The sequence below is a fragment of the Streptomyces sp. NPDC101225 genome (assembly GCF_044767585.1).
In the GTDB taxonomy this organism is placed as follows: Bacteria; Actinomycetota; Actinomycetes; order Streptomycetales; family Streptomycetaceae; genus Streptomyces.
In genome coordinates this window covers 10,476-60,370 of sequence record NZ_JBIWOE010000047.1, presented here as the reverse complement: position 1 = coordinate 60,370, position 49,895 = coordinate 10,476, and the positions used below count along the sequence as shown (strand labels likewise).

Sequence of the window (49,895 nt, the reverse complement as noted above, 5' to 3'; positions counted from 1 at the left end):
CGGATCAACGTGCTGTTCGCGATGCTCCGCGACGGCACCTTCTACGAACCCCGAACCCCACGCCTCGCTTGACGAAAGACATAGAGGCACCCCCCGAATCGGGAAGACTGGAACTCGACCGGAACGGCGCCGAGTTGCCGTACCTGTCGCGACCGCACGGCGGCTGGAGGAGACGTTGCGGGAACGGCTGCTGCACCAGGGAAGGCGGGACGAGGTGGCGGCGGCGTTGTTCGTCCATCCCCAGACCGTCCGGTACCGGATGTCGCAGCTGCGGGGGCTGTTTCCGGATCTCGCATCGCCGCACCGGGCCCTTGAACTGACGCTGGCGGTCGGTCTTCGGGTCAGCTGACGCGTTCTTCGACCGTCCAGGACCGCGTCCGCGAGCGGTCCAGGAATCGTGCCTCGTCCTCGGTGCCGCCACGCTGTTACTACCTATAGGTGCCCTGCACGCAGACGCCGGAGACGCTGAAGCACCTCACCGAGGATCACCTGAGCGCTCGGTACGGGGGCGCATCGGGACATGGCCCAAGATGATCGAGCCCTGCCGGGTGATGAACCTCGTCGTGGGTGGCATCGCCGACAACTACACGGGCCGCCTGACGGCCCTCCGCGCCGACAGATCACCGGAGCCCCGTCCTGCGTCCTGCTGCCGTGGTTGTGTGTTGTTCGATTCGGAGGGCGGTGGCTTCGACTCCGCGCGTTCGCAGAAGTTGACCGCACCATCAAGCGGCGAGCGGCGGGCGTGAAGCTGATCGACTACGCCCGGCCGTGCAGTACCAGCCCGTCCGCTGGCGCCGCCAGACGACCGCAGGCCCTGCCGGGGCGCGCTCGTATCCGGCCTTCGCCCGCATCCTGTGCGTCCTCACCGCTGCCTCCCGAAGCAAGCTGGAGAACCGGATGAGTGATGGCCTTCAGTGTCCGAGACGGTCGCGCCAGTACAGGAACGCGCGCTCCGTTTCGGGCAGCAGTTCCCACGGGTGCAGTGTCATGTGGCGGCCGATGCGCCGGAACACGGCCGCGGCCTCGGCCGGGCGGTGGATGCGGACGAGGCCGAAGGCGAGAATGTTGAGGTCGGCGACGGCCTCCGCGTGCGGTGCGGTGGCAGCGGAGAACCAGTCGGACAGGGCCGATGCCACCTCGTCGGCAGCCCGCGGTTCGTGCCAGTGGCTCTCGGCCCCGAGGGGCATCAACTGCTGCCGGTGCGCGACGAGTTCGACTCGGGCCGCGACGGGGAGCAGGGCGAGCGGCGATCCGTGGGGTGCTCGGTCCGCGGCCTGCCGGGCGAAGTCCAGCATACCGAGGACCGTGCCGTGACCGCGCGGGGACAGATAGCGCAGCAGCTGGTGGTAGGCCGTGCGCAGCCGGGGGGCGCGGGTGACGGCCTCGCTCCACACCGGGACCGCGTCGCCCGGCGGGACCGCGAAGGAGTGCATCAGCTGCAGCAGTGCCAGCCACGGAGTGGGGTCCTGCGGGCAGCACTCGGCCGCCCGCAGGCACGCCCGCTCGGCCTCCCGGGCGGCGCCCGGTCCTTCGCCCGCGGCCCGGACCGCACCCGCCCAGGCCCGCAGTGCCAGGGCGTTCCCGTCGCCGGGCCGGTCGGCGGACCACCGGTCGCCGACCGAGGGCGGCAGGTTACGGGCCAGCACGGCGACCCGGTGCACCCGGCGGTCCCAGTCCCGTCCCGTGGCATTCAGCAGGTCGGCCACCGGCCCCCAGGGCGGACGCGTGCGGCCCGCGCCCAGACCGTGGAGCTGCCGGCCTGGACGGAGTTCGTCCAGGATCGAGTGCAGGGCGTGGTCGTCGAGTTCGGGGCGGATCAGCAGGGCTGAGCGGCGTCTGAGCATCTGGGTCCCGGTCTCGTGTGACGGGCGGGCGCACGGTCGGCGCGCCCGCCGCGGGGGGGCCTGCCGGCGGCAGGCCCCCGGTCAGCAGCAGCGGCCTTGCGGATGGGCCTCCCGGTGCAGCGTGCGCAGCACCTGGTATTCGCGGCGGGTCGGAAGCGGCGCGAGCGGGTGGTGGCGCCGGTGGCGCTCGCAGTAGCGGTCGTACTCGGCCTCCCCGGTCAGCTCGCGCAGGTACCAGCCGACCGCGCGTATCCACCGTCTGGCGTTCACGACCGGACCTCCACCAGCGGCTCACTGATCCGCTCGGGCACGTCGATGCGGGACTCGACGTACGGCGCCTCGGTGGTCATCGATGTGTCGGGCGACGGTACGGCCCGTACGCACACCACCGCGGCATTCGCGATCACGACGGCGACCAACAGCAGGAACAGCGAGATCAGCACGCCGTCGACGGTGGAGTTGGTGACCACGGTGTGCATGTCGTCGAGGGTCTTGGCGGGCGGGAGCACCTGCCCCGCGTCGAGGGCGTCGGCGTACTTGGCGCGCTGGGCGAAGAAGCCGACCTTGGGGTCGCCGGAGAAGATCTTCTGCCAGCCCGCGGTGAAGGTGACGACGGTGACGAAGGCGAGCGGGACGCCGGTGACCCAGGCCCAGCGCAGCCGGCCGGACTTGATCAGGACAGTCGTGCAGACCGCGAGGGCCACGGCGGCCAGGAGCTGGTTGGCGATACCGAAGAGCGGGAAGAGCTGGTTGATTCCGCCGAGCGGGTCGGTGGCGCCGGAGTAGAGGAAGTAGCCCCAGGCCGCGACGACCAGGCCGCTGCACAGCCAGATCCCCGGCTTCCAGTGGACCCGGCCGATCGGCTTCCACACGTTGCCGAGCATGTCCTGGAGCATGAAGCGTCCGACCCGGGTGCCCGCGTCGACCGTGGTCAGGATGAACAGCGCCTCGAACATGATCGCGAAGTGGTACCAGAAGGCCTTCATCGCGGTGCCGCCGAAGACGCCGGAAAAGATCTCCGACATGCTGACCGCGAGGGTCGGGGCATCGCCGGAGCGGGCGATCAGGGTCTGCTCCTCCACCGCGCTCGGCGCGTGGGTGAGCTGGTCGGGGGTGACGGTGAAGCCGAGGCCGGCCACGGCGTGGGACGCGGACTCGGCCGTCGTGCCGAGCAGTCCGGCGGGTGCGTTCATCGCGTAGAACAGGCCCGGCTCCAGGGCCGCGGCGGCGATCAGCGCCATCACCGCGACGAACGACTCCATCAGCATGGCGCCGTAGCCGATCATCCGGACCTGGGACTCCTTCTGGATCAGCTTCGGCGTCGTGCCGGAGGAGACCAGGGCATGGAAGCCGGACAGGGCGCCGCAGGCGATGGTGATGAACAGGAACGGGAAGAGTGCGCCGGCGAAGACCGGGCCCGTGCCCGAGGTGGCGAACTTTCTGACGGCGTCCGCGTGCAGGACGGGAGCGGCCACGACGACGCCGATCGCGAGCAGCGCGATGGTGCCGACCTTCATGAAGGTGGAGAGGTAGTCGCGCGGGGCCAGGAGCATCCACACCGGGAGCACGGAGGCGACGAAGCCGTAGCCGACGAGGCAGAAGACGAGGCTGGTCGGGCTGAGGGTGAAGGCGGACGCGAGCGAGGAGTCCTGGACCCAGCTGCCAACGATGATCGCCAGCAGGAGCAGCACCACGCCGACAATGCTGGTCTCGACGACCCGGCCCGGCCGGATCCGGTGCATCCACAGGCCCATGAACAGGGCGATGGGGATGGTCATCGCGACGGAGAAGGTACCCCACGGGGAATGCGCGAGGGCGTTGACGACGACCAGGGCCAGCACACCGAGCAGAATGATCATGATCGCGAACACCGCGATCAGGGCCGCGGCGCCGCCCGCCCGGCCGATCTCCTCCCGTGCCATCTGCCCGAGCGACCTGCCGTCCCGCCGCATGGACAGGAACAGGACCACCATGTCCTGCACCGCTCCCGCGAAGATCACCCCGGCGACGATCCAGAGGGTGCCCGGCAGGTATCCCATCTGGGCCGCGAGGACCGGCCCCACCAGCGGTCCGGCTCCGGCGATGGCAGCGAAGTGGTGGCCCAGCAGCACCCGGCGGTCCGTGGGGTGGAAGTCGACGCCGTCCTCCAGGCGTTCGGCAGGAGTCGCCCGGCGGTCATCCGGCCTGAGCACCCGGCGTGCGATCAAGCGGGAGTAGAAACGGTAGGCGATGGCGTACGAGCCCAGGGCGGCGACGACCAGCCAGACCGCGGAGATCCTCTCGCCGCGCGCGAGGGCGAGGACGCCCCAGGCGACGGCGCCGAGCAGGGCGACGGTGGTCCAGAGCAGGATCGACCGTAGGGACATACGTGACTTATCGGGCGCCTGAGGATCGGCTTCGGGCAGGGCTGTTGCGGGCATGGCGGCTCCTCACCGGAAACGGTGTGACAACAAACAGGTCAGGAAGAGGAAGAGAGAGTCAGCGGCGATGTCGCTCCGTCAGCGCGTACGCGGCGAGCAGGCACAGGCCGCACCCCGGCACCCAGGCGAGCTGGTACCAGAAGAAGAACGGCGTGCCCGCCAGCCGCGGCTCGGCTCCGGCGTACCAGGGGACCCACAGCAGGCCTGCGGCGGGCGCGAGGAGCAGTACGGCGATCGCGACGCACCGCAGCCGGTGATGACCGATCCGTGCCATGACCTGCGCTCCTCTCCCGCTCGCTGTCGGTCTGTGCAAGAGTTGCCCACCCCCCGGAACCGGTTGACAGCGCATTTCAGGGAAATTTCCCGCCGGTTCCCTGTCATCCGTTCACGGGGCACGCGCAACTCTTGCGCGAGGGTTCAGGCACACCAAGGACGGTGCCCCATGGCCGACGGCGCCACGACCGCGACGTTCCTCGCCGTGATCGGCGGGGCGTCGCTGCTCGCCGTGACCGCGCGACGCCTGCACGCCAGCGACCGGCTGCCGTCCCTGGAAGGCTGGGCGCTGGCCGACCGCAGCCTGGGCCCGGTGTGGACCTGGTTCCTGCTCGGCGGCACGATCTTCACCGCGTACACCTTCACCGCCGTACCTGGACTGGCGTACGGCAACGGTGCACCCGCCTTCTTCGCGGTGCCGTACACGGTGATCGTCTGCCCGATCGCCTTCGTGCTGCTGAGCCGGCTGTGGGAGGTGGCCCGCCGGCACGGCTACGTCACCGCCGCCGACTTCGTGCGCGGACGATACGGATCGCCCTCGCTGGCCCTGGTGGTGGCGCTGACCGGAATCCTGGCGACGATGCCCTACCTGGCGCTCCAACTGCTCGGCATACGGGCGGTACTGACAGCCGGGGGCGTCTATCCGCGGAGTGCGGCCGGGGACCTGGTGATGGTGGCGCTGTTCGCGGGGCTCGCGGTGGCCACCTACCGGCACGGGCTGCGGGCACCGACGGTCATCTCCGCGCTCAAGGCGGTCGCCGTCTTCGTCTCGCTCACCGCGGTCACCTGGCTGGTCCTGGAGCGGATCGGCGGGCCGGGCAGAGTGTTCGACGGAGCCGCCCAGAAGCTCGGTACGCCGGCGCTGCTCCTCTCCCCCGCCCAGCAGCCCGCCTACGCCACCCTCGCCCTCGGCTCCGCGCTCGCCCTGCTGATGTACCCGCACGTGCTCACGGCCGGGTTCGCCGCCGACGGACCGCGCACCCTGCGCAAGGTCTCCGTGGCGCTGCCCGCCTGGACCGGGCTCCTCGCGCTGTTCGGGTTCCTCGGCATCGCGGCCCTCGCGACGGGCGTGCGCGCGCCGAAGGGCGGCGCCGAGGCCGCCGTTCCGATGCTGGTCGACCGGCTGATGCCCGGCCCGCTGGCCGGGCTGGTCTTCGGCGCGATCACCGTGGGGGCGCTGGTCCCCGCGGCGGTCATGTCGATCGCCGCCGCCACCAGCTTCGTACGCAACGTGTATGTCGAGTACGTGCATCCGACCGCCACGCCCAAGCGGCAGGTGCGCATCGCCAAGGCGGTCTCGCTGACCGCGAAGCTGGGGGCAGCGGCGTTCGTGTTCGGGCTGCGCGACCAGGACGCGATCAACCTCCAGTTGCTCGGCGGGGTCTGGATCCTGCAGATCTTCCCGGCCGTGGCCGTCGGCCTGTTCACCGGGCGGCTGCATCCTCGGGCGCTGCTCTCCGGATGGGGCGTGGGCATGGCCTCGGGCACCTACCTGGTCGTACGCGAGGGTTTCTCGTCCATCGTGCCGCTCGGCTCCGGCCCGCTGGAGACCTACGCCGGCCTGGCCGCACTGCTGCTCAACCTGATCGTGGCGGCGGCCGGCACCGCCGTTGCCGAACGTCTCGGCGCCCCGCGCGGCGCCGACCTCACCGACCTGCCGTCCCGCCTGAGCGTCAGGCGGAGCCCGGAGACGGGAGCGATCCGACCGTGAGACGCAGACAACCGACTCCCGCGCCGGAGCCGCAGGTCGGGCTGGCGGGCGAGACGCTCGCGCCCGCGCTGCCCGACCCGGCCGAACTGGAACGCGAGGCCACACTCGCCCGGCTCTTCGAGCTGCACTACTCCTCGATGCTGCGCCTGGCCGTGCTGCTGGGCGCGGACGATCCGGAGAACGTCGTGGCCGAGACGTACTACCAGATCTACCGCAAGTGGCGGCGCCTGAGGGACGTCGAAGCAGCGGAGGCGTATCTGCGCTCCACGGTCTGCAATCTGACCCGGATGCGGATACGTCACCTCCAGGTCGCCCGCAAGCACGTGGAGAACCCGCCCGTCCTGCCGGACGAGTCCGTCGCCTCCGCCGAGAGCACGGCGCTGCTCCGCGACGACCAGCGGGTCCTCATCGACGCACTGCAGCAACTCCCGTCCCGGCAGCGCGAGACGCTCGTGCTGCGGCACTGGCTCGGGCTGAAGGAGAACGAGATCGCCGCCGCGATGGGGATCTCCTCCGGGTCGGTGAAGACCCACACCGCACGCGGCATCGCGGCACTGACCCATGCGATGGAGGCCCGGCGATGACGCAGCGAGACGCGACTCCGTCGCGTGACACCGATCCGGACCGCACCGAACGGGAACTGAGCGAGGCCCTCGCCGCGCTCGCCGACGGAGTGCGGGCCGCCCCCGACGCCTACCGCACGGCACGCGGCGAATGGCTGCGGCGCGAACACCGGCGCCGGCTGGTGCTCGCCGCCCTGATCGCCGTCGTCTTCACGCTGGCCACGCTGATCGGCCTGTGGGTACTCAACCAGACACCGTCGCACCAGGGCGTAATCTTCTCGACGACCACGGTCAGTCACACGTCACTTCCCCGGCCCCACCCCTGATCGCAGGCAGTGCGCACAGCAGGGCAGTGGAAAATCCGACGGAAACGCCACGAGCGGCCCACTGGTTCGGCCTGCTCACCGACAAGCTCACTCGCCGAGGCGTCCACACCCCGGCGAAAGCGCTGAAGGACGACATCAGAGCCTGGATCGACTCATGGAACGAGAACCCCAGACCCTTCACCTGGACCAAGACCGCCGACAAGATCCTCAAATCCCTCGCCGACTACCTCACCAAGGTCACTCCTCCAACCAGCGATAACCCGCAACAGATTTAAGCCCGTGATTTCAGGCGCAGCACACTAGATCCTCCAGGACCGCAGTTGGCCGGCGACCTCCGGAACACGCAAGCGGGCGTCCCGGATCTTCCGCACGAGATCGGACAGGGCGCCGTAAGGCGGGTCAATGCCTTCGCCGGATTGGTCCATGTACTGGGCCGCCACGAAGGCGGCGTACAGACTGTTGCGGTGTGGAAGCGGCTCGAGTCGCACGATGGTGTGCATGAGTGCGGCCGCGCGCCAGGCGGCGTCCGGATCGGCGGTTTCGAGGGTGGGCAGCTTCGTCTTGTGCCGGGCCACGGCCGCGACCAGGGCGGAGTAGTCGGCAACCGACATGTCGTCGGTACCGAGGGCGGCCTCCTGGACGTCGAGGAGCCAGGAAACGTCGATGTGCAGGTGCATCAGGCGACCGCAGCTCCGCCGGGGCGTTCGGAGGGCGGTACCTCGTCAGGGAAGGCGCCGTCGAACTCCTCGCGCAACCGTTCGGCCCACGCGCTCGCACCCGCAACGAACTGCCGGCGCTGCATCTCGCGGACGCCGAGGTCGTGCAGGTACTGCTTGAGGCTCTTGCCCTCGGCGGCTGCGGCCGCGCGGACACCTTCGAGTTCCTCATCGGTGAAGGACACGTTCAGGGATGGCATACCACGACGGTACCAAGTAGGTGCCTGATACGCGAGGCGCTTCTCACACGCAGCAACGCACATGCCGGACGTGATCGTCGAGCTGGTCCGCATGCGCTGGTGGACCCAGACGCGGGCGATCCTCGACGGCGACGTCGACATCGGTTTCGTGCGGCTGCCCCTCGGCTCGGAGCGGCTGAGCGTGCTGCCGCTGTACCGGGACAGCTCAGCGTGGTCCTGCCGGCCGGTCATCCGCTGGCGGTCGAGGACGCGACGGACCTCGCGGCGGTCCTGGACGAACCGCCGCTGCAGCACGCCGACGCCGAGCCGAACTGCTCGACCGCCTGGAACGGCGACCGCCCAAGTCGTTGCCAACGGCATCGTCAAACGTCCTGACCCGCAACAGCTAGTGCTTCTATTTTCGAATCACTATGCTGCTTCGAGAAGCGAAGCGCAAAGAGGAGCGGGGAACATGGGAGGCGGAACGCCGCGGCCCGGCGTACCGGTGCGGGGGTCCGCATCGGGACGCCCGGTCATGGCCGCACTCGATCTGCTGGGACGGCGTTGGACGCTGCGCATCCTGTGGGAGCTGAGTCAAGCGCCGGGCGGTTTCCGTGAGTTGCAGCGCCGGTGCGAGCGCATGTCCTCCAGTGTGCTCAGCACCCGGCTCGGCGAGCTGACCGATGCCCGTCTGCTTACTCTGCGCGAGGACGGATATCACCTCACTCAGCTCGGCGGGGACCTTGTCGACGCCCTCCAACCGCTGGATGCGTGGAGCCAGCGGTGGGTGGAGGAAACGGACGCCGGTCCGCCACAAGGATCCCGGCACTGCGATGAGTAGATACGGTCTGCCCGTCACGATCGTCCGCGCGTGTCTGCGCGACAGCCACGGCGGTAGTCCCACCGCGGTGCTGATCGAGGCGCCGTTGAGCGACGATGAGCGCCGTCGTGTGCCGGTTCTGATGGGAACGTCGCATGCCGTCTTCGTGTCGGTGCACGACAGCCGACGGGGCGGTCCGGTCATTTCCCTCCGCTTCTTCACCGCCGAGGGAGAACTGCCTGCGTGCGGTCATGGGACGGTCGCCGCTCTGGCCTTCATGGCCGAGCGCGCCGAAGGCCGGGAGTATCGAGCCACCATCCATGCGGCAGGGCGTGTCTTCCCTGGTTGGTCCGTACGGGAGAAGACGCATGTCAATGCCGCCTTCGACCCCGGTCCTGTAGACCTCCGCGGGCCCACAGCGATCGAGTGCGACCTTGTCGTGTCCGCACTCGGTGTCACCTCGGGCACACTCGCTCCCGGTGCCCGCGTCGCCTCAGTGGGGCGGTCGCGGCTGCTGGTTCCCCTTACTACGCGGTCCGCTCTTACCACCCTCAGTCCGGACTTCGAACGGCTCCGTGCCGCCTGCGACCGTCTCGGTTTCCTGGGCTGCTACGCCTACTCGGTGCCGACGCCCACCGGCCGCGTCGCGGCCCGGATGTTCGCCCCGTCGATCGGCGTCGCGGAAGACATCGCCAACGCCAACAGCACCGCCTGCCTCGCTGCGCACCTGGCCGGCCAGGGCATCAGCGACATCGCAGTCGACATGGGTGACTCGCTCGGCAGTCCCTCCACGATCACCGCCACCACGCAACTCGACGCGTCGGGGCTGCGGGTCCTCTTGGGCGGCGCCGCGGATGTCACACGCAGCATCCGCATGCCATAGCCGGCCCGATGCTCATCAGCGGCCGGCACCCGAGCGCGTGTCCGGTCGTACATCATCGGGGACCACTTCCGTTCCGCCTCAAGGCGCCCTTGGCCTTCTCGACGGCCTGCTTCAGGCTTCCGGAAACGCGGTCGGCCCTGCCCCGGCGTTGCAGCCGCCGGTTGCGGGTGACCCGGCGTGCGGTCGGGGCCCTGAAAGGCGCGGCGCCCAGCAACGGATGGTCGGTGATCGCGGACATCGTGCGAACCCGTCTCCGGACCCCTGTGCGTGCGCAGTTGCCCGGTGCCGTTGCTCACCAGGAACGACACCGGTATCGGGACCGGTGCGCGAAAGGCTCCCGACGACCCCACGCTACTCCCCGAACAGGCCGAACGGACAGCTCCCGGCCGTCGCCTCACTCGCGCCGACGGTCCGCCCCGGGGAGCAGCCGACCTCCAGCCATGACCACGCCGCTTCCGCCGCCCGCGTCGTGTCCACGACGAGTTCACGTGCGGCGAACAGCGCCCGCCGGCCAACCCGTAAAACACTTGTCGCTCAGGCTGCTGGCCCTCCCGGCGGTACTCGGGCCATGCCAGCAGCACCAGGACGGGGGCCGCCGGCAGGCAGCGGTGCGCCGAGGTCGTACCCGCGTCCACACCGGACAACTCGATGCAGACTGCGACCCGGACAGTGAGAGCTCATCGGCTGCCTGGCCCCAGCAGGCGCCGTTCCGGAGGCTGGCTGCCTGCGGGTGATCGGGAGCCGTTTCTGTACGTGCCACGGAGCGGACTCCTCACCACGGGTGCGCAGACAGGCCCGGGTACCGGTGCACCGGCCACCCATACGAGAGAGGCTTCCGACCACCGGCGCCGGACACAAAGACCGTCGTAGCAGTCCGCAGGAAGCCGCCGGTGACGTCAGCTGGCGGGCCACCCTCGGCCACCTCCCGATGCTTGGCCCGGCGGCCCATCGGCACGCCGGTCTCGGCAAGTTCGGCCAGGTCGCCAGGTCGCCAGGTCGCCAGGTCGCCAGGTCGCCAGGTCGCCAGGTCGACCCTGTCGGGCGAGGCCACGTCGGTGTCGACCTTGCCGGACGCCACCACGCTGACGCGGACGTCCCCTTATCTGCGGAGCGATGGACTCTTGTGTGCAGGGCGACGGACAAGGCGTCAGTCCACACGCTCCGGCCGGATGCCCGCCAGGATGCCGCATGTCGGGGGCCCGGGATCGGGCGCCCCGTCCTGCGACAGGACGTCCCCCTCTTCGTGTCGTGGGCGCAGCCGAATCGCCCGGGCAGCCGCCGTACGGGGCGCGTCACCCTTCTCGGTGTGAAGGGCGGATGTCAGCGCGCGGCAGTGAAGGTGTACTGACCGGCCGGAAGGTAGTACGTCGCCGCACCGGCCGGGACCGCCTCGGCGGGTGCAGCGATCGACTGCGGTTGCGATGTGGGTACGGTGACGGCCGCATGGGCGCCGGTGGGCACGGTGACGTGCAATGTCAGTTGCCCCGCGGAGACCGACCACGCGCTCCGCGCCATACCGAAGAGGGTTTCGTACGTGCTGGCGGCCGAGGTCAGGCCGCCGCCGGGTCGCGGTGCGATGCGCAAGGAGGCGTAGCCGGGGCTGCCTGGGCCGAGCCCGCCGACGTGGCGGTAGAGGAAGTCGCCGACCGAGCCGAGACCGTAGTGGTTGAAGGAGTTCATCCCCGGGTCGTTGAAGGAGCCGTCGGTGCGGATACCGTCCCAGCGCTCCCAGATCGTGGTGGCGCCTTGGTCGATCATGTAGCCCCAGCCGGGGAATCCGCGCTGCAACAGGATCTGGTATGCGGTCTGCACATGACCGTGGGCGGCCAGCACGGGCAGGAGGTTCTCCACGCCGAGGAATCCGACACTGAGGTGCCCGTTTGTCGCGGCGACCTTGGCCGCCAGTTTGTCCGCGGCCGGCTGGACCAGGGAGGCGGGCAGCAACTCGAAGGCCAGAGCCAGCACATAGCCGGTCTGGGTGTTGCCGCTGACTGTGCCGTCGGCCGCGACGAAACGACCGGTGAAGGCCTCGGCCACCTGGTCGGCGAGTTGCCCGTACGACGTGGCCTGTGCCGCGCGGCCGGTGGCGGCCGCCATGCGGGAGACCAAGCGTGCCGACCATGCGAAGAAGGCCGTGCAGATGAGGTTCTGGGCCGTGTTGTCGTTGACGTTGAGCCAGTCGCCGAAGGTCTGCTGATCGCGGATCAGGTCGGTGCCCGCGGTGCTGCGGAGATAGTCGACCCATTTCGCGATCGCGGGGAAGTGCTGGTCGACCAGGTGGAGATCGCCGTAACGCTGCCACAGGGTGTACGGGATGATCGTGCCCGCGTCTCCCCAGCCGGCGGTGCCGGAACCGCTGATCACTGCGGGCGCGACGTCGGTGAAGGCGCCGTTGGGCTGCTGGGCGTCCATGAGGTCGTCGACGAACTTGGCGAGGAAGGCGTGGGTGTCGAGGTTGAAGGTGGAGGTGGCGCAGAAGGCGGCGATGTCTCCGGTCCAGCCCAGGCGCTCGTCCCGCTGGGGGCAGTCGGTCGGTATCGAGAGCATGTTGCTGCGTTCGCCCCACACGATGTTGTGCTGCAGTTGGTTGATCAGTGGATCCGACGTGCTGAAGGTGCCTGGCTGCGCGGCATCGGTCCACACCGCACGACCGGTGAGGGTGTCCTTGTCGGGGGTGAAGTCGGTGGGCAGGCCGGTGACTTCGACGTAGCGGTATCCGTGGACGGTGAACCGGGGCTCGTAGGTCTCGGTTCGGCCGGTGCCGGCGAGGGTGAATCGGTCGGTGGCCTGAGCGGAGCGCAGGTTGGTCGTGTAGAGCGTGCCATCGGGGTTGAGGACCTCGCCGTGGCGGAGGGTGACGGTGGTGCCGGCGGCACCGGTCAGGGCGATGCGGTTCCAGCCGGTGAAGTTCTGCCCCATGTCGAAGATCCACACTCCGGTCTGCGGCTGGGTGATCGCCGCAGGCCGGAACTCGCGCTGGACGGTGACACCGTTGTCGACCTGGGCGACGAGGTGCGGAGTTGCCTCGCCGGAGACGGCCGCGGTGGCCCATCCGCTGTCGTCGAAGCCGGCGCCGTCCCAGCCGCTGATGTCCAGGCGCGCGTCGAAGGTCTCGCCGTGATACAGGTCGTCCGCCCTGATCGCACCCGTGTTGACCTTCCAGGTGCCGTCCGTCGTGACCAGTTGGGTGCTGCCGTCGGTGAACGTGATGAGCAGCTGCGCGGAGTACCACGGCTGCGAGCCGTACTTCTGGCTCCCTGCGAAGCCGAGGCTGCCGGAGTACCAGCCGTTTCCCAGCCAGGCGGCAAGGGCGTTGCCGCCGGGCCGTATCTGCGCGGTGACGTCGAAGACCTTGTACTGCAGGCGCTTGCCGTAGTCGGTCCAGCCGGGGGCCAGGACGTCGCTGCCGACCTTTCTGCCGTTGAGCCGGGTCTCGTGGAGGCCCAGCGCGGTGGTCAGCAGCCGCGCGGAGGCCACCTTTCGACGGACGGTGAAGGTTTTGCGCAAGAGCGGAGCGGGCTTGACGACGTGCACGTTGGCCCCCCACGGTCCGCTGCCGTAGGGCGCGACCACGCGTGCCGCGGGCCAGTCGCTGTCGTCGAAGCCAGGCGTGTTCCAGCCGGTCGGCGCGTCCTTGTACGACTTCCACGACGTGTCGGTCACGACGGTCGGGCCGTCGGCTACGGTCAGCTTGGCGATCATTGCGGCCGGGGAATCAGTCGTGTTCTGCGTGGCAATCGCGATGGTGTTGCTGCCACTGGCGAGATGGGCGGTGATGTCGACGAGGGCGGCGCTCTTCCACGAGTCGGCCACCCGCGGTGACGTGCTCACCTGGGTGCCGTTGACCCACACGTCCGCGGTGTCGTCCCCCGTGACCACCAGGGTCGCGCCGGCGGAGGGCCCCGTCAGCGTGAAGGTGCGGCGGAAGTAGCGGGTCTCGACAGGGAGTCCCGCCGCGGGGTCGCCCTCCGGGTACCAGATCCAGGCGGCCCCTGTCAGGTCCGGAGTCGCGGGTTGGCCGATGAACGCGGCACGCCACTCCTCGGCCGGTGCCGGCAGACCGGTCTCGAACCACTGCGGCGCACTCCATGCGCCCGCCCGGCCCTGGGTGTCCCAGACACGGACGCGCCAGTGGTAACGCGTCAGGCCGGCGAGGCCGGGACCGCCGTAGGCGATGGCGAGCTGCTGCCCGGAGGTGACACGGCCGCTGTCCCAGACGTCTCCGGTTCCCGCGCGCGTGGAGGAGACCTGGATCCGGTAGGCGGCCTGGCGCTCCTGTCGCGCCGTCGAGTCGAGCTTCCAGGCGAACCGCGGCCGTGTGGCGTCGACACCCATGGGTCTGGTGCGGTGCTCGACCGTGCATTCGGCCACCCTCAAGGGCGACGCGCCCGCGAGTTCCGGAACGCCGACCCTGCGATACCAGGGAGCGATCCCGTAGACGCCCCGATCGAGGGCGGCGGACCAGCCGTCCTCGGCGAAGGATGCCTGCTCCCAGCCTTCCGGCACATCCTTTCCCGCCGACCAACTACCGTCGGTGGACAAGTCGGTCGTGCCGCCGGTGGTACGGACGCGCAGATGACCGATGACCCCGGCGTGGCCGCCCGTGCTCCTGCTCGCCAACGCAATGACGTTGGTGCCCGGCACCACGGCCGGCCTGAGATCGACATAGAGCGCGCTGCGCCAGGAGTCGGCGACTCTGGGGGATCCGGCCAGAGGCTGTCCGTTGAGCCACACATCCACCGTGTCGTCACCTGTGACGACGAACTGCGCGTCCGTCACCTCGCCTTGGGAGACGTCGAACTCCTTGCGGAAGTAGCGGTACCCGGCGGGTGCGCCGGTTCGCCGATCCCCGTCCGGGTGCCAGATCCAGCGAGCCTGGGACAGATCGACGGGCTTGGCACGCGCCGTTTCTACGGCCGCCGCTGCCTGGCCACCGAACGCGCCGACAGTTCCCGCCACTGCGGCACCGGCGACCAGCGCCGAGCCCACGCCCAGCAGGCGGCGCCGACTGAGTGGCGGCTGATCATGCAGGGGGGACGAGTTGTGATCGGGGGGTGTTGTCTGACTTGCCAATGGAGTACTCCCTCACACGGGGCGGGCGGAGCGGGACGACTTGGCTGCGCGACGAACACGAACGCCGTAGTGAAACGATTCAAACCTTCAATGCGGGTGCACCGTATGAGAGTTGTGCAACTACCGTCAATAGGTGCGTCGTCAGTTCAGGAGCGTGAATTCGGTGCCGCCGTGCACCTCCGGTCACAGCGCCCCGGGTTTCGCCGACCGTGTGGGACTTCCGACGGGGCGGTCCGGGCTGAGGCTCTCCCTCCCGGCCGGAGATGACGAGGCGACGCCGATCCATGACCCACACGCTTGACGCCTCCACCCTGTGAACGGGGTGAATTCCTGGCTCGCGTTGCCTGCGGCCCCGGCGAGCGCGCAGGTCTTACACGATCAGCACCAGCCGGGTTGCAGACCAGCCCGGACCAGCATCATGCGGGCTGAGTTCCTGTCCCGGGACAGGACGACTCCGCAGCGGTGCAGGCATAGGTTCGTTCGGAAAGAGGAAGTGCGTGCTTGGTTCTCGCGTCGCACTGTGCACAGTCCATCGTGGTGTGCGCGGGTTCACCAGGTGGACGTTGCGCCCGTGCTTGCGGGCCATCTCCAGCAGGGCCCGCTTCGTGGCACCGATCGCCGCATCGGTGACCTTGCGGGTCATCGTGGACTTCGCCAGGAACTTCGGCCGGAAGTCCTCCACGGCCAAGACGTCATGATCTCGCACCACACGCTTGGCCCACTTGCGGGCGGTGTCCTGCCGCTGCCGGGCCCCCTTGCCGTGCAGCTTCGCGGCCCGCCGCTTCGCCTCTCGATAGCCCCTCGATGCAGGCCGCCCCTTCGCAGGGCAGCGCCGCGCCGTCATCCGCTGATAGCGGGCCAGCTTCTGCGCGGCGGCGCGGCCATGTTGTGGGTGGGGAAGGTCGTGGGTGTCGGATGTGGTGGTGGCGATCTCCCTGACGCCCCAGTCGATCCCGATCATCCGGCCCGTTTTGGGCAGGTGCCGGCTCTCTGCAGCGACGACGAAGGAAGCCCACCCATTGCACCAGCACCGATCCTCCAGCCGAACTCCGTTGTGGACGGCGGCAGATAAGCACATCCACAACAACGCAGACCGGCCCTCACGGAGTCGTGCAGGACATGATGGATGCCCTTCGGGCGACTCCAGATAACGATCGAGAGCGTGAACGCCCGCATCCGCAAGGCGGTCCGGGCCCGCGGGCACTTCCCGAACGAGGCCGCCGCGTTGAAGTGCGTCTACATGGCGCTGATGAGCCTGGACCCGACCGGCAAGGGCCGCCGCCGCTGGACGATGCGCTGGAAGGCGCCCCTTAACGCCTTCCAGATCGCCTTCGAAGGACGCCTCACCCCCACCACCAGCCACTGAACCTCAACAACCAAGATCAGCCGTTGACTGGACACACCCCCGTCGACCATGCTGCCGCACCGGGAAACTCCAAGATCCCCGACAGAGTCAAGTTTAGCTTGATATTTAACATTGCTCCCGTTTTGCGTGGAGATGTTCTGTTCGAGTTTCGAGGCGCTTCACGGTCTTCCCGGGCTCGTAGCGAGTAGCCGGTCTGCGGTTTCGTGAGCCAAGAGGTCGCCCTGGTCCGGGTCTTGAGGGTTTCGGCACGGCTGCGGGGCGGGCGGTGGTGGCGCGGATGTGTCTGAACCCCCGGCGGACCCGGGCGGGGGTGAGCCGGTGTGCCGGGCGTGGTCTTTCCCAGGGACGGCGGAGGTCCTCGGCGAGGGGCGGGCGAGACGGAGCTGGGTGTGAACGGTGATGATCAGCCACGTCCATAGGTCGGCGACGGCCGGGTCGCGGACCTTCGGCGTGGTCCAGCCCAGGGTCTGTTTCCAGAACCTGAAGGTGTGTTCAAGATCGAACCTGCGCAAGAACGCCTGCCAGCGCACGTCGATGTCCGTGCCGGTCATGCCGGTGCGCGAGGACCACAGCCAGACCGGCTTCGGATCGTGGTCGCCCGGTAGGTGGTCGACCTTCAGGCGGATCAACGTGCCGTGGATCAACGGGAGTTCACCCTCGTGGTCGAGCCAGGGGCCGCGGGCCTGCAGCCGGGGGTGCATCCGGTCCCAGGCCAGGGTCTCGGCCCTGCCGTAGCGGGTGGTGTCGCTTGTTGTGGTGGTGTCGGGTGTGTGCCAGGAGTCCGGCTTGGCGAAGGTAAGGACGCCGCCGTGTTTGCGCGGCTGCCCGCCGCGCGGCCCGGAGCGGCGGGGGCCGGCGTCGCGGAGCATGACCCGGTCCGAGCGCAGCCGGCCGACGAGTTCGACGGGCAGGTCGGACAGGAGGTGGGCGAGGCGGCAGACGTCGTAGCCGGCGTCCGTCACGATCAGGACGTCCGGCATCCAGGGCTGCCAGTGCCCGGCCCGTTGGAGGCGCACGAGGACTTCCCGGAGCTGGGCGGCGGTCACGGCGATGGCGTCGTCGGCCGGGCCCAGCCGGATCGCGTCCAGCACCGCCGTCCAGGAGGTCCGTCCTGTCTCCAGGGCGGCGACGATCGAGTACGGCCAGCCCGGGATCATCTGGTCCGCGCTGCGGCCACGTCCGTAGACGTGGCAGAACAGCAGGTCCGGGCTGGTGGGGGCGTCCGGGCGCAGCCAGTTGCTCACGTCGACCGCGAGGACGATCCGTCCGTCGGCGGCCCTCGGCAGCGGGGTGGAGGCCAGCAGCCGGCGCAGCCGTCGGCTCCAGCCAGCCGTTGTTCAACGCGCCGTACATCGCGCCGTGCCCGCGCGGATGCTCGGCGAGCAGCGTGAGTTCGGGCAGCGAGACCACCGGACCGTCCGCACATGGCACGGCGTCCGTCAGGTCGAAGAGCGCGTCCGCGCGGGAGTGGAGGCAGTCGTAGAACTCAACCCGAAAGCGGGACAAGATACCCAACGCGTCACCTGCGGGCGCGTCGACGGGGACACTCATGGGCAGCGGCCGTTCTCTCGTGCTTCGTTACTCGACATCTCGAAGCGTGGAGAACGGCCGTCTCCACTGTCCCCGGAAGAACCGCAGATCAGCAGGTCGGGTGACCTGCGAGGTTAAACACCAAGCTCACATTCGGTGGTGACAGAGCGTCATCGCTGGTGTGCCTGGTCCGAGCTCCGAGGAGAGCAGTCGCGGACACGTCGTCGAGCGGACTGTGCACGGTGGCAACGGTCGTTTCACCCATGTGGTCTGGGGGTGTTACTGCCAGCCACGGCAGCTACTTACGGCTACCACCGAAAGTGAGACAGAGCCGTTAGATTTACACTCCCGGCCTTGGCACTAGCCTGGTCAGGCTTCCGGGCGGGAGGTGTGGCGCGGGATCCAGTAGCGCTTGAAGACGTCGAGTTGGAGGGAGCACTCGACAGAGGTGATCTCCTCTCCGCCATCGAAGTCAGCGGTCAGGAAGTCGGCGAGCTGCCGTTCGTCGCGAAAGACGCCGACGTAGGTGAGCATCGCCGTCTTTCCGGTCAGAGCGAGGAACCGGGTGGCATCGTGCTTGGTCAGTGATGCGGTGAGCCGGTTCACCGCGTTTGGTCGACAGGCGATGTCCAGCACGGCCTCGATCTGGTAGCCGAGTAGTCGGGGGTCCACCTCCACCCTGGGCCGGAGCAGGCCGGAGTCGAGCATCGGGCCGACCATGCGGCGGGCTCGGGATTCGGTGATGCCGAGCGCGCGGGCGATGTACGAGTAGGCCAGCCTGGCATCGTTGCGCAGGAGGTCCACGGCGGCGCGTTCCAGGTCGCTGAGGTGATCAACGAATTCCGCGGCGGTGGCGTCAGGAGTGATCGCGTGTGCGCTGAGAGCGGCGAGCTGGGCGGGCTCAAGGCGCGGCAGACGCCAGGCCGCCGTGCTGGTGAGGCGTCGTAGCACCCATGCGGTACGCAGGAGGCGGATGCCCTCGATCTCGGGCAGGCTGGTGGTCACGGCGGTGGCGGTGGCGGCCCGAGTGCTGCCGTGCAGCATGCAGAAGACGTCACCGGAGCCAGCGGTCGTCGCGACGAAAGGGGTGTCGGAGCGGTTGGCGAGTCGTCTCGCTACCTTGGCGGCCTGCCCGGGCTCCGTCTGGATCCACACGTTGACCGGCATCCCCTCGGCCAGCAGCGACCAGTCCACCTCGCAGATCACGGACAGGACGCCAGCGTCGACCAGTCGCGTGTAACGGCGGGTGACCGTCCGTGCCGAGCTGTCGAGGGCGCGGGCAAGAACGTCGAGGGGAGCGCGGGGGGCGTGCTGCAGCGCCGCGATCAGATCAAGGTCCATCGGATCGAGCTCGATGTCCACCATTCGGGCACCACCCTTGTCCGCTCGCACTACACGTGGCTCCTCGGCCGCTGCAACTCGGCCCGCTTGGCCGTGCCGCGCAGGAATCCGGCATTCAGAGCTGCGAGGCGACGGGATCCAGCGATTCTATCTGAAGACTCTCGGAATGGACGAGCTTCACCAGTAGCTGCTGACTGGATCAGGCGATTCGGCGCTCTTGTTTGCATGAATTAGGCAAGTCGTGCATCCTGATGGCGGGAAGGTGACGCCTTGGGCGCGGCTGTGCATGGTTGCCGCGTGTCCGGCGTGAACGGCGCACGGAAAGGTCCGGTATGCATTCGATCACTTTGGGTGACGTCAGCGTGGCGAGAGTCATCGAGTACGAGGGGACTACCCGCCCTCCTGAGGCGATGTTCGCCGATGTCACGCCCCAGGCATGGGAGCAGCACCGGCCCTGGCTCGCTCCGGACTACTGGGACGTGGACGCCGGGCTTCTGCGGTCCTGCGTCCAGACATGGGTGCTGCGCAGCGGCGGGGCGACGATATTGATCGACACTGGCGCCGGCGACGCCAAGGAGCGGCCCGTCGCGCCGGCCTTCCACCAACTGAACACTGGCTATCTGTCACGGCTGAAGGCCGCGGGTGTGGAGCCCGAGGACGTCGATGTGGTCGTCAACACGCACCTTCACGCGGACCACGTCGGTTGGAACACCCGCCTGGTGGACGGCCGATGGCGACCCACCTTCCCGAACGCCCAGTACCTGTTTCCGCGTGCGGACTACGAGTTCTGGAATCCTGCGAACTCCTACCAGCCCCGCATGGCGGCGGTGAACCAGAACGTCTTCGAGGACAGCGTGGCCCCGGTCGTAGAGGCCGGGCAGGCCGTGCTGTGGGACGAGTCGCATGTGATCGACGCGCACCTGCGCCTGATCGCAGCTCCCGGGCACACCCCCGGCTCGTCCGTGGTGGAGTTGGCGTCCGGCACCGACCGGGCGGTGTTCGTCGGCGATCTGCTGCACAACCCGGTACAGGTGGCCGAACCCGACTGCAACAGTTGCTTCTGCGAGGATGAGGAGGCCGCACGTGCCTCCCGCCGCGGGCTGCTCGGCCGGGCCGCCGACGAGGGCCGACTGGTCTTCCCAGCACATCTGCGCGGTCCACGGCCCGCGATGGTGGTGCGGCGGTCGGGCAGCAAGTTCTCCGTCCACTCGTGGGCGTCACTGAAGGCGGCGGAATGAGCGACGAGAGTTCCCCGGAGACGCGCATCGCGACCGGGCGGATCCGGGGCGTGGCGCGCCCGGGCCATCAGTTCTTCACCGGCATTCCCTACGCCGCCGCCCCAACCGGTCCCGGCCGCTTCGCGTCCCCCGCCCCCGTGGCACCGTGGGACGGGGTACGGGATGCCACCAGACCCGGACCGACATCACCCGCACCACAGCGTGGTGGGTTCGGGGGCATGGACCTGAGGCCGGTCTTGGGTGACGGCTGGGCGCGGGGCGAGGACTATCTGACGGTCACCGTCACCACTCCGGACGTCGCGGCACGCGGACTTCCGGTCCTCGTCTTCGTCCACGGCGGCGGCTTCGTCTCCGGTACCGGGCAGGCGGAACTCCACGACGGTGCCGCCTTCGCACGCGACGGGGTCGTACTCGTCACCCTCAACTACCGTCTGGGAGTGGCCGGGTGGCTGGACATACCCGGCGCTCCGGCCAACCGGGGACTGCTCGATGTGATCGCTGCCCTGACCTGGGTGGCCGAGAACATCCATGCCTTCGGCGGCGATCCGGACCGTGTGACGGTCGCGGGCCAGTCGGCGGGGGCGATGATCGTGGCTGCCCTGCTCGCCGCCCCGCAGGCAGACGGCCTTTTCCACCGCGCGATCAGCCAGAGCGGCAGCGGCCTGTGTGCCTTCGCCCCGGAGCAGGCATCCTGGGTCACCCGCTCGGTATGTGGCGCGCTCGGTGTTCCCGCGACGGCGGAAGCCCTCTCCGCGACCGACGACGACCGTCTGGTGGCCGTCCTCGCCGAGGTCCCGCCCGTCGACCACGCGGCACACGGCCACCGCGACACGTCATTGGGCAACGGCCTGTTCAAACCGGTGATCGACGGTGTACTGCTCGACCAGCAGCCTGCGCTCGTACTCGAGCGCGTGACGAAGGCCGGTGCAACCTCCCGAGGACCGGTGGCGAAGGATCTGCTCATCGGTACGAACTCGGAAGAGGCCAACCTCTACTTCGTGCCCAATGGTTCGGGCCGTGAACTGACCAAGGCCGATCTCTTGGCCGCGGCCGCCCGACGCCACGCGGAACCGGAAGCCCTGGTGGCCCGCTACCACGCACGCTTCCCCGATGCGTCCGCCGCAACGTTGGCGGCGCGACTGATCACCGACGTGTATGCGGAAAGCAGCCGGGCGCTGGCCGATGCCCATGCCGGCCGTCCCGGTTCGCGCACCTACGCATACGAGTTCGGCTGGCGCTCCACCGCCTTCGACGACGCCCTCGGAGCCTGCCACTGCGTTGAGCTCCCGTTCGTCTTCGACCGTACCGAGATCGCCGCGCTGCACGGCGAGCACGCACTGCTCGGCCCAGACCGACCCGCGCACTCCATCGCCTCGCGCATGCACGCGTCGTGGGTGTCCTTTGTGGAGCACGGCGACCCCGGCTGGGAGCCGTACAACAGCAGGAGCCGGGCGACCATGCACATCGACGAGGAATGGCAGCTTGCCCACGAGGCGGACCACACCGCTGCCCGCTGACGACCCACATCGCACACACTGTGGAGCCTTCCATGACCCATCAGAACCCCGCAGGCACCGCCCTCCGCACCGATGACGCCCCACTCACGCCGCGGTACTTCTCCCAGGGCGTGCGCAAGGGTCCCGTCCTCCAGATCTCCGGTCAAGGAGCACTGGACCACGCCACCGGTGAGGTACTCCACCGGGACAGCGTCACAGAACAGACGACCCGCGCCCTGGAGAACGTCAACGCCATACTCGCCGCAGGCGGGGCGTCCGTCGCGGACGTGGTGATGCTCCGCGTCTACCTGACCAGTCGCGAAGACTACGGTGCCATGAACGAGGCGTACGAGCGTTTTGTGGACCAGCATCTCGGAGAGGGGCCCAAGCCGTGCCGGACCACTGTGTTCGTCGACCTTCCCCTGGACGGCATGCTGGTCGAAATCGATGCTCAAGCAGTGGTCGACTGAACGCACGCCGACAAGGCGTCACGAGCGGCAGACGAAGGGTGGCGTTGGTGCGGTTCAGAACCGTGCTTCTTCCGAGGGAGCTCCAGCGTCCCCGTCTTCGCCAGTGCCCTTTGCGCCTTGTCCGGTCTGTATGCGCCACAACCTGGTGTACGCCGGTCGTCACGCGACCGTACTGGGACGGCACACCGTTGCCTGGCCGCTCCCCTGGTGGGCTCCATCGGCCGGGCCGCTCTGGTCGGCCTTCACCCGCCACGAACGTGTTCTTCGGGTCCGACAGGTACAGCGCGACAGCGTCCGCCTTGAACTCCGCCGAATACACCTTCATCACCATGCGTGACATCTCTTCCTCTGGACCCTCAAGGTCCAGTGTCCAAGGTGTCCACGCTCAGGGGGAAAGGCCCCACTGTCAATCCCCTGGTTCAGAGCTTGGTCATGGTCCTCGATCGTTTCCTTCTGATGAGGCTGTTCGGGTATGCCGGCCTGCGGGATGCTGAGGTATGGAGCGGCAGTTAGTCGATGAACTCGACGTGGATCTGGCCGAGTTCACCGTCGATATCTTCAAGTACCTCGCCTATGCGGGGCAGCGGGGCCATGGCCGGCAGTACCTGCGCGCCTCCTTCTCGATGGCAGGCGCAAGTCGGTCGAGCCCATGGCCGAGCGCCTGGGGGTGCCCCGACAGAATCTGGGGCATTTCATCGGCCAGTCTCCGTGGGATTACTGCGAGGTCATGCGCCGGGTCGCGGCCCGTGCCTGCGCAGTGCTACGGCCGTCTGCCTGGCTGATCGATGACCATCCCCTTGTCCGCTACGGGCATCACACGGCCGGCGCGAACTTCCAGCACTGCGGCGAACGCGGCCAGCACCTGTGCCAGGTCGGCGTGTCGGTGCACGCGGTCTCAAAGCGTGGCTCTTCGCCACTGCACTGGCGGCTGTTCCTGCCGCAGAACTGGGCCGAGGACCGCGACCGCTGCGCCAGGGCAGGGGTACCCGAGGCGGTCGGGCACCATACCAAGCAGACGCTCGCCCTGGACCTGGTCGACGAACTCGCCACCTGGGGACTGACCCCGCCGCTGGTCATCGCCGACAGCGACTACGGCAACAACGTCGCCTTCCGCACGGGCCTGACGTCTCGCGGGATCTCCTGGCTGGTGGCGGTCACCGGGGACACGATCGTGCTGCCCTCCACTGGCGCACCGGTGACCGCATGGTCTCGCAGACGCCCCAGCATCCATGTCAACGACGTCGCCGCCGAACACCGCTACCAGGCCCGGCGTTTCGTCTATCGACCCAAGACCTCAGAACACCCCTCCCGATCCGGCTGGTTCGTCGCGGTCCCCGTGCACATCGCGGGCATCATCGAGCGCGCTCACATCGCCGAGCACACCAGCGACCGACTGTTGCCCGAACGCACCCTGCTCATCCAGTGGAAACGCAAGTGCGGAGGGGACGTCTTCCGCTCCTGGATCACCGACCTGCCCCCGGACACACCGCTGTCAGTCCTGGTCCGACACGCGACAAGCCGCTGGGCCATCGAGACCAACTACCGGGAGATGGAGCAGGCCCTCGGCCTGGGCGACTACGAAGGCCGTACCTATGTGGGCTTTCACCATCACGTCACCCTCGTCAGTGCCGCCCACCTCTTCTGCCTGGAACAGCGTCTGCACCCACGAGACAGGGGCACGGCCTGAACCTGTACCAGGTCGTGTCCCTGCTCCAGACGGCGCTGATCGCCACCCTCTGGCGATGCCCAGCCTGTCACCGGGCTCCACCCAAACTGACCCTGCCCGATCGAGGACCATGACCAAGCTCTGTGGTTTCGTAGAGACCTCTCCTATGCGGCCTGGCAACTCTGGAGGCTCTGCTTGCGTGCTTCGATGATGATCCGTTCGAACTCTTCCGGCGGCATCCCGCCGGCCGCGCTGTGCCTCCGTCTCGGGTTGTAGAACCCGGTGATCCAGGTGGCGATCTTCAGCCGGGCCTCGGTGCGGGTGGCGAACCGGTGCCGGTGGATGTACTCGACCATGAGCAGTGAGTTGAACGATTCCGCGGCGGCGTTGTCCAAGGCCGATCCCACCCGCCCCATAGACTGCACTACGCCCAGCTGGTCACACAGGGTGTTGTAAGCCTCTGACGTGTACTCACTTCCCCTGTCGCTGTGGAAGATCGTCCCGTCCCTCCGCCCGCCCCGTGTCGCGGTCGCCATCTTCAACGACGCACCGACCAGGGCCGCGTCATGATGCTCGTCCATGGCGTAGCCAAGGCAGCGGCGCGAGAACGCGTCGATGACCGTGGCCAGATAGATCTTGCCCTCGCCGGTCTCGATCTCGGTCATGTCGCCGTACCAGAGTAGGTCCGGCGCGATGGCGTCGAACCGGCGATGCACCAGGTCAGGGGCGGCTTTCCGCTTGCCCTGCCGAGTCAGCGACCTTGTCCGGCGCGGGGGCCTGCGGCCCTGCAGGCCGAACTCGGCCATGATCTCCGCGACGGTGTTCACCGACACCTGCCAGCCCTCCGCCCACAGATCCTGCGTGATCCTCGGCGAGCCGTAGGTGTCGCCGGACTCCTGGAAGAAGTGCAGGATCCTCTCCTCCAGCCGTGCCCGTCTGACCTCGCGTTTCGTCGGCTCGTCCGGACGCCGGCGCCACTTGTAGAACCATGCCTCGCTTACCCCGACCACCCGGCAGGACACCCGGTGCGGGACGCCGTGCCCGACCCTCTGGTTACCGATGAAGGCGACGACCGCCTCCGGAGCGTTCTCGGTCACTTCACCCAGAGGGCCATACATCGCTTGAAGACATCACGCTCCATCTCCAGCTCCCGGATCCGCTTGTTCTTCTCGCCCACTTCACGCCGCAACCGCTCCAACTCGGACCGCTCAGCCTCACGCATCCGCCCACCACCGGCACTGGCGGCAGCCGGTTGTGCGGGCCGGTCCGAGGACGTCGTCCCATTGCGGCGCCACCGCGACACCCAGCTGTGGAGCGTTCCCGGGTTGATGCCGAGCTCCTCGGCGACCTCCCCGACCGGCTTCCCGGTCTCGACCACGATGCGCACAGCGCCCTCACGGAACTCAGCATCGTACGGCCGCTTCTTCTTGGACCCTATGAACCCCAACTTCCCCTGCAATCACGGGCTCCACGCTACGAGGGGATGGTCACCCCCACCGTGCGTGCGCAGCGTATGCCGATGGCCCGCTGCGGTGTCTTCATAAGGGCGCCGCAGCGGGCAGACCCGCACGGATCAGGCACGGTCAGCCTTGGGGCTCAGTCCTTGTGAAGGTCTGCTACGAGATCCTTCTTCGAGACCTTGCCGACCGGAGAGAGGGGAAAGTTGTCGTAGATCTTCAAAGACTCGGGAAGCTTGTGCCGAGCCAGTTCGAATCCAGTCAGGTGTGAGACCAGATCCGGGAGGGTGAGTGTCGTGCCGGGCCTGAGCACCACGCAGGCGCACATGCGCTCGCCCAGCACGGCGTCGTCAACCGGGACGCACGCAACGTTCAGTACCGAAGGGTGGGTGAGGATGAGATTCTCCACCTCTTCGGCGGAAATCTTTTCGCCGCCGCGGTTGATGAGATCCTTCTTCCGCCCGGCGACCACGTAGTTGCCCGACGGGTGCTTCCACATGAGGTCGCCCGACATGTAGAAGCCCTCGAGCGAGAACGCCTTCTGGTTGTGCTCGGGCGCGTTGTAGTAGCCCCGCAGGGTGTACGGACCGCGAGTCCACAGTTCGCCCACCGTGCCGTCTGGGACGTCGTTGCCGTTGTCGTCGACGATCCTTATCTCGTCGTCGCTGCACACGGGTCGGCCGACCGTTTCGAGTCGGACCTCCGCAGGGTCGTCGAGCCTGACGAACATGAGCAGTCCCTCGGCCATGCCGAAGTTCTCCTGCACCATGGCCTGGCCGAACACCTTCCCGGCGCGGACTCGTGTCTCGGGCTGGAGGCGTTGCCCGCCGCTCTGGATGACCCGCACCGTCGACAGGTCGTATTGGTCTGCCTGGCCGTCGTTGATCATCTTGATGAGGAGGGCCGGCACCACATGCATGTGGGTGACCTTGTCTCGTTCGATGCGCCCGAAGATGTCCTGCGGGCGGATGGAAGTGCCAAGGGCCACGGTCGCACCGCTAAAGAGGAAGCCCTGGAGACCAGGGCAGGCCAGCGGCAGGTTGTGTGCGAGGGGCAGCACATCGAGCAGTACGTCACCCTGCCGGATGTCGACAACGGACGCAGCCAGTTCCGAGTTGAAGGCGTAGTCATTGTGGCTGCGCGGAATCAGCTTAGGGATGCCGGTCGTTCCGCCTGACAGCTGGAACACGGCCGCGTCCTCCGGGTCGATCTGCGACCTGAGCGCCGCCAGGTCCTCCACCGTCCGCAGGGGTTCGGTGCGAAGCAGTTCCTCAAGCCGCATCCACCCAGTACGGGCGCCTGCCTGCGGGGTGTCCGGTGCCGTCGTCGCCGTCGGCTCGCCGAACGTGATGTGCAGACGCAGGGAGGGCTCCTGGGCGGCGATCCGCGAGAAGATGTCCCGGAAGTCGGCGTCCTTGGCGATAACCGGGGACGCCAGCGCCACCGCGCCCGACAGCCGGACGAACTGTTCCACCTCCCTGTACCGGTGGGACGGCAGGGCCATGATGGGAATGGCTCCGATGTGTTGGAGCGCCAGATACAAGCAGACGAACGCGATGGTGTTCGGCAGCTGCACCACCACGCGATCGCGGGGACGTATGCCTTGGTCGGCGAGCACACGGGCCAGCCGTTCGGACCGCCGGGCCAGCTCGGCATAGGTGACGCTCTCGTGGTCGTCCACAAGAGCGGTCCGCTCCGAGTAGGCGTGGAACGACTCTTCGTACCGCTCTATGAGGGGACGGTCACGCCAGTAGCCCTTTTGCCGGTAGAGGGAGGCGAGATCCGGCGGGAACGGAGTCATATGCTTGAGTTTCATCACGCAGACCTTTCCGGTTCGGTTTCGGCCGAAGCCGGGGTGGCAGCGTCGGCGGACTCCGGCTCTTTGGCGACGATGAGATCGTGAATGAGCCGCCGGTATTCCTGGAAGCGGGGCAGGGCCTTGACCTCCAGTTCGGAGCGGGGGTGCGGGATGTCTATGACGATCTCGGCGAGCACGCGGCTGGGCCGAGGAGACAGGACGATCACACGGTCGGCGAGGAAGACCGCTTCGTCGATGTCGTGGGTGATGAGCAAAGTAGCAAGGCCCAGCTCGGCGCTGATGGAGGCGGTCATCGTCTCCAGCCTGATCCTCGTCTGGGCGTCCACCGAGGCGAAGGGCTCGTCCATGAGGAGAAGAGCCGGGTGGGTCGCGATGGCCCGCGCGATCGCGACGCGCTGCTGCATGCCTCCGGAGAGCTGCCACGGATAGTGCTCCAGGACGTCGGCCAGGTGAACCCGTGTCAGTGCCTCCTCGGCCCGTGCCCGCCGTTCGGCCTTGGACAGCCCGTGCAGCCCGAACTCGACGTTGCGTCGCACGGAGAGCCAGGGGAACAGGCTGCGGTTGTACTCCTGGAATACCACGGCGACGTCGTCGGGTACGCCGTTCACCGGCTGCCCGTCGTAACTGAGGGTGCCGCTGTCGGGCTTGAGCAGCCCGCACAGGCACCGCAGCAAGGTGGTCTTCCCGCAGCCCGACGGGCCCACGATGGCGACGAACTCCCCCTTGTCGAGAGAGAGGTTGATGTCCCCTATAGCGGGGGTGACCGTTCCGTTGGAGTGAGGGAAACTCTTGGCGACACCCCGCGCTTCCAACAGTGTGGCGGTCGCCGGACCGGCGGCCTCACGGCGGTACTGCCTGCCTTTGGTGGCTTCAGGCATGATTGCGTCCTTTCATTCCCTCGAACCACACCAGCGCGCGCCGCTCGACGGCGGAGAAGAGAAGAGTGAGCAGCCAGCCGGTGCAGGCCAGGATCAGGACGCCGGCGTACATGGGGGTGAGGGCGTAGAGCCGCTGGCTCTGGAGGATGAGATAGCCGAGACCGGAGGACGATGCGATCATCTCGCTGACCACCATGAGGATCAGCGAGAGGGCGAGCCCGATCCGTAGCCCGCTGGTGATCTGTGGCAGCGCTGCGGGAAGGGCGGCACGTCTCAGTACGGCCGTGGTGCGGCCCGAGGTGTAGACGCGCGCGCTGTCGATGTAGCCGGGCTCCACACGGCGCAGGCCGTCCATCGTGTTCAGCAGGACGGGCCAGCACGCTCCCAGCGCGATAACTCCTACCCGCAGAGTGTCACCCTCGCCGAACGCGACCACGGCGATCGGGACCAGCGCCGGCGGGGGGACGGCCCGCAGGAATTCCAGCGGCGGTCGCAGCCAGGGGTCGAGGCGCCGCCACCAGCCGAGCGCCACGCCCGCCAAGATCCCGATGACCGATCCGGCGGCGAAGCCGAGCAGTGCACGCAGCACCGAGGGCAGTACGTCGGTGGTGAGGCGCTCATCCGTGAGGATAGCGGCCATTTCGGCGGCGACGTCGCTGAAGGGCGGCAGCAGCCCGGTGGTGTCTCTGCGCCCCGCGAGCTCCCACACGAAGAGCAGCAGGGCGAAGACGGCCATGCCGGCCGCGGCCCGGACGACGGTCAGTGCGCGCACGCGGGACCGACGTCCCCGGCGGAGCGGCACGGCCTTCGGCGCCTGATGTGTGTCCTGAATCGTCATCGTCGTCCCTCGGTACTCTGCTGTTGCCATCCCGCGATCCGGGCTTCAGCAGCCACGAAGAGAGTGTTGACCGCAAGCCCCAGCAGCCCGGACATCAGGACGGAGGCGTACGCCGCCGCGTTGTCGCCGGCCTGCTGGGCCTGGGTGAGGTACTGGCCGAGTCCGGGACTGCCGGTGACGATCTCCGTCGCCACGGCCACGATGACGCCCAGGCTCGCGGCCAGGCGGACACCGGTGGCGATGGCGGGGAGCGTCGCAGGCACGGCGACCCGGGTGATCACTGCCCGCCGGGGCAAGCCGAGCATCCTCGCACTGTCGATCATGAGGGGGTCGATGGCTCGGACACCATGCCTGGTCCCGATCAGGATCGGCCAGAGGCAGGCGAATCCGACCAGGAACACCTGCATGCCCGTGTCCAGCCCGAACGACACCACGGCGACGGGCACAAGGGCGACTGCTGGCACAGGCCGCAGGAATTCGACCGTGACCTTCGCAAGCGAGTCGCTCCAGGGGGATGCACCGAGCGCCAGGCCGACGGGGACGCCCACCGCGCAGGCGACGGCGAGTCCCAGAGCCCACGCCTGGAGTGTGCTCCCGGCCGCCGCTGTCAGGGAGCCTCCGGCCAGCTCCCGGACGACCGCGACCGCAACGGAGGGGGCGCTGGGAATGCCGTCCTGGGGGAGGACGCCCGTGGCTCGCGCGCCCTCATAGAGGACAACGAGTCCAAGGATTCCCGCCAGGCCCTTGGCGAAGCGGATCAACCTGGGCCGGACCGTGCGGCGAGCGCGGTGCTCAGCGTGCGGAAAGGTAGGCAGCGGAGACGTCGACGTCACTGTTCACCACCCCTTCCTTCCGAAGGACCTCGGCCCAGTACTGCCAGCCCTTGGCCGGAGGGTCGGCCCTCCATTCGGGCATCTTCATGGTGTTGGCGATCACTGCCGGAACAGGCGTGTACTTCGGAACTATCGCTCGAGCCTCGTCGGGATGATCATGTGTGTAGCCGATCGCCGCGTCCATGGCCCGCTGGAAGGCCGCAACCACGGACGGATTCGCCTTGGCGTACTTCTCCGAGGCGAGAGTGATGGTCTGCGGCCAGTCCCGGGACTGGCCTTCCGCGTTGGACAGCACGGTGCGAAAGCCCTTGGCCTTCACCGACATGGTGGTGAAGGGCTCGGTCATGTCGGCCGCGTCGACTCTGCCCGAAGTGAGAGCCTGCTGCATCTGCGCGAAGGGAATCTCGACGAACTTTATCTTGGACGGGTCCACGCCTCGAGTCCGCAAGGCGGTGCGGAGCGTGAGATCCGGCAGTTGGTAGAGGGTGTCCACTGCGATCTTCTTCCCCTCCAGATCCTTCGCCTCCTTGATGGCGCTGTCCTTGGTGGTGAGCAGTCTGATCGGCGAGTCGGCCGGGTCCGGGTTGGAGGTACTCAGCACGCTGACCCCGACCACGGGCACGTGGTTGGTCCGCGCCACGAGCACGGCGGGGGCATTGAGCACGGAGAACTGCGCCTGACCGCCGACCACCGAGGGCACGGCGGCTGCGGGTTCCACATACTTCAGGGTCACATCAAGGCCTTCCTTCGCGAACAGGCCCTTGCGCTGGGCGACTTCCACCGGTACGGCCGCCGCAACCTTGAGCGAGGCAACGGTGATGCCCGTCCGGCCGGAACCGTCCTTGCCCGCGTTCGCCCCACTGTTTCCGGGTGCGCAGGCGGCCAGCGCCAGGGCCGCTGTCAGGAAGAAGCCAGCCGATCGTTTCAGCAGCATCTCAGATGCCTCCAGTCGCGTCTTGCGATTAGTACCTACTCAGGTAGTAACTTCACTGAAACCTAGCCTTCGCGGAAAAGGCAGTCAAGGTGTCGGACGGGAACTCCGGGGCGCACCCCGGAGCCCCCGGAAGCTGTGCACATGAACGGGCTGGCCAGTTGACGCCGGAGCCCTTTGACCTTCGACCGAACGATCAGGTATGCCGCCAGGTCCGGATAGAGACCTACCGAGGTAGGTATCAAATGTTCGCCATGCTCGGTATGATGCTCCCCGCGTGCCGACCCGCGAGAGGCGACGGACGACAAAGACGTCGGAACATGCCCTCACTACACTGGTGGTGACCTAGGGAGTGTTGATGACAGAACGGCTGAACGTGATCGAGAGGCTCGTCGAACTCGGCTTCACCCAGTACGAAGCCCGGGCCTACGTGGGCCTGCTCGGCCAACCCCCAATGACCGGATACGCCTTGGCCAACGGCACAAAGATCCCCCAGCCGAAGGTGTACGAGACCCTCCGGCGCCTGGAGGACAAGCACGTCGTGGTCCGCATCAACGACGAGCCGGCGCGCTACGTGGCAGTCTCGCCCGATCACCTCATGTCACAAATGGAAGGCGATTTCGGCCGCAGGCTGGCGGACGCGCGACTGAGCCTGCACAAGCTGCACCTCGATGGCGCCGACGAGGGGCTGCGCGTCATGCACTCCCTCGGCAGCTTCGCCGCCTCTGCCGCAAAGGCCAACAGCCTGATCGAGGCGGCCTCGCGGCACGTGTACCTGTCGCTCCACTCGGACCAGTTGGAGGACCTCGCTCCGGCTCTCACGAGGGCCGACAGCCGCGGTGTCCGGATCGACCTGCTCCTGTTCGGCCGCGGAGAGATCCCCCTGCGCCACGGACGTCTGGTCCGGCACGCCAGCACCAGCGGCATCGTCTACCGCCACCACCAGGCCCGGCACCTGGCACTCGTCGCCGACACCGACGAAGCCCTGTGGGCGCTCGCACCCGCCGGAAGGGACTGGCAGGGGATCTACGCCAAGGACCCCCTCCTGTCAGCCGTGGTCAAGGGCTACGTCCGTCATGACCTCTACATCCAGCAGATCTTCTCCGACCTCGGCGAGGAACTCGAAGCCCGCTACGGTCCGGGCATGGAGGCGCTGGTCTCCGCTCCGCCAGAATCCGTCGAAGAAGCGGACGACACCGCCGCGAGCGCCGAGGCCGCCCTGGTACGGGCGACCCGCCGCAGCAAATCCGCCTGACCTCACCCATGCCGGACCACCCATGAGTTACCAAACAGCGCCGTCCCCGACGGACACCCACTGCAGGAGAGCCGACATGACCAGAACAGACCGCGCCGGCATCGACAGAGTGGGCATCGTGGGCTGCGGGCTCATGGGCTCCGGCATCGCCGAGATCTGCGCCCGCGCCGGCCTCGAGACGAAGGTCTACGAAGTCGACGCCGATAGCGTCAGCGCCGGCAGGGCGAGAATCCAGGCGTCCCTGGATCGCGCCGTGCAACGCGGCAAGATCGGCAAGCAGGCCCGCGCGGAAGCACTCGCTTTGCTGACCTTCACCACCGAGCTCGACGACTTCGCAGACCGCGACCTCGCCATCGAGGCCGTCCCCGAACGGGAAGAGCTGAAGAGGGATGTCTTCAGGGCTCTGGACAAGGCCATGACGCAGCCCGACGCCGTCATCGCCTCCAATACCTCGTCCATACCGGTGGTGAAACTGGCGACGGTCACTTCCAGACCTCACATGATCATCGGGCTGCACTTCTTCAACCCGGTCCCGACACTGAAACTGGTGGAAGTCACTGCCTCGGTCCTCACCGAGGAGAGCACCCGGCAACGCATTCACGCCTTCGCGACCGACATACTGGGACGCCACGTCATCCGCTCCCAGGACCGCGCGGGATTCATCGTCAACGCGCTGCTGATCCCCTACATCACCGCCGCGATCAGGATGTACGAATCGGGGTTCGCCAGCGCCGACGACATCGACTCGGGCATGGTGATGGGCTGCGCCCACCCCATGGGACCCCTGGCCCTGGCCGACCACATCGGCCTCGACACGACGCTGGCCATCGCCGAGTCGCTCTACCAGGAATACCGCGAACCGCACCATGCGCCGCCCCCCTTGCTCGCCCGCATGGTCGCGGCCGGCCACCTCGGTCGCAAAACGGGCCAGGGCTTTCACCAGTGGCCAGCCGCCCGACCTCCAAGGGCCGGCGTCGGCGAGTAGCCCACTGCCGAGCGTGGGTTGCCCCTCCCCGCCATCGCCGTGGCCGTGGTCCGCGAGGTGCTACAGCCGGACGGGGTGGCCTAACTCCGCTGCGGCCGGCGCTATCGAAACCGGCGCACTCTTCGACGGACCGCCCGGAGCCGATCCAGCACCGGCGGCGTCCAAATCCCACTGCTGGGCGATTTCGTGCAGCCCTGCTCGCGACCCGATCCGCGGAACCGCGGTGAATCGGCCGCCATGGAGCAACCGGGCTGCCCCTCCTCCCTGCTGGTTCCAAGGCACCGTCGATCCCGGAGGGGTGTGACCTGACGCACCGGCTGGGTCTCCCCCATCGCCCTGCTCAGGACCCGGGCAGAGCAGGGCAAGGCGAGGCAGCAGCCATGGAAGGCTGCTCGCGCAGGACGGGGCCGGCGAGAGAACTGATCACTGTGCGTGCCGTGGACAGCGCATATCAGTCATGATAGAACCTCACCACTTAAGTAGGTAGCACACCGGTCCATGCGCTCGGCCTCGTAGCGGACGACGTCGAGCATGCCGCAAAGCCAGAAGCTCGGCGCGTTCCATGGTCCAGTCCGCGTCCCGCCATCCGCGAGGACCACCGCCACCCCTGGTACCCCGTGGCGATGCGGGCTGCCCGTACCACTGCCCCGGCCAACGTCCGAACGGATTGGATTTCTCACGGCGTCACCCCAGTCCGCGGCGGCTGCGGACCGGCGCCGCCGGACGCCGCATCCACTTCGTGCAGGCCCGCGGCCGGAAGGCCCCTCCGATCAGTCCACACCAGAAGGCCGACATGAATCCATCCACAACGTATGTGCACGCCCGCACAGAGCTGATCCGCCCCGGTCGTTGGAGACGCCGCGCCGTCCTGCTGCTGGGTACATTGGTGTTCTTCGTCTTCGGCTACGACTTGTTCTCCCTGCCGGCCGTCTCCCCCTCGCTGCTGAGGCAGCCCAACACGCAGGTGACCGCCGGCGTCCTGGGCGTCATGGCCAGCGTCACGGCGCTGGGCGCGGCAATCGGTGGATTCATGGCCAACAGGTTGAGTGACACGTACGGCCGCAGAGCCACCATCGCCTCCTGCGCCGCATGGATCTCGGGCTGCATGCTGTTCACCGGGCTCACCTCCGGCCCCGCGGCCCTCGGCGTCAGCCGCTTTCTGCTGGGTATCGGCCTCGGTGTTCTGGCCCCGCTGGTGTGCGTCCTCGTGGTCGACTGGTCCCGGCCGCAGCGCCGTTCGCTCTACTGCGGCATCGCCCAGTCGGGCATTCCCGTCGGCAGCGTCGCGGCGGCGAGCACCGACCACTTCCTGCCGACCGGGATGGGGCTCCAGTGGGTGTTTCTGATCGGCGCCCTGCCGATCCTGCTGGCCCCGCTCTGCTGGTCCTTCATGCCGGTCGCGAAGCCCACGGAGGCGTCCGTCCCGGACCGGGCCTCACGACGAGACGCGCAGGTCGTCTCACGAGAATGGTGGGGTCTTTTCGAGCCCGGGTGGGCGGTGGCCAGCATCCTCTTCTCCATCGCGTCCATGATCGGGTTGCTGCTGATCTACGGAGTGAACTCCTGGCTGCCGACGCTCATGGCGGAGACGGGCCACGGCGTGAGTTCCGCCCTCATGTTCGTCATCGCTTTCAACAGCGGGGCCGTCGTCGTGACGCTGCTCTTCTCCATGATCGCCGACTGGGTCCCCGCCAAGTTGTGTGTCGTCACCCTGTTCCTGTGTGCCACCGCGGCCATGCGCGCCCTGACCACCACAGAAGGCCACTGGGCCATCCTCGGGACGGTGACCCTGGCCGGCGGAGGCATCCTGGGGTCCCAGAACGTCATATGTGCCTACGTGGCTCGGTACTACCCCCACCAGATGCGCGGTACGGCCCTTGGGTTCACCCTCGGCATCGGCCGCTTCGGCTCCATCGTCGGCCCCAGTTACCTCACCCTTGTGATCGGCGTGAGTTCGGACCCCACGGTGGGCTTCTACTTCCTTGTCGTGCCGGCCCTGGTCGGTGCGCTCGCCATCCTCCTGGTTCCCCGCGGGCGACGGCCCGAACGACCGTCGGCGGCCTGACGGAGGTCCCCTGACGAGGGGTTCACCGAAGGACTGCCACGGCAGCGGCACGATCTTTGAGATGCCCCGAGCATCCCGCTGAGTGCCTCGATGGCAGCACCCGCCGAAGCGGGATCGGGCACCTCCTCACCGCCGCGCACGTTCCGCAGCGTTGACGCGATTGTCTGCTACTCACTAAGGTAGTGAATATGTCACTTGATGCCGTTGATTTCTGGTGCACCTCATGACCAGGTGGAGTCTCGTCACCTACCGTCCGGCCGGCGTCCGGGTCCAGGGCCAGAGCCGGGTCGGCGTACGCCTGGAGGACGGGAGGGTGGTGGCACCGCCGGAACTCGCGGTCTATCCGGGTGTGCTGGAGCTCATGAAGGACTGGGACCGTGCGGCACGCGCGCTGCGCTCGGCCCCGCTGGACGGGGCGCCCGTCGTGGAGCGTCCCGTACTGGACCTTCCGCTGCGCTATCCGCGCAAGGTGCTGTGCTCGGGGCCCAACTATGCGGACCACCTTGCGGAGATGGGTGAGTCTTTCGGCGCGCAGTGGCGTCCCTACTTCTTCCTCAAGCCGCCCACCACATCCCTCGTCATTGACGGCGCCCCCATCCTGATCAGCGGCGCCCCGGACGACAAGGTCGACTGGGAGGGCGAACTGGCAGTCGTGATCGGCAAAGGAGGCCGGGACATCCGGCCGGGAGAAGCCATGGATCACGTGGGCGGGTACACCGTGGTGAATGACATCTCGCTGCGAGGCCCGCACCGTCGGCAGGAGGTGCCGCCCCCCTTCGTCTGGGACTGGCTCGCATCCAAAGGAGCGGACACCTCGTTGCCGATGGCCTTCGACGTGGTGCCCGCCTGGCACATCGACGATCCACAGGACCTTGTCGTGCAGACGCGGGTCAACGGCGACATGGTGCAGTCCGCCTCGACCTCTTTGATGGTGTGCTCGGTCGCCGAACTCGTGTCTGCAGCCAGCGAGTTGGTGACTCTGGAACCCGGAGACGTGATTGCCACCGGCACTCCGTCCGGTGTGGGGGCCGGTCGAGGAATCTTCCTCTGCGCCGGCGACGAGGTGGAGGTCGCGATCCCGGGCGTCGGCAGGGTCTGCAACCCGGTCCGCGTTCGCAAGTGAGGGGCGCCCGCCGGACGGGCCAACGCCCGTATCCGGTGCGCGACGGATGACGAACGGGTCGGGCCCGCCCCCAGGGCTGTTCCAAAATCCTGCCGGGTGGGTGAAGGTGCTGGTCACGGCGTAGTGACGATGTCGGCGCGGGCCGCTACGAACAGATCGAGGCTCCTGTTGTGGACGGATGACCTTGCCAGTGACCGTCTCGAACCGGAGCCTCGATGTGCCGTCAGTCTGCCACCGTCTGTCTCGTCAAGTCGCCATCGCTGGCGGGGTGTTCGGAGCTGTCGTTGGCGGAGCGGCTGGTCAGGCTCCCGGACCCGCGCCATCGCCGGGGCGTACGTCACCCGTTCGTGGCGGTGCTGCTGATCGCCGCGTCCGCCGTGGTGGCGGGCGCGCGGTCGTACGCGGCGATCGGGCAGTGGGCCCGCAGTGCCCCGCAGCGGACGCTGGCCCGGCTCGGCGCACGCCTGCTGACCTCGCTGAACGTGCGGATCGCGCCGAGTAGATCAACGATCCGACAGATCGTCTCCACCGTCTGCCCGGGCGGCCTGGCCGACCTGACCGGCGAAGTCCCGGCCGGGGCGGAGTCGGTGGCCGCGGACGGGAAGAGCGCCCGCGGTTCCCGCCACGGTCAGAGCCCGGCTGCGCACCTGCTCGCCGCCATGACCAGCGACGGCCGGACCGTCACCCGGCTGCGGGTGCCGGACAAGACGAATGAAATCACCTGCTGCGCGGCCCTGTTGGATCCCTTCGACTTGGCCGGGATCGTGGTGACCGCCGACGCCTTACACACAGCGTGACCATGCTGTCTTCCTCGTCGAGGTGAAGAAGGCGCACTACGCGTTCACGGTGAAGAAGAACCGGCCGACGCTGCACGAGCCGCTGCGCACGCTGCCCTGGGAGCGGGCGACCGCGAAATTCTACGACCGCAGCCAGGGCCACGGCCGCAGGGAAACCCGGGTAGTTCAGGTGCTCACCGTCGATGACCTGGACTTCCCGCACGCCGCCCAGGTCGCGAAGATCACCCGGTATCGCACCAGCATGAGGACCGGGAAGCGGACCCGCGAGACCATCTACGTGATCACCGACCTCACCAGCCGACAGGCGTCCCCAGAGAAGATCGTCCGCCTCGTGAGATCACAGTGGGTGATCGAAAACCGGCTGCACTTCATCCGAGATGTCACCTTCGACGAGGACCGCTCCCAAGTCCGCACCGGCCACGGCCCGGAAAACATGGCCACTCTGCGCAGCATCGCGATCAACAAGCTCCGCGAGCACGGCCACACCAACATCGCCGCCAGCCTCCGCGAGATGTCCTACGAACCCTTCACCCGCACCCTCGATCTCCTTGGCATCGCCCCGTGACCAGCAGCAACGCCGAGATCAAACGAATTTGGATCACCCCTGGGCCCGCCCCGGATCCGGGGCGGGCCCGACCCGTTCGTCATCCGTCGCCGGAAGTGTTCCGGTCGTCGCGTGAACGGCGCCGGTTAATCGCGTCGCGAAGGTTTCTGACCCCTTCCAAGAAAGCCGGCTGCCGCGTCGACCAGAGCTGGGCCTCGGTCTCCGCCGCGAGCGCCGTTCGATGCTCCGCCGTGACAGCCGACTGGCGGATCGTGTCCGTGAGTCTGCGGACGAAGGCACCGTCATGGCCGTTGAGGTTCTGCCCCAGTGCCACGGCGGCGTCGAGCACCTGGCCATCGGGATGCACCCCGGCCACCAGCCCGCGTTCGTACGCCTCTTGAGCTTTCCAGACCTGTCCGAAGAGGCACGCCACGGTGGCCTGCTGCCGTCCGACGGCCTGCACCAACAGCCAGCTGTGGCCGCCTCCTGGGTGCAGGTGGAGGCGCGCGAACCGGGTGTCGAAGACCGCCGACTCCGCCGCCAGACGGACATCGCAGGCCAGCGCGAGATTGAAGCCCGCACCCACCGCCGGGCCGTTGACCGCCGCGATCGTCGGCAGCGGAGAGCGCAGGACGCGCAGGAAGCCCTCATAGACCCCCCGAACGGGTTCGAAGCGGCCGTGCGCCGCATCCTCCAGGGTCGACAGGTCGGCTCCGGCGCAGAACGCGCTGCCGGCCCCTGTCAGTACGGCACACCGGATCGTCCGGTCCTCCTCCAGTTGATCGAAGGCGTCCGAGAGGGCGCGCACCATCTCGGCGGAGAGCAGATTCCGTCTCTCGGGGGCCTGAAGGGTGACCACGGCCACTCCTGCCGAGCTCGAGAGCGAGGCTTCAGATCGTTTCATGCCGCGTACACTACCTACTTAAGTAGGTACTACACAGGAGGGTGCAATGCTCGGCACGTTTCTTGTCTCGGCCACGCGGACCCCGATCGGCCGCGCCGTGAAGGGGTCGCTCAGGGACTGCCGTCCCGACGACCTCGTGGCCGGCGTGATCGGACAGGCCGTACGGGAGAGCGGACTCGACCCCGAACTGCTCGACGACCACGCGCTGGGCACCGCCTATCCGGAAGGAAAGCAGGGAGCCAATCTCGCCCGGCGGGCCGGTCTGCTGGCTGGGCTGCCGCTCGACATACCGGGCGCCACGGTCAACCGGTTCTGCGCATCGAGCCTGCAGGCGGTCCGCATGGCCTCCCACGCGATCTCCTCGGGCGAGGCGGAGGCATATCTCGTGTCCGGCGTGGAGTCGGTCAGCCAGGTGGGGCGCACCACACGCACGGAGGACCGGCATCCGGCGCTCACCGAGGGCGGGATAGCGGATGTGTACATCCCCATGGGGCTGACAGCCGAGAACGTGGCGGAGCGCTACCGGGTGAGCAGGGACGACATGGACGCTCTCGCGCTGCGCAGTCATCGCCTCGCCGTCGAGGCGATCGACTCAGGCCGCACAGCACGGCAGTTCACTCCGGTGGTCCTCCCGGACGGCCGGACGGTCAGCGAGGACGACGGCCCCCGCCGGGACACAACCCTTGCCAAGCTCGCCGCCCTGCCGCCGGTCTTCCGCGAGCAGGGCAGCGTCACCGCCGGCAACTCATGTCCGCTCAACGACGGCGCGGCAGCGGCGGTACTCGTCAGCGAGCGGCTCGCCGAGCGCGAGGGGCTCGCGCCGCGGGCGAGGATCGTCGCGACGGCGGTCAGCGGCGTCGCACCGGAGATCATGGGCGTGGGGCCCACCGACGCCATCAGAAGGGTCCTGCGCCGGGCGAACCTCACCATCGAGGACATCGACGTGGTGGAGTTCAACGAGGCGTTCGCCGCTCAGGTGCTCGCCGTCTGCCGCACCGTCGGGATCGACATCGATCACCAGCTCAACCCCTCGGGTGGCGCCATCGCCCTCGGGCACCCCTTCGGCATGACCGGCATCCGGCTGCTGTGCTCGCTGCTCGCCAACCTCGAACACCGCGGCGCGAAGACCGGGCTCGCCACCCTCTGCGTGGGAGGAGGACAGGGAATGGCCCTCGTCCTCGAACGTCTGTCGACATGACCCGGCCCTGAAGGACCGGGCTTGGAGGTAGCGCCCAACCGGGTGCTGAGTGGGCTCCTCCGTCCAGACACCCCTATGGGGTGGCAGGGACGCGTGACTCACGCCCCGCAGTCCACGCGTGCTCGCCCCTGCGGGCGAGGACGTGGGAAGCGTTCCGGTCGGCGTGCGCAACGATGCCGCACGACCGGCATACGAACGCGGCTTGGGAGATCCGGTTGAGGCGGTCGGTGTGGCCGCACTCGGCGCACTCACGGGAGGAGCACGCGGGATCAACGAAGACCAGGGGCACGCCAGCCCGCTTGGCCTTGTAAACGATGAATTCTCCGAGCTGGGCGAAGGCCCAGGAGTGGGGTGCGACCCGTTGGGGCTTGCAAAGCCGTACCCTCTGCCGGATTCCCTTGAGTTCTTCCAGGGAGATCCCGGCCGAGGTGCGTTCAGCCTCGGTCACGATCGTCTTGGCGATGATGTGGTCGGTGTTCTTGACGTGCCGCTGTTCGCGACGAGAGCGCTCCTTCAACCGGCGCTTGGCGCTCTTGGTGCGCTTCTTCTGGAGCTTGGCCCGCAGGGCAAGCTGCCGCTTGCGGTACCGGTTGAGCTGCCGTTCGGCGGCCTGGTAGCCGGTGGATGTGGTGGCGATGTTGACGATGCCCAGGTCCACGCCGATGAAGCTGTCCGGCTCGTAGGGCTCGGCCTCGAAAACCTCGCACGTGGCGATCAGGTAGAAGACGCCGTCACGCTCGATCAGGTCGGGCTCGCCCTTGCGGTACTGCCGGAGCACCTTGAGCGCGTCGGCGGAGCAGGAGAAGCGCACCTTCTTGAGCCGTCCGGACGTGGTCCAGATCGACACGGTCTGCTGGTCGTACTGACAGCTCAAACACCGGTCGTCGTACGGCTGCGCGGCCTCGGGCCGGAACGTGATCGGCTTGGACTGCGCCTTGCGGCGGCGCTTCGAGCCCTCCTTGCCGAGATTCCCGGCCCGGATGTTCGCCTTCAAGGTGGTGTAGGCGTCGCGCACCTTCTTGATGGTGTTCTGAGCGGCCTGCGCCCCGAGCCCTTCGGCCGTCAGGCGCGGGTACGTGTGCTTGCGCAGCTCGTACTCACGCGGCACCCCGTGGGCGAACACCACTTCGGATACCCAGCACGCCAGATCGTTGACCGTGCGCAGGGTCGCCGACAGCGCGGCGGCCTGCTCGGCCTCCGGCATCAGCTTCACCTGCGTCACGATCTTCATGACGATCACCGTACTGCAGTTGATCTATGTCACCACGGTGGGAGCCAAACCCCGACATACGCAGGGGCCGCACGGTCGTCTACACCCTCCACGCCCACTTGGTCTTCACACCCAAGTACCGGCGCGGACCGTTCACCGCAGAGATCCTTGCGCGCTGTGAAGAGATCATGCGGGCCGTATGCGCCGACTTCGAAACCGAGCTGGTCGAGTTCAACGGCGGACGCGATCACGTACACCTGCTCGTGCACTACCCGCCCAAGATCGCCATCTCCAGACTCGTCGGCAGCCTCAAGGGCGTCTCCGCCCGCAGGCTCCGCCAGGAGTTCCCCGGCCACATCCGCAAGTACCTGTGGGGCGACCACTTCTGGTCCCCGTCCTACCTCGCCGCATCCTGCGGCGGCGCACCGCCGGCGCGCATGGGCGGGTGTCCGCTCATGGCGCGTCCTGAACACTGAACGCGGCGACGTTGCAAGGAGAACAGAACAACGATGATGACCGAACGGCGTTTCGGAGCTCACGTGGCGCTGCGCACCCATGGGCGAAAGGGGGCCGTCGCCGAGGTCGTATTGGACCGGCCCCAGGCGATGAACGCCATCTCCACGGACATGGCGGACGCTCTCGCCGACGCCTGTGCCGTCCTGGCGGAAGCGCGTTCGGTCAGCGCCGTGGTACTGACCTCGACCGGCGAGCGCGCCTTTTGCGTGGGCGCCGACCTCAAGGAGCGCAACTCCTTCACGGACACGGATCTCGCACGGCAGCGCTCTCGGATGAGGGCCCTGTACAGCGGAGTGCTGGAGCTGCCCATGCCGACTGTGGCCGCCGTGCACGGGTTCGCGTTGGGAGCCGGCTACGAACTGGCGCTCGCCTGCGATGTGATCGTGGCCGATACCACTGCGGTCGTGGGACTGCCAGAGGTGTCCGTGGGGCTCATTCCGGGAGGCGGCGGAACACACTCGCTGCCGTGCAGGGTGGGGGCTGCGCGGGCGGCACAGCTCATCTTCACCGCTCGGCGGGTGCCCGCGCACGAGGCATTCGTCCTCGGCCTGGTCGACGTGATGGCCGACCAGGGCGGGGACCGCTCCGACGCGCTCGCGCTGGCCACCGAGATGGCTGCCCATTCGCCTGTCGGGCTGCGGGCCGCGAAGCGGGCTCTACGGCAGGGCCGGGGCGCGGATCTCCACTCGGCACTCGCCGTCGAGGACGCGGCATGGCACGCGGCCGCCTTCTCCGGCGACCGGGCCGAAGGGATCGCAGCCTTCAACGAGAGACGGACCCCTGACTGGCCAGGAGAGTGACAGGGAGGAGGCTGGACGTCAGCGCCGGGCACGGCAAGCAAGAACGGCAACCGGGCTTACCCCGGAAAGGGCAGAGACAGCCGGGCGCGTCCCGGATACGGCGCCGTCGGCGTCACCGGCATCAAGGGCCGGCCCGGCGCCACGGTGGAGTTGCAGGAAGCACGGCTGCCCGGGCCCAGCGGCCAGGCCGACTACCGCGCTGCGGGACACCGACCCGAGGCGGCGACGCTCTGCAGTCGTCACGGATGCCGATGTCCGGCCCGGTGTCACCGCTGACCGCTCGGGTGGCGGGCAGCGACGCAGACGCACCCGGCCCGGCTCAGTACCGGCCCGGCCAGGGGTGCGCGGGCGCCGCGGTGCCCGCTGACGGCCTGCTTGGATCAGAGGCCCTCGCCGTGCCGCATCCCCGCATCGGCAGCTCCCGCTGCCCCTGCGAACAGCCGATGGTGCTGAACAGGGCAGGGGCGGCGCCCGCGTCCGCTCCGTGTCAGGACGGGGAACTGCGGGACGCCGCGAGTGTGCCGGCAGTGCAGTGACGGCCTCGACCATGCTGCCGGGGCCGCCGCCTGCACCGCTTCGCCCTCACTTGTGGTTCCCGCGTCCATGGCCGGTCACTCCGCCGACCCACCCACGGACGTGCGGTCCGGGTATCAGGTGCCGACGAGAAGTACCGCCTGGCCGAGGGACGTGCCGCCCTCCACGCTCCGGTGGGCGTCGGCCACTGCCTCCCAACTCACGCCGTACACCATGGTTTTGGGCATCCGGAAACCCTCTGCGACGTCGCGCCAGAACGCGTCGATCTGCTGTCGGTTACCGGTTCGCACTCCGATGAGGGACTGACTGTGCAGGTAGAAGGGCAGCAGGTACATGGGGATCGGCGTGTGGCTGACGGCTCCGCTGACGATGATCCTTCCCATGTCTGCGACCGAGTCGCGGTAGGCGTCCCACAGCGCGGGAAGACCAAGGTTGTCCACGACGCAATCGATCCCCCACGAACCCGCGGCGGCGCGGATCTGCCGGTCCAGGTCGGAGCTGTCGCCGTCGAGAGCGGTTGCGAGCGGAAGGGCGTCCAGGCAACCCGGTTTCGCCTCGATGCGATCGACGCCGATCACGTGCGCGCCGCGATGCGCGGCGAGTGCGGCAACGGTGGAACCCAGTGCTCCAGCGGCCCCCACGACGAGGACGGTGGAGTCGCGCCCGACATCACCCGCGTCCAACTGGGCCCGTGCGACGGGGCCGTTCGCGGCCATCGCGGCGGCATCCACGAAACCGACGCCGTTGGGCAGCGGTTGCACATTGCTCACCGGAGCGGTGCAGTACTCGGCGTAGCTCCCGGGCCGGTGGACACCGAGGAGGCCGAACGAGGCGCATGCCTCCTCCCGGCCCGCTCTGCAGGCGCGGCAGTCGTCGCACGACAGTACGGCGGACACCGCGACCGGCTTGCCGATCAGCCCCGGATCGACGCCGGGCCCCACCTTGTCGACGACACCGGCATGCTCCGCTCCCAGGACGTGGGGCAGTTCGGTTATCTGAGGCGCGAAGGGCGGCTTGCCCGCCCGTGCGGCGACGTCCTTGGTGCGTGCCACGATCACGGCGGCCACCCGTACTCGGACCTCACCGGCCGTCGGCGCAGGGGTCGGTACTTCTTCGAGTCCGAGGACGTCGGGGCCTCCGAACCGGTGCATGACGATGGCCTTCACTGGTCCATGTCCTTTCCTTCGCCGCCCGCCGAGCGGGGCGGGTTGGCCATCGCAGCAATCACGTCCGGTGTGATGCCGCCGCTTGTGCCCCACATGTCGGCGTTTCCCTGCGTGCGAGCCCACTCTTGCGGGACCCAGGTGTCGTCGACCTCGAGCAGTTCGGCGGTGTACTCGATGACATTGCCTGCCGGGTCCACGAAGTAGCAGAAGACATTGCCTCCCGGTCCGTGTCGGCCGGGGCCCCAGATGCTGTCGTAACCTGCCTTGCGCATGCGGCCCAGGGCCTTCATGACCTCGTCCGCCGACGCGACCTCGAAGGCGACGTGATTGAGTGACGTCCACTTCCCTGGTGCCAGTACGAGGCAGTGGTGTACCGGGTTGCACCGCAAGAACACCATCTGCTCGTCCTCGTACCAGTCGGAGACCTGGAAGCCCAGAACCTCGGTGTAGAACTTCTTGGACGCGGCGAGATCCACGGAGTTCAGGACGATGTGGCTCAGCCGGTCCGGGCCGTGGGCGGTGTCCATGGATTCCGCGTGGTCGTCGAGTCCCGCACTGACCTCGATGAGCCGCCCCTCCGGATCCCGGGCCTCCACTGCATAGCCACCCCCGGCGTGCGTGCGCGGGCCGGGAGCGGTCACGATCTCCGCGCCGGCCGTGCGCAGCCGCTCGGCGAGCATGTCGACATCCGCGGCGCTGGCCGCGCCCAGGCAGATACGGGCCGGGGAACCGCTGTCGGTGCAGAGAGCCAGCACATGGTGTTCCCGGCCTCGCGCACGCAACTCGACGCGCGTTCCGGCCTGGGGACTGCGCACGGAGCACAGTCCCCAGGTCTGCTCATAGAAGTCGAGCAGTTCCTGCGGTGACTCCACGCAGATATCAATGCTCCGCAAATGCGTTATTCCAGACACTCGGCGCCCTCCTCGCTGCACGTCAGGCACCGGGGTCCGCCCTCGATGCCTTCTCCGCGCGCTAACGGCATGGTAGCTTGCCACCTACCAAGGTAGGTAACAATAATCGCGAAGGCGGGCGCTGGCCTGGCCCGCCGACCGGCCGCAAACCGGCCCTGATGTGCGAGAGTGAGAGATGCGTCGGATTGATCTGCACTGCTATCCCGGCACCCCTGAGTGGGTTGCGTCGCAGGGTCCCTTCGCGGAAGCTCTGGCGAAATACTGGAACAAGCCCTGGGTCGGGCGCGAAGAACAAGCAGTGGTGGACGACCTCAAGGCCGCCGGACTCCAGGCCCTGCTCGTGGCTTTCGACATCGAGTTGCTGACCGGTGCCCCTCCCATGAGCAACACCGCCGTGGCAGAGATGCGTGACCGCCATCCCGATGTCTTTCTCGGGGCATGGGGCGCGGTCGACCCCCTCGAGGGCGATGCCGCGCTCGAGGAGGCGGAGCGGGCGGCAAAGTCGGACGGGGTCCTCGGTTTCCACTTCCATCCCATTGTGGGCCGCTTCCAGGTCGATGATCCGAAGTTGCGCCCGTTGTTCGCCTGCATCCGCGACCTCGGCCTGCCGGTCATGATCGACGTCGGGACGACCGGAATGGGGGCCGGACTGCCCGGGGGGCTCGGATCCTCCATCGGCCATGCCCATCCCATGGCCGTCGACCGGCTGGCCGCCCAGTTCCCCGACCTGACGATCATCGCCGCGCACCCCGGCTACCCCTGGGTGGACGAAATGACGGCGGTCGCCCTGCACAAGGGCAACGTCTTCTGGGAGCTCTCCGGCTGGGCCCCCAAGTACTTCCCCCCGTCCCTGCAGGTGGACATCAGAGCCCGCCTGCAGGACAAGATCATGTTCGGTACCGACCATCCGAGCATCCCCTTCGACCGGCTGCTTCGGGAGTGGGACGAGCTCGGCTATTCCGAGACGGTTCTCCACAAGGTCTTCCACGAGAACGCGGAACGCGTCCTGGGCCTGTGACGACGCCCTCCCCCACTTCAAACCTGAGGAGCTTTCCTTGACTGAACCCACCGTTCCCCACGGGCGGACCGCCCTCGTCACCGGATCGGCCGGAGGCATCGGCCGCGCCGTGGCCCTGCGACTGGCGGCGGCCGACTACGACGTCACGATCAACTACAGCCGCTCCAAGGAGCGCGCGGAGGCCACGCTGAAGGAGCTGCGCCAACACCCGGGCCGGCACCAGGCCATACAGGCGGATGTGAGCGACGACGACGCCGTGCGGGAGATGGCGCGGACGGCTGCCGGACCCTCCGGCAGCCTCGACATCCTCGTCAACAACGCAGGCACGACCAGTGAGACGCTCCCCGACGATCTCGACGGGATCGACCTCGCCGACTGGGACCGGGTCTTCCAGGTCAACGTGCGCGGCCTGGTCCAGGTCACCCGCGCCTGCGCCCCGGCCCTGCGGGCCGCCGGAGGCTCGGTGGTCAACGTGGCCAGCATCGTGGGGCTGCGGCCGGGTCCCCAGCCTCTCGCCTACGCGGCCAGCAAGGCCGCGATCGTCAGCCTCACCAAGACGCTGTCGCGGGTGCTCGCCCCACAGGTGCGGGTGAACGCGGTGGCACCGGGATGGATCGCGGGCGAATGGATGGAGCGCACGCTCGGCGACAACTACGACAGACTCATGGAACGGCGGGCCCGTATGACCCCCCTCTCGCGCAACGTCACGCTGGAGGACGTGGCCGAGAGCGTGTACACCCTGGCGGTCTCGCACCCCTTCGTGACCGGTGAGGTGCTGGTCATCGACGGCGGCTACACGGCGACAACCTGATATACCGGCACACTGGTAGAAGAGCCCGGATCTCCAGGGCCGCTCCCCCGCCATACCTCGAGCGACAGATTCCCGTGCCGGCAGGAGGACACTGACGCGGCACCGGCCGCCGCTGCCGCCCTGTTGGCAAAACCAGTTCACCGGCCAGCCTCGCCGACCCTCAAAACCCCCGTCGGACCGGGAAGTACTGAACCCTCGGGGACGGGGACGTTCACGCCTCACACCACTGCCCCACTACCACGGAGCGTTGTACTGTCCGGCGTATCGCACAAACCGAAGACAGTTCCAACTTCCTGACGCACACGAGGTGTTCATGAGTGACGGAACCATGCTCGCTCCAGGGGCGGGCACACTGATCGTGGGCGGCGGCCTGCACACCACCCTCAAAATCGCCGGCGGTTCGAAGGCCATCACATCGACGTTCGAGACGATCGTTCCGCCCGGATTCGATGTCGGCGCCCACTACCACACGCACGGAGAGGAACTCTTCTACGTCGTCTCCGGAAACATAGAACTCTTCGCGTTCGAGCCAGCAATTCGATCAAAGACACACTGGTCGACGTGGGTGTCCAAGGACGGAAGGTCGCCCCTGCACGCCGGCCCGGGCTCTCTGATGCACGTGCCGGCCGGATGCCCCCATGCCTTTCGTAACACCACGGACGAGCCGACGGTCATGCTCTTTCAGGCCGCCCCTTCCGGTCACGAGGACTATTTCGAGGAGCTCGCAGAGCTGTTGCTAGGCTCCCGCGGCCAGCTCGACCCCGACGAATTGACAAAACTGCGGCTACGTCACGATGTGCACCAGCTCACCGCAATGGCCTCGCCGACCTGAACACCTGTACAACTCAACCGTTGGGGGGGTCTTCGAACTTGAGCGGTGTGTCGTCCCGAGTGGACTGACTGGCTGTCACGTTGCGTGAGGGCCAGGGTAATGAGGTGGTCCTGGCAGCAGGATGCCCGTGGCCATGAGTGATCATTTCTGTTCTCGACGCAGAACGATCATTCAGAAACCACGGGCTTGGACAACGATACGACGTTACTGCTCGACCTGGACGGCCTGGCCGTCGCGCGGGTGGAGCGGCTGGAGGACGGCACCCGCCGGGTGCACCTGATCACCGCCGATGGGCAGGCCCGGGCCTGCCCCAAGTGCGGGGTGTTCGCCACGCGGGTGAAGGGCTCCGCGACGACTCGGCCCCACGATCTGCCCTACGGCGAGAGCGGGCTGGAGTTCCGCTGGCACAAGCGCCACTGGTGGTGCCGGGAGCCCGGCTGCCCGCGCCGGTCGTTCACCGAGCAGATCCCACAGATACCGGCCGGCGCGCGGATCACCATGCGACTGCGGGTCGCGGCCGGCCGCCGCGTGCGCGATGCCGGTTCCACGGTGATCCAGGCCGCCCGCGACCTGCACCTGTCCTGGCCCACGGTGATGGGCGCCTTTCGCACATCGGCACGCGAGGTCGTCGACGCCCCGCTGCCCGAGGTCGACGTACTGGGCATCGATGAGACCCGCCGGGGCAAGCCGCGCTGGGAACAGGACCCTGACACCGGCAGATGGGTGCAGACACGCGACCGGTGGCACACCGGCTTCGTCGACGCCCTCGGCACCGGCGGGCTGCTCGGCCAGGTCGAGGGCCGCAGCGTCGCCGACGTCCCGGCCTGGCTCGCCACCACACCGCTGACCTGGCGAAAGAACATCCGGCACGTTGCCATCGACATGTCGGCCACCTACCGCGCGGCGGTCCGCACCGGCCTGCCGCACGCGATCGTCGTCGACCACTTCCACGTCGTCCAGCTCGCCAACAAGATGCTGTCCATGGTCCGGCGCCGCACCACCGCCGAGATCCGGGGCCGACGCGGACGCGCCACCGACCCGGAGTGGAAGGCCAGACGACGGCTCCTGCGCAACCGCGAGGATCTCACCGACGACCAGTTCGCCACCATGTGGAACACGCTGCTCGGCGAGGGGAAGATCGCGCAGACGCTGCTGACGGCGTGAATTGCCAAGGAGAACCTCCGCAACCTCCTCGCCCTGGCCCGCACCGGGGCCGACCGACACCAAGTCGGCCACGTCCGCTGGAAGTTCCTCACCTGGTGCGCGGACGCCGACATCCCCGAGGTGCGGCAGCTCGCCGCCACCGTCGACCGCTGGTGGCCCGAGATCGAGGCGTTCATCGGCACCGGGCACCACAACGCCAAGAGCGAGGCCATCAACCACGTGATCAAGCTCGTCGCACGAGCCGCGTTCGGCTTCCGCAATGCCGAGAACCAGCGGCTACGGACACGCTGCGTCACCACCCGCCGAGCCCGCAGACACCTCCGCACCGCTCAACTTTGAAGACCCCCGTTGGGCCTACCGACGCGACCGACTCACTCCCCGCGACCAATCGAGCCGTCACCGGCCTCGTCTCCGACCGCACCGTCCTGACCTGAAACAGGCCATAAAGACTCTGCTGCGCAATTCCGGGGTCAGTAGTCCGGAGGCCGAGCCCCACCCTGTTGGCCTGTAAATCGAAGGCGGATCGGGCTTCTCGACCTTGGACGCGATCTATTTACGAATCAGGCCATGAGTCGGTAGGCGAGGTGTTCGAGGCGGCTGCTGCGGGTGTGGTGCCGGTCGTGTCCGGTCCAGTACACGTCGAGCCGGATCACGTTGAGCGCGGTGGCGGAGAAGGCGTGCTGGAGGCGGACTTTCGGCAGTCCGCGGTAGCGGGCCCGGCGCATGCCCGTGATGTCCAAGGCCTGGTTGATGGTGCCCTCCACTCCCGCGCGCAGGGCGTACTTGGCTTTCCAGGTCTCGGTCTTCTGCTCGGCGCGGGCCCGGACGAGGGCCTCGTGCGGTTCCCTGGGGCGCAGGGTGAGCATGCGCCGGCTCAGCGCGGAGCTGGTGCACTGTTCCTGGAAGGGACAGGGGCGGCAGGTGCGGACACTGAAGGTGATGACGATCGCGTCCGCGCCGTGCTGTTTCGCCGGGTTCCAGTGCGCGCTGCTCTTCCCGGCGGGACAGCGGACCTGGCGGGCCTTCCAGTCGATGGCGAAGGCGTTCTTGTCGAAGCCGGCGTGGTCCCCGGCCTGGGTGGAGTGGCCCAGCAGGACGGGGGTGACCATGCGGGTGCCCTGCTTCAGGGCGGAGGTGATGAGATCGGCGGAGGGGTAGCCGGAGTCGAGGTAGTGCTCGCCGGGTGTCACCCCGTACTCAGCCAGGCGCTGTTGAACAGGCGCGGTCGCCTTCACGTCGGGCACGGTGGCCTCGGTGGTGAACACGTCCGTGATCAGGTTCGGTGCCGCCGGGACCCCGGCTCCGGCTCCGGCTCCGGCTCCGGCTCCGGCTCCGGCTCCGGCTCCGGCTCCGGCTCCGGCTCCGGCTCCGGCTCCGGCTCCGGCTCCGGC

Annotated in this window: 41 protein-coding genes and 7 pseudogenes; 26 read left to right on the top strand and 22 right to left on the bottom strand. The window is 68.2% G+C overall.

Features of this window, described 5'->3' with window-relative positions:
- Window positions 1–139: 139 nt before the first annotated feature.
- Window positions 140–349: pseudogene (locus tag ACIRPX_RS39500) on the top strand (helix-turn-helix domain-containing protein); the annotation flags it as partial.
- 166 nt (window positions 350–515) lie between these two features.
- Window positions 516–617: pseudogene (locus ACIRPX_RS39495) on the top strand (thioredoxin); the annotation flags it as partial.
- A gap of 294 nt (window positions 618–911) precedes the next feature.
- Here the strand turns inward: ACIRPX_RS39495 and ACIRPX_RS39490 are convergent.
- From ACIRPX_RS39490 to ACIRPX_RS39475, 4 genes are all read right to left on the bottom strand, one after another.
- Window positions 912–1,844: a hypothetical protein gene (locus ACIRPX_RS39490; RefSeq protein WP_404204504.1), complete on the bottom strand. Its 933-nt coding sequence runs from the start codon at window positions 1,842–1,844 to the stop codon at window positions 912–914.
- An 81-nt stretch (window positions 1,845–1,925) separates the two neighbouring features.
- The gene (locus ACIRPX_RS39485) at window positions 1,926–2,114 is read right to left on the bottom strand and encodes a YbdD/YjiX family protein (protein ID WP_404204502.1); all 189 of its coding nucleotides are present in this window, start codon (window positions 2,112–2,114) and stop codon (window positions 1,926–1,928) included.
- Window positions 2,111–4,210, bottom strand: coding sequence for a carbon starvation CstA family protein (locus ACIRPX_RS39480; protein ID WP_404204500.1), 2,100 nt, complete (start codon window positions 4,208–4,210; stop codon window positions 2,111–2,113). Before ACIRPX_RS39480 ends, ACIRPX_RS39485 begins: the two co-directional genes overlap by 4 nt.
- A 112-nt stretch (window positions 4,211–4,322) precedes the next feature.
- Complete coding sequence (locus tag ACIRPX_RS39475; RefSeq protein ID WP_404204498.1) at window positions 4,323–4,538, bottom strand: DUF3311 domain-containing protein; 216 nt, start codon at window positions 4,536–4,538, stop codon at window positions 4,323–4,325.
- 168 nt (window positions 4,539–4,706) lie between these two features.
- Between ACIRPX_RS39475 and ACIRPX_RS39470 the strand changes: the two genes are divergently transcribed.
- From ACIRPX_RS39470 to ACIRPX_RS39455, 4 genes are read left to right on the top strand one after another with little or no spacing between them, the layout of a single operon-like run.
- On the top strand, window positions 4,707–6,248 hold the full coding sequence (locus tag ACIRPX_RS39470; RefSeq protein WP_404204496.1) for a sodium:solute symporter: 1,542 nt from the start codon (window positions 4,707–4,709) through the stop codon (window positions 6,246–6,248).
- Entirely contained in the window at window positions 6,245–6,832 is a 588-nt protein-coding gene (locus ACIRPX_RS39465) for an RNA polymerase sigma factor (protein ID WP_404204494.1), read from the top strand. The genes ACIRPX_RS39470 and ACIRPX_RS39465 overlap by 4 nt, the downstream gene beginning before the upstream one ends.
- Window positions 6,829–7,137 carry a hypothetical protein gene (locus tag ACIRPX_RS39460; RefSeq protein WP_404204492.1) on the top strand — a complete coding sequence of 103 codons (309 nt, stop codon included), beginning with the start codon at window positions 6,829–6,831 and terminating at the stop codon, window positions 7,135–7,137. The genes ACIRPX_RS39465 and ACIRPX_RS39460 overlap by 4 nt, the downstream gene beginning before the upstream one ends.
- Window positions 7,138–7,163: 26 nt before the next feature.
- Window positions 7,164–7,412, top strand: a complete 249-nt coding sequence (locus ACIRPX_RS39455; RefSeq protein WP_404204490.1) for a hypothetical protein — start codon at window positions 7,164–7,166, stop codon at window positions 7,410–7,412.
- A 24-nt stretch (window positions 7,413–7,436) separates the two neighbouring features.
- On the opposite strand, the gene ACIRPX_RS39450 is transcribed toward ACIRPX_RS39455, so the two are convergent.
- Window positions 7,437–7,814 carry a toxin Doc gene (locus ACIRPX_RS39450; protein ID WP_404204488.1) on the bottom strand — a complete coding sequence of 126 codons (378 nt, stop codon included), beginning with the start codon at window positions 7,812–7,814 and terminating at the stop codon, window positions 7,437–7,439.
- A complete protein-coding gene (locus tag ACIRPX_RS39445; RefSeq protein WP_404204486.1) occupies window positions 7,814–8,053 on the bottom strand; it encodes a hypothetical protein in 240 nt (79 codons plus the stop codon). The genes ACIRPX_RS39450 and ACIRPX_RS39445 overlap by 1 nt, the downstream gene beginning before the upstream one ends.
- A gap of 451 nt (window positions 8,054–8,504) precedes the next feature.
- Between ACIRPX_RS39445 and ACIRPX_RS39440 the strand changes: the two genes are divergently transcribed.
- Both ACIRPX_RS39440 and ACIRPX_RS39435 read left to right on the top strand, forming a co-directional pair.
- Complete coding sequence (locus tag ACIRPX_RS39440; protein ID WP_404204518.1) at window positions 8,505–8,873, top strand: winged helix-turn-helix transcriptional regulator; 369 nt, start codon at window positions 8,505–8,507, stop codon at window positions 8,871–8,873.
- Window positions 8,866–9,735 carry a PhzF family phenazine biosynthesis protein gene (locus ACIRPX_RS39435; protein WP_404204516.1) on the top strand — a complete coding sequence of 290 codons (870 nt, stop codon included), beginning with the start codon at window positions 8,866–8,868 and terminating at the stop codon, window positions 9,733–9,735. The genes ACIRPX_RS39440 and ACIRPX_RS39435 overlap by 8 nt, the downstream gene beginning before the upstream one ends.
- 1,320 nt (window positions 9,736–11,055) lie before the next feature.
- On the opposite strand, the gene ACIRPX_RS39430 is transcribed toward ACIRPX_RS39435, so the two are convergent.
- Window positions 11,056–14,694 (bottom strand): family 78 glycoside hydrolase catalytic domain, encoded by a 3,639-nt coding sequence (locus tag ACIRPX_RS39430; protein WP_404204484.1) that lies wholly within the window; start codon window positions 14,692–14,694, stop codon window positions 11,056–11,058.
- A gap of 455 nt (window positions 14,695–15,149) precedes the next feature.
- Window positions 15,150–15,823: pseudogene (locus tag ACIRPX_RS39425) on the bottom strand (RNA-guided endonuclease InsQ/TnpB family protein); the annotation flags it as partial.
- 138 nt (window positions 15,824–15,961) lie between these two features.
- Between ACIRPX_RS39425 and ACIRPX_RS39420 the strand changes: the two are divergent.
- Window positions 15,962–16,174 (top strand): annotated as a pseudogene (locus ACIRPX_RS39420) (transposase); the annotation flags it as partial.
- Between the two features lie 105 nt (window positions 16,175–16,279).
- Here the strand turns inward: ACIRPX_RS39420 and ACIRPX_RS39415 are convergent.
- Together ACIRPX_RS39415 and ACIRPX_RS39410 are read right to left on the bottom strand one after the other, a co-directional pair.
- Window positions 16,280–17,725: pseudogene (locus ACIRPX_RS39415) on the bottom strand (NF041680 family putative transposase).
- A 348-nt stretch (window positions 17,726–18,073) separates the two neighbouring features.
- Complete coding sequence (locus ACIRPX_RS39410) at window positions 18,074–19,069, bottom strand: Lrp/AsnC family transcriptional regulator (protein WP_404204482.1); 996 nt, start codon at window positions 19,067–19,069, stop codon at window positions 18,074–18,076.
- Between the two features lie 308 nt (window positions 19,070–19,377).
- Here ACIRPX_RS39410 and ACIRPX_RS39405 point away from each other — a divergent pair, with 308 nt between their 5' ends.
- The 4 genes and pseudogenes from ACIRPX_RS39405 to ACIRPX_RS39390 all read left to right on the top strand — a co-directional run.
- Window positions 19,378–20,283 (top strand): MBL fold metallo-hydrolase, encoded by a 906-nt coding sequence (locus ACIRPX_RS39405; protein ID WP_404204480.1) that lies wholly within the window; start codon window positions 19,378–19,380, stop codon window positions 20,281–20,283.
- The gene (locus ACIRPX_RS39400; protein ID WP_404204478.1) at window positions 20,280–21,800 is read left to right on the top strand and encodes a carboxylesterase/lipase family protein; all 1,521 of its coding nucleotides are present in this window, start codon (window positions 20,280–20,282) and stop codon (window positions 21,798–21,800) included. The genes ACIRPX_RS39405 and ACIRPX_RS39400 overlap by 4 nt, the downstream gene beginning before the upstream one ends.
- A 32-nt stretch (window positions 21,801–21,832) precedes the next feature.
- Entirely contained in the window at window positions 21,833–22,249 is a 417-nt protein-coding gene (locus ACIRPX_RS39395; protein ID WP_404204476.1) for a RidA family protein, read from the top strand.
- A 625-nt stretch (window positions 22,250–22,874) separates the two neighbouring features.
- Window positions 22,875–23,936, top strand: a pseudogene (locus tag ACIRPX_RS39390) (IS701 family transposase); the annotation flags it as partial.
- Window positions 23,937–24,079: 143 nt separating this feature from the next.
- Here ACIRPX_RS39390 and ACIRPX_RS39385 read toward each other — a convergent pair.
- The 7 genes from ACIRPX_RS39385 to ACIRPX_RS39355 all read right to left on the bottom strand — a co-directional run bounded on the left by ACIRPX_RS39385 (window position 24,080) and on the right by ACIRPX_RS39355 (window position 30,674).
- Window positions 24,080–25,012 (bottom strand): IS3 family transposase, encoded by a 933-nt coding sequence (locus ACIRPX_RS39385; RefSeq protein WP_404204474.1) that lies wholly within the window; start codon window positions 25,010–25,012, stop codon window positions 24,080–24,082.
- The gene (locus ACIRPX_RS39380) at window positions 25,009–25,362 is read right to left on the bottom strand and encodes a transposase (protein ID WP_404204514.1); all 354 of its coding nucleotides are present in this window, start codon (window positions 25,360–25,362) and stop codon (window positions 25,009–25,011) included. The genes ACIRPX_RS39385 and ACIRPX_RS39380 overlap by 4 nt, the downstream gene beginning before the upstream one ends.
- Window positions 25,363–25,511: 149 nt before the next feature.
- Window positions 25,512–27,188 (bottom strand): (2,3-dihydroxybenzoyl)adenylate synthase, encoded by a 1,677-nt coding sequence (locus tag ACIRPX_RS39375; RefSeq protein WP_404204472.1) that lies wholly within the window; start codon window positions 27,186–27,188, stop codon window positions 25,512–25,514.
- Entirely contained in the window at window positions 27,188–28,069 is an 882-nt protein-coding gene (locus ACIRPX_RS39370) for an ABC transporter ATP-binding protein (RefSeq protein WP_404204470.1), read from the bottom strand. The genes ACIRPX_RS39375 and ACIRPX_RS39370 overlap by 1 nt, the downstream gene beginning before the upstream one ends.
- On the bottom strand, window positions 28,062–28,841 hold the full coding sequence (locus ACIRPX_RS39365; protein ID WP_404204468.1) for an ABC transporter permease: 780 nt from the start codon (window positions 28,839–28,841) through the stop codon (window positions 28,062–28,064). The genes ACIRPX_RS39370 and ACIRPX_RS39365 overlap by 8 nt, the downstream gene beginning before the upstream one ends.
- A 62-nt stretch (window positions 28,842–28,903) precedes the next feature.
- Window positions 28,904–29,455, bottom strand: coding sequence for an ABC transporter permease (locus ACIRPX_RS39360; RefSeq protein WP_404204466.1), 552 nt, complete (start codon window positions 29,453–29,455; stop codon window positions 28,904–28,906).
- A 244-nt stretch (window positions 29,456–29,699) separates the two neighbouring features.
- The gene (locus ACIRPX_RS39355; protein ID WP_404204464.1) at window positions 29,700–30,674 is read right to left on the bottom strand and encodes an ABC transporter substrate-binding protein; all 975 of its coding nucleotides are present in this window, start codon (window positions 30,672–30,674) and stop codon (window positions 29,700–29,702) included.
- Window positions 30,675–31,029: 355 nt separating this feature from the next.
- Here ACIRPX_RS39355 and ACIRPX_RS39350 point away from each other — a divergent pair, with 355 nt between their 5' ends.
- From ACIRPX_RS39350 to ACIRPX_RS39325, 6 genes are all read left to right on the top strand, one after another.
- Window positions 31,030–31,926, top strand: coding sequence for a TrmB family transcriptional regulator (locus tag ACIRPX_RS39350; protein ID WP_404204462.1), 897 nt, complete (start codon window positions 31,030–31,032; stop codon window positions 31,924–31,926).
- Between the two features lie 76 nt (window positions 31,927–32,002).
- Window positions 32,003–32,911, top strand: coding sequence for a 3-hydroxybutyryl-CoA dehydrogenase (locus ACIRPX_RS39345; protein ID WP_404204460.1), 909 nt, complete (start codon window positions 32,003–32,005; stop codon window positions 32,909–32,911).
- A gap of 793 nt (window positions 32,912–33,704) precedes the next feature.
- Window positions 33,705–34,976: an MFS transporter gene (locus ACIRPX_RS39340; protein ID WP_404204458.1), complete on the top strand. Its 1,272-nt coding sequence runs from the start codon at window positions 33,705–33,707 to the stop codon at window positions 34,974–34,976.
- A 313-nt stretch (window positions 34,977–35,289) separates the two neighbouring features.
- Window positions 35,290–36,099 carry a fumarylacetoacetate hydrolase family protein gene (locus ACIRPX_RS39335; RefSeq protein WP_404204456.1) on the top strand — a complete coding sequence of 270 codons (810 nt, stop codon included), beginning with the start codon at window positions 35,290–35,292 and terminating at the stop codon, window positions 36,097–36,099.
- Between the two features lie 215 nt (window positions 36,100–36,314).
- Window positions 36,315–36,896 carry a transposase family protein gene (locus ACIRPX_RS39330; RefSeq protein WP_404204454.1) on the top strand — a complete coding sequence of 194 codons (582 nt, stop codon included), beginning with the start codon at window positions 36,315–36,317 and terminating at the stop codon, window positions 36,894–36,896.
- Window positions 36,897–36,918: 22 nt separating this feature from the next.
- Entirely contained in the window at window positions 36,919–37,461 is a 543-nt protein-coding gene (locus ACIRPX_RS39325; RefSeq protein ID WP_404204452.1) for an ISAs1 family transposase, read from the top strand.
- A 79-nt stretch (window positions 37,462–37,540) separates the two neighbouring features.
- On the opposite strand, the gene ACIRPX_RS39320 is transcribed toward ACIRPX_RS39325, so the two are convergent.
- Window positions 37,541–38,344 (bottom strand): enoyl-CoA hydratase-related protein, encoded by an 804-nt coding sequence (locus tag ACIRPX_RS39320; RefSeq protein WP_404204450.1) that lies wholly within the window; start codon window positions 38,342–38,344, stop codon window positions 37,541–37,543.
- A gap of 46 nt (window positions 38,345–38,390) precedes the next feature.
- Between ACIRPX_RS39320 and ACIRPX_RS39315 the strand changes: the two genes are divergently transcribed.
- Window positions 38,391–39,542, top strand: a complete 1,152-nt coding sequence (locus ACIRPX_RS39315; RefSeq protein WP_404204448.1) for a thiolase family protein — start codon at window positions 38,391–38,393, stop codon at window positions 39,540–39,542.
- A gap of 73 nt (window positions 39,543–39,615) precedes the next feature.
- On the opposite strand, the gene ACIRPX_RS39310 is transcribed toward ACIRPX_RS39315, so the two are convergent.
- Entirely contained in the window at window positions 39,616–40,773 is a 1,158-nt protein-coding gene (locus ACIRPX_RS39310; protein ID WP_404204446.1) for an RNA-guided endonuclease InsQ/TnpB family protein, read from the bottom strand.
- A gap of 26 nt (window positions 40,774–40,799) precedes the next feature.
- Between ACIRPX_RS39310 and tnpA the strand changes: the two genes are divergently transcribed.
- Together tnpA and ACIRPX_RS39300 are read left to right on the top strand one after the other, a co-directional pair.
- Window positions 40,800–41,228 (top strand): IS200/IS605 family transposase, encoded by a 429-nt coding sequence (tnpA, locus tag ACIRPX_RS39305; RefSeq protein ID WP_404204445.1) that lies wholly within the window; start codon window positions 40,800–40,802, stop codon window positions 41,226–41,228.
- A 36-nt stretch (window positions 41,229–41,264) separates the two neighbouring features.
- Window positions 41,265–42,068, top strand: a complete 804-nt coding sequence (locus ACIRPX_RS39300) for an enoyl-CoA hydratase/isomerase family protein (protein WP_404204512.1) — start codon at window positions 41,265–41,267, stop codon at window positions 42,066–42,068.
- A 650-nt stretch (window positions 42,069–42,718) separates the two neighbouring features.
- Here the strand turns inward: ACIRPX_RS39300 and ACIRPX_RS39295 are convergent.
- On the bottom strand, window positions 42,719–43,753 hold the full coding sequence (locus tag ACIRPX_RS39295) for an alcohol dehydrogenase catalytic domain-containing protein (RefSeq protein ID WP_404204510.1): 1,035 nt from the start codon (window positions 43,751–43,753) through the stop codon (window positions 42,719–42,721).
- Between the two features lie 11 nt (window positions 43,754–43,764).
- Window positions 43,765–44,679 carry a VOC family protein gene (locus ACIRPX_RS39290; protein WP_404204443.1) on the bottom strand — a complete coding sequence of 305 codons (915 nt, stop codon included), beginning with the start codon at window positions 44,677–44,679 and terminating at the stop codon, window positions 43,765–43,767.
- 175 nt (window positions 44,680–44,854) lie between these two features.
- Here ACIRPX_RS39290 and ACIRPX_RS39285 point away from each other — a divergent pair, with 175 nt between their 5' ends.
- The 4 genes and pseudogenes from ACIRPX_RS39285 to ACIRPX_RS39270 all read left to right on the top strand — a co-directional run bounded on the left by ACIRPX_RS39285 (window position 44,855) and on the right by ACIRPX_RS39270 (window position 48,843).
- Complete coding sequence (locus ACIRPX_RS39285) at window positions 44,855–45,697, top strand: amidohydrolase family protein (protein ID WP_404204441.1); 843 nt, start codon at window positions 44,855–44,857, stop codon at window positions 45,695–45,697.
- 37 nt (window positions 45,698–45,734) lie between these two features.
- Entirely contained in the window at window positions 45,735–46,508 is a 774-nt protein-coding gene (locus tag ACIRPX_RS39280) for an SDR family NAD(P)-dependent oxidoreductase (protein WP_404204439.1), read from the top strand.
- Window positions 46,509–46,821: 313 nt separating this feature from the next.
- A complete protein-coding gene (locus ACIRPX_RS39275; protein WP_404204437.1) occupies window positions 46,822–47,340 on the top strand; it encodes a cupin domain-containing protein in 519 nt (172 codons plus the stop codon).
- Between the two features lie 240 nt (window positions 47,341–47,580).
- Window positions 47,581–48,843 (top strand): annotated as a pseudogene (locus tag ACIRPX_RS39270) (ISL3 family transposase).
- 221 nt (window positions 48,844–49,064) lie between these two features.
- On the opposite strand, the gene ACIRPX_RS39265 reads toward ACIRPX_RS39270, so the two are convergent.
- The coding region (locus ACIRPX_RS39265; protein WP_404204435.1) for a transposase at window positions 49,065–49,895 on the bottom strand (831 nt) is incomplete at its 5' end.

Coding starts and splice junctions, on each gene's coding strand:
- ACIRPX_RS39490 (WP_404204504.1), bottom strand. CDS start 1,844: ATGCTCAGACGCCGCTCAGCCCTGCTGATCCGCCCCGAACTCGACGAC.
- ACIRPX_RS39480 (WP_404204500.1), bottom strand. CDS start 4,210: ATGTCCCTACGGTCGATCCTGCTCTGGACCACCGTCGCCCTGCTCGGC.
- ACIRPX_RS39475 (WP_404204498.1), bottom strand. CDS start 4,538: ATGGCACGGATCGGTCATCACCGGCTGCGGTGCGTCGCGATCGCCGTA.
- ACIRPX_RS39470 (WP_404204496.1), top strand. CDS start 4,707: ATGGCCGACGGCGCCACGACCGCGACGTTCCTCGCCGTGATCGGCGGG.
- ACIRPX_RS39460 (WP_404204492.1), top strand. CDS start 6,829: ATGACGCAGCGAGACGCGACTCCGTCGCGTGACACCGATCCGGACCGC.
- ACIRPX_RS39450 (WP_404204488.1), bottom strand. CDS start 7,814: ATGCACCTGCACATCGACGTTTCCTGGCTCCTCGACGTCCAGGAGGCC.
- ACIRPX_RS39445 (WP_404204486.1), bottom strand. CDS start 8,053: ATGCCATCCCTGAACGTGTCCTTCACCGATGAGGAACTCGAAGGTGTC.
- ACIRPX_RS39440 (WP_404204518.1), top strand. CDS start 8,505: ATGGGAGGCGGAACGCCGCGGCCCGGCGTACCGGTGCGGGGGTCCGCA.
- ACIRPX_RS39435 (WP_404204516.1), top strand. CDS start 8,866: ATGAGTAGATACGGTCTGCCCGTCACGATCGTCCGCGCGTGTCTGCGC.
- ACIRPX_RS39410 (WP_404204482.1), bottom strand. CDS start 19,069: ATGGTGGACATCGAGCTCGATCCGATGGACCTTGATCTGATCGCGGCG.
- ACIRPX_RS39405 (WP_404204480.1), top strand. CDS start 19,378: ATGCATTCGATCACTTTGGGTGACGTCAGCGTGGCGAGAGTCATCGAG.
- ACIRPX_RS39400 (WP_404204478.1), top strand. CDS start 20,280: ATGAGCGACGAGAGTTCCCCGGAGACGCGCATCGCGACCGGGCGGATC.
- ACIRPX_RS39395 (WP_404204476.1), top strand. CDS start 21,833: ATGACCCATCAGAACCCCGCAGGCACCGCCCTCCGCACCGATGACGCC.
- ACIRPX_RS39375 (WP_404204472.1), bottom strand. CDS start 27,188: ATGAAACTCAAGCATATGACTCCGTTCCCGCCGGATCTCGCCTCCCTC.
- ACIRPX_RS39370 (WP_404204470.1), bottom strand. CDS start 28,069: ATGCCTGAAGCCACCAAAGGCAGGCAGTACCGCCGTGAGGCCGCCGGT.
- ACIRPX_RS39355 (WP_404204464.1), bottom strand. CDS start 30,674: ATGCTGCTGAAACGATCGGCTGGCTTCTTCCTGACAGCGGCCCTGGCG.
- ACIRPX_RS39350 (WP_404204462.1), top strand. CDS start 31,030: ATGACAGAACGGCTGAACGTGATCGAGAGGCTCGTCGAACTCGGCTTC.
- ACIRPX_RS39345 (WP_404204460.1), top strand. CDS start 32,003: ATGACCAGAACAGACCGCGCCGGCATCGACAGAGTGGGCATCGTGGGC.
- ACIRPX_RS39340 (WP_404204458.1), top strand. CDS start 33,705: ATGAATCCATCCACAACGTATGTGCACGCCCGCACAGAGCTGATCCGC.
- ACIRPX_RS39330 (WP_404204454.1), top strand. CDS start 36,315: ATGTGCCGTCAGTCTGCCACCGTCTGTCTCGTCAAGTCGCCATCGCTG.
- ACIRPX_RS39320 (WP_404204450.1), bottom strand. CDS start 38,344: ATGAAACGATCTGAAGCCTCGCTCTCGAGCTCGGCAGGAGTGGCCGTG.
- ACIRPX_RS39315 (WP_404204448.1), top strand. CDS start 38,391: ATGCTCGGCACGTTTCTTGTCTCGGCCACGCGGACCCCGATCGGCCGC.
- ACIRPX_RS39310 (WP_404204446.1), bottom strand. CDS start 40,773: ATGAAGATCGTGACGCAGGTGAAGCTGATGCCGGAGGCCGAGCAGGCC.
- tnpA (WP_404204445.1), top strand. CDS start 40,800: ATGTCACCACGGTGGGAGCCAAACCCCGACATACGCAGGGGCCGCACG.
- ACIRPX_RS39300 (WP_404204512.1), top strand. CDS start 41,265: ATGACCGAACGGCGTTTCGGAGCTCACGTGGCGCTGCGCACCCATGGG.
- ACIRPX_RS39295 (WP_404204510.1), bottom strand. CDS start 43,753: ATGCACCGGTTCGGAGGCCCCGACGTCCTCGGACTCGAAGAAGTACCG.
- ACIRPX_RS39285 (WP_404204441.1), top strand. CDS start 44,855: ATGCGTCGGATTGATCTGCACTGCTATCCCGGCACCCCTGAGTGGGTT.
- ACIRPX_RS39275 (WP_404204437.1), top strand. CDS start 46,822: ATGAGTGACGGAACCATGCTCGCTCCAGGGGCGGGCACACTGATCGTG.